The following is a 43,929-nucleotide window of genomic DNA, read 5'->3' on the forward strand; positions in this document are numbered from 1 at the left end:
CTCAGACGACCGCGCCGCCGATCTGCCCGTCTGGACACATCTCTACAATTGGCACAGACCACACGCGGCCCTAAAATCAAAACCACCAATCAGCCGGTTACGATTAAATCGGAACAACCTATTGAGGCTCCACACCTAGTCAATGCAAAGCATCAAGGGCCAAATGCTCAGAATAGATGCGCCTCTCAGCTCGCGGTTGAGCCGACGCACAAACCCGCTCGTGAGTGTCTCAACTACCCCGTCAATCACTGGCGTCAGCCAAGCACCAATCAACAAGATCTCAGCGACCCAAGAACAACCCTGGGGATGGTCACAGTCTCGTGGGGGCCATTGCCGCGCATTTCGCCAGCGGCTAAGCCTCGGAAAATGGGGGTATTCATGCCATACCCTCGCGCTACACTAACGCCCAGATCCGACTGGAGGACCCGATCCAATGAAACACCTTACTGCGCTCGCGGCTGCGCTTACGCTTTCTGCTCCGGCGATGGCGGACACTGACCCCACGAATTGGCAATCCGTTGTCGAGGAGGCGCGCGGACAGACTGTTTATTGGAACGCTTGGGGTGGATCGACCACGACAAATGACTTCATCGCCTGGATCGGGGAAAAAGTCGCGGCAGACTATGGAGTGACATTGGAACATGTGAAGCTCACTGACACCGCAGATGCCGTGGCGCGGGTCACGGCTGAAAAAGCTGCTGGTCAGGAAACAGACGGCGCCGTTGACATGATCTGGATCAATGGCGCGAATTTCGCGGCCATGAAAGACGCCGGGCTGCTGTTCGGCCCCTTCGCCGAGGCGCTGCCAAACTGGCAATATGTCGATGTGGACGGCAAAACCGTGACGACAGATTTTACGGTCCCAACGGACGGGTACGAAAGCCCATGGGCCATGGCTCAGGTGGTTTTCATTCACGACAGCGCCACCCTGCCCCAGCCGCCAAAATCGGCGGAGGCGCTGCTGGAGTGGTCCGCCGCCAATCCTGGTCGCTTCACCTTCCCGCAGCCGCCAGATTTTCTGGGCACCACGTTTTTGAAACAGATGCTGATCGAACTGGTTGAGGATCCGGCCGTGCTGCAACAGCCTGTTGGGGATGACTACGCTGAGGTCACAGCCCCCTTGTGGCAGTGGCTGAGCGAGCTGACACCAACCCTTTGGCGCGAAGGGCGCGCCTACCCGCAGACGGGCCCCCGCCAGCTGCAACTGATCAATGATGGCGAAATCGATATGGCAATTTCGTTCTCGCCAGGAGAGGCGACGGCTGCCATTGCCAACGACCAATTGCCTGAAACCGCACGCACGTTCGTGTTGGACAACGGCACACTCGGCAATGCGAGCTTCGTGGCGATCCCGTTCAACGCCTCGGCCAAAGCGGGCGCCATGATTGTGGCCAACATGCTCTTGAGCCCAGAAGCGCAGCTGCGGGCACAGACGCCCGATATTCTGGGCTATGGCACTGTCTTGGATATGGACGCGCTGCCCGAGGCTGATCGCGCCGCCTTTGATGCGCTCGAACTTGGCGTGGCCACGCTGACACCGGCGCAACTGGGTCAGGCCCTGCCGGAACCGCACCCATCGTGGATGCGCCAGATCGAAGCGGACTGGAGCGAGCGCTACGGCGTTGGCAACTGATCAACGCTCTTTTCTGGGGGCCATGGTCGCGCTGGCCCCCAAACTCACCCTTGCGGTTTTGATCGGGCCCGTTCTTGCGGGCCTGTTTGGTACGGTTTTGCCAGCCATCGGCTTTCTGCAACCGGGCGGCTCTGGGGTTTTATCTGGAGCGCTGTCTGCCCAGCCCTTGACCCTGGCACTGGACACCCCTGGACTTTTGCAATCCTCTTGGCTGTCGGTCAAAACAGGCATGGTCTCGACGTTTGGAGCCCTGGCCGTTGCCATGTTGTTGGTGGCGGGCTGGCATGGGACGCGTTGGTTTCGCGTCACAGAACAGGCGCTATCGCCGCTTTTGTCGGTTCCCCATGCGGCCGCGGCCCTTGGTTTGGTGTTTCTCATTGCGCCCTCTGGCTGGTTGGCACGGCTGGCATCACCGACCCTGACAGGATGGGATCGCCCCCCGGACATTCTGGTACTGCAAGACCCAGGGGGATGGGCCCTGATCCTGGGTCTGGTCGCCAAAGAACTGCCGTTTCTTTTGTTGATGCTGCTGGCGGCTCTGCCTCAGGTGTCGTCTGCTGCCAGTCTGCGGGTCTGCCAAGCGCTTGGGTATGGGCGCGTTTTGGGGTGGATGGTCGCGGTGGCCCCGCAAGTCTATGCCCAGATCAGATTGCCGGTCTATGCGGTCCTGGCCTACGGCATGTCAAACGTCGATGTGGCGTTGGTTTTGGGCCCAAATACGCCACCAACCCTGGCAATGCGAATTTTGCAGGGCATGTCGGACCCCGATCTCAACCAACGCGCACCAGCCGCTGTGCTGGCTCTGTACCAGCTCGCGCTTGTGGCGATGGCGCTGGGGCTTTGGCGACTTGGTGAGAGTATGGCAGGCCATCTGACCCGGCGAAGTGTTTGGCGTGGGTGGCGGCTGCCAAGCCTGCCTGACCGGATCTTACGTATCAGCGGGCTGAGTGTCGCCGCCGTGGCCGCCCTTTCTATCTTTACCGGGCTCATAACACATGCAGTCTGGTCCGTTGCCGGGCGCTGGCGGTTTCCTGACGCACTGCCAGAGCAGCTCAAACTGCGCACCTGGATGCGCCATGGGGCGGATATCACGGATGCGGTTGGCCTGACGCTCTCGCTCGCCCTCACAGCGGCTCTGATTTCCCTGATGCTCACCGTGCTCTGCCTGGAGGCTGAACATCGCAGCCAACGCAAGATGGGCAAGGCTGGGCTGCTGATCCTCTATCTGCCTTTGATCCTGCCGCAGATTACATTTCTCCCCGGCCTGCAGATCCTGTTGCTGAAAGGTGGCGTCAGCAGCGGAGGGGCGCCGGTTCTGATTGCGCATGTTGTGTTTGTGCTGCCCTACGTGTTCCTAACGCTTGCCGGACCTTTTCGGGCCTGGGACGCACGCTATGCAACGCTTGGCGCAACACTGGGGGCCAGTGCCGACCGCACACTTTGGCGGCTGCGTTTGCCGATGCTGTTGCGCCCGCTGTTGACAGCTCTGGCGGTGGGCATGGCGGTTTCCGTCGGGCAATACCTGCCAACGCTGCTCGCCTCCGGCGGCCGCTTGGCAACGCTGACAACCGAGGCGCTCGCGCTAGCGTCTGGCGGAGATCGTCGGGCCATTGGCGCTTGGGCGCTTGCCCTCACTCTGGTGGCCTGGGGTCCATTTATGCTCGCCCTGGCGCTGCCAAGCCTTCTGCATCGCAACCGCAAGGGGATGTCCCATGGCTGATCGTGGTTTTTGCATCGAAAACCTGACCATCACCCACCGCCAGCAGGGCGTTCTGCTGTCGTTGTCTGCGCGGGTGTTGCCGGGCGATGTGATGTCGGTGATGGGCCCATCAGGTATCGGCAAGTCCACCCTGCTGGCGGCCATCACCGGCACCCTACCCGCGCCGTTTTCCCAAACAGGCCGGATCCAACTGAACGGTCGGGATCTGACCGCCCTGCCCCCACAGGCCCGACGTGTTGGCATCCTGTTTCAGGATCATCTGCTGTTTCCGCATCTGTCGGTGGGCGAAAACCTGGCCTTCGGTCTGGCACCCGATCTAGACAACCGCCGTCAACGGGTGTGCGACGCCCTGGCTGATGTTGATCTGGTTGGGTTCGAGGACCGCGACCCCGCCACATTGTCCGGCGGCCAGCGCGCCCGCGTCGCGCTGATGCGCATGCTGCTGGCCGAACCCGAAGCCCTGCTGCTGGATGAGCCTTTTTCCCGCCTGGATGCCGAGCTGCGCACCCGGATGCGTGATCTGGTGTTCAGCCGCGCCAAAGCCGCCAACCTGCCCGTCATCCTGGTCACCCACGACCGCGAGGATGCCGTGGCCGCCAAGGGGCAGATCGTTGAACTTGCAGAACACCGCGCCTAGGCCTTCATGGCGCGCGCCAGCCGATGCACGGCTGGTAAAGGCACCCAGCGGTTCCAACCTCGTCAGACCAAAACGAAAAAAGGCCGGGATGATCCCGGCCTTTTACATTCTAAAATCCAGCGGCCTTAGGCGCGGCGGCGACGTCCACCACGACCACCACGGCCGCGACCTTCTTCACCGGCTTTTGGCGGTGCTTTGTTGAACTTGATCCACTCGCCGCCACCTTCGTCATTGTTGGTGAGGAAGTTGGCCGCACGGATGGCTTCCATTTCCTTGCCCGCACGTGGTTTGGTGGAGCCCATGCCGAACAGCTGAACAAATGCCTCGTCGTCCATACCTTCCGGCAGGACCACGCCAGCGGCTTCGACTTCTGCTTTTTTCTCGGCAATTTTCTTGGGACCGATGGGCAGCGCCACAGGGTTCATGATCGCAGAGGTCATACCGGTTGCCATCGCCATTGGCAGGAAGGCGTTGTTGATGCCGTGACGGTTCGGCAGGCCGAACGAAATGTTGGACGCACCGCAGGTGGTGTTCACACCCAGTTCGTTACGCAGACGGTTGTTCAGTTCAAACACCTGCAGGCCCGCGGTGCCCATGGCGCCAATCGGCATAACCAGCGGGTCAACGACGATGTCATGCGCCGGGATACCGAAATCAGCCGCCCGCTCCACGATTTTCTTCGCAACCGCAAAACGCACCTCTGGGTCTTCGGAGATACCGGTGTCGTCGTTGGAAATGGCCACAACGGGAACGTTGTATTTCTTGACCAGCGGCAGAACCACCTCCAGGCGCTCTTCTTCGCCGGTGACGGAGTTCAGCAGCGGACGGCCTTCGGCGGCTTCCAGACCGGCCTCAAGCGCACCGGGAACAGAGCTGTCGATGCAGAGCGGGCAGTCGGTGACCGCCTGGACGCGCTTCACCAACTCACGCATCAGGTCCGGCTCGACAAAGTTGTTGTCGGCGTAACGCGGATCTTCGGCCATTTTGTTGGAGAAGACCGCACCGGAGTTGATGTCCAGAACGGTGGCGCCAGCTGCGACCTGCGCCAGAGCGTCGGCCTCAACGCGGGAGAAATCACCGCGCTCCAGTTCCTCGTTCAGGATCTTACGGCCCGTCGGGTTGATGCGTTCCCCAATCACGGTGAACGGCTGGTCAAACCCCATGATCGTGGTTTTTGATTTTGATTCAATGATGGTACGGGTCATAGTTGATCCTTAGGAGTTGACGGGCTTGGCAGAGTCGCCGCCATTGTTGATCGCCCAGTTGGCGTTTGTTTTGATGCCACCCAATGGGAAGAAGTGCACATTGGTGATGTTGAAGTCCGGGTTCGCCGCCTTGTGGGCTGCCAGTTCCGCGATCACGTCTGTGGGTTCATACGGCAGCAGCAGCTTGGACACATCCATCGCACGCTTCTGCAAAACCTTCAGAGACGGGCCAACACCACATGCGATGGCAAACTTGATCAGCGTCTGCAGCTTGGCCGGTCCCGCGATGCCGATGTGGATCGGGATATCGACGCCTGCGGCTTTGACACTGTCGGCCCATTCAATGATCGGCTTGGCTTCAAAAGCAAACTGCGTGGCCAGAGCCATGCTCGCATCGGTGCGTTCAGAGAATTTCTGTTTCCACTGAAGCGCTTCGCCAACATTCTTCATGCTGCCGTCCGGATCGATGTCCTTGTTGCCCTCTGGGTGGCCAGCGACGTGCAGATTGCTGAACCCAGCTTTGTCGAACAGACCGGTTTCCAACAGCTGCATGGAGCTGTGGTAATCACCATGTGGCGTGGTCACACCGCCTGCCAGCAATAGGGCCTGTTTCACATCCGCTTCGCCCTGGTAGCGTGCGATCCAATCGGCCAACGTGGCTTCATCCTTGATGATCCGCGCTGGGAAGTGCGGCATCACCGGGAAACCCTCGGCGTTCAACCGTTTTGCGGTCTCCACCATCTCTTCGATGGGGGTGCCTTCGATATGGGCGATGTAAACGCGCGTGCCTGCGGGCAGCAGATCGCGGAAATCGTCAACCTTGGCCGCCGTTCTTGGCATCACCTCGATCGAGTAATCCTGCAGAAAGGCTTCGACCTCGGGGGAGCTGGTCTGCTCTGCGCCCGCATCGCGTTTCTTGAAGTTCAACAAAGCCATCGTGGCCTCCCAAAAAGATGTCAGGCTCATGCCCATCCGTCATTTGCGATCAGCGCCTTCAGGCGGTCCTGATCATATTCTGTCTCCAGACGCGTGGCCTCTGCCTCCGCAATCTCTGCCGCTTCGCCTTCAACGGTGTAGGGCGCCGCTTTGCGCCATTCCGCCAGATAGGCGTCGGCGTCTTTGGCGTTCACCTTCATGGCAGCCCGATCGATGGCTTGTTCGAACCGCTCCTCCAACTGGCGTTTCGCGCCACGGCGTCCCTTGCCTACGATGACCTGGGCCGGAATATCGCGCCAATATACAAGCGTTACGTCGGGCATTGCCTTAGCTTCCTTTGCGTCTGGGTAAATGTGGTTTTAGTGCTGCCGCTTGTTATGTGTTCGCCGGATTTCGACCTGACAATGGTGGAGAGCGACCTTTTTCTGCGCCGCAGTTTGCATAGCTCGCTGTCGCATTTCTGACCACCGTTAGCCAGGCTCATAATTTTCAACAGGTTTATGAATTGGGCGCGGAAAATCGCAGGCGCCGCTGCGGTGAAAGTCATCGCCAAGGTCGAGCGCGATCTTGCGTGCATCGGCTCCCCGCCATATGGTTGTCGTAACACGATAATCGGAGGGCGTGAATCATGGCGCCCAGGCGTTCCAAAGGTGGCGGCGCGTTTCCCCGCGCGGTAGAGAGCCCGGCACCGGCCCGTCCAGATCCAGATGCGCTCTATGCAGCGCTGGATTTGGGAACAAATAGCTGCCGTATGCTGATTGCCCAGCCAAAGGGCAGCGGTTTTCATGTGGTAGACAGTTTTTCCAAGTCGGTGCAGCTTGGCGCCGGTCTGGAACGAACAGGGCGGCTGTCGCGCGCCTCGATGTCGCGCACCATTCAGGCCCTTCGCATTTGTCAGCAAAAACTGAAACGCAACCGCGTCAAACGGATGCGCCTGGTGGCGACCGAGGCCTGCCGACGCGCCAAAAACGCCCGCGATTTTATCCGCCAAGTGCGCCGCGAAACAGGTCTACCGCTGGAGATAATCCAACCGGAGGAAGAAGCCCGACTGGCGGTGATTTCCTGCGCTCCTTTGGTGTCGACAAAAACTGACCAGCTGTTGGTGGTCGACATAGGCGGCGGCTCGACCGAATTGGTCTGGATTGACATCTCGTCGGTACCGCGGCGTGATCGTCCCTCTGCCATTATGCGGCTGCACGCGGGCTTTCACACCGCAGATAGCCCGTTCCCGGCGGCCAAAGTGGTCGATTGGATTTCCGTTCCGCTGGGCGTCGCCACGCTTCGGGACCAGTTCAACGATGTTGAAGATGACGCCGCGCGCTTTGCGTTGATGAGCTGGTTCTTTGAGGAGAACCTGGCAGATTTCGCGCCCTACAAGGATGAACAGACCCGCGCGGGCTTTCAGATTGTGGGCACGTCAGGCACCGTCACCACCGTGGCCGCCTCGCATCTTGGCTTGAAACGCTATGACAGGACCAAAGTTGATGGGCTGCGGATGACCAGCGATCAGATTGACAAGGTCATCCGTTCCTATCTAGAACTCGGCCCCCAAGGGCGGCGCAGCGATCCGCGCATTGGCGAAGATCGCCAAGCATTGATCATGTCAGGCGCCGCAATCTTGCAGGCCCTGTTGCGCTGTTGGCCGACGGATCGGCTGTCGGTTGCGGATCGCGGCCTGCGCGAAGGCCTGCTGTACGCTCAAATGAGCGCAGATGGCGTTTTGGAAGACGGCCCGTTCTAGCGGCTCAAACAGATTTAATCAGCGCCTCTTGAAGGCGGGCAGACACCACAGGGTGTTCTGCGCAAGGACAGACTGATGGCAAAAACACCCACTGGCAAAAACACCTCCGGGCGGGGACAACGCGACCTCAAGGTCAAGGTAAAATCCGCCCGTGGCCGCAAGCTCAGCTCGACACGGTGGCTGCAACGCCAATTGAATGACCCCTATGTCAAACGGGCTCAGGCCGAAGGCTACCGTGGGCGCGCGGCCTTTAAAATCATGGAGTTGGACGATAAATTCCGCTTTCTCGTCAATGGTGCGCGAGTGGTCGACCTGGGCTGCGCCCCCGGCGGTTGGGCGCAGGTCGCCGTCAAACGGATCAATGCCCTTGGCGAAAAGCCCGGCAAATCCGTGGGCCGCATCATCGGCGTTGACCTGCAAGAGGTCGAACCGCTGGCAGGTGCGGAGTTCCATCAGCTTGATTTCATGGACGAAGGTGCAGACGATCAGGTGAAAACCTGGCTGGGCGGCAAAGCGGATGTGGTCATGTCCGATATGGCTGCGGCAAGTTCGGGCCACAAACAGACCGACCACTTGCGCATCATTTCGCTCTGCGAAACAGCGGCTTATTTTGCGTTTGATGTGCTGGAGGAAGGTGGGACATTCGTGGCCAAAGTTTTGGCCGGTGGCGCCGAAGGCGAGTTGCAGAAGCTTCTGAAGCAGAAATTTACCAAGGTCTACAACGTCAAACCGCCCTCGTCCCGCTCTGACAGCTCAGAGAAATTTGTGATCGCCACAGGGTATCGCGGCAATCAGGACGACGAGGTCTGAGTTTCACCATCCCTCAACGCGTTGCGGCGAGTGTTTGGTCCGCCGCAAAGCGTTCTTGCCGTTTACGTCTAACGAACTTGGCGCTGGAACCACGCGAGCTGGTTAGTGCCCTGCCCTCAGCGAACGCAGCGCCTGGGATTGTACGGCGATGATATCTTGCGCGGCGCCATCGGATTTGAGGCAGATGCGAACACCGTCGCTGGCACGAGCGGTGGACTGATGGCGCAGGCCAGACCGCAGTTTCTGTTTCACCACACCTGCCGCAGAGCCCGCCACGGATGTCAAAGATTTGCGGATGTCCATGTGCCCCTCATATGCTGACGCCCGAGTTCTTTCGGGATGAGTTGTGTCTAGGGGTTGAGTGGGACAGCAAATTGGCGCGATTGTGGCAACGCTGCCTTATTGTTGAAGAATTGGAAACAATCGCCCGGAAAAATAAGAGCCAGCAACTGGTTCACTGATGCAGTCGGCGATCGTCGACCACAAAAATACCGCGCAATACCGCAACCAGAAACGCCGTACTGATACCGAAGGCAAACAGGCCGGTCACCGCCCCGAATGCAGCAAAGATCCGCAGCCCATCGCCGAGCACGACATCGCCGTAGCCAAGCGTGGTATAGGTCACCAGCGAGAAATAGACCGCCGTGTTCCAATCCGGCATTGCCTGCGCAAAGATCAGCGCCGACGCCCAAACCCAGACCTGCGCGGTATGGGCCAAAACGACCAGCGCAATCGCAACGCCCATCACCACCACACCGCGCCAAATCCGCCAGGTCAGACGAAGCTGTTCCAACCGCCGTCGGGTCAAGGTGAAACACAACAGCAGCAAGGCGGTTTCAAGCGCAAGACACAGACCAAGATAAAGGCTACCCCATAGCAATTGCTGCAACAGTGTCATATGTAATCTTGCCTCGTTCAAATCTGGCCCAGCCCGGCCCAATCTGGCCAAATTCAGCCCAACCCGCCGCCACCTTACGTGGACATAACAACGGGATGCAATTCTCACGGAGAATTTTCCAGCTCTGTGCCCTTCCGGATCAGCCTGAGGTATGGGCCTGACATATTCGGGGCCTATATTGTTGGAAACATACGGGTTCTTTCGCATCCCAAAACTGGGGCACAAGACCCCTGCTCCATATGACCACACTCTGCCCAAAGGGTCCCCAACATGCTGGAATTCCAAGACGTCAGCAAATCCTACGCCTCGCCTGACGGCGCGGTGGAGGTGTTGAACAAGGTGACCTTGACCGTATCCGCCGGCACCAGCCTTGCGCTCACCGGCGACAGCGGTTCGGGCAAAAGTACATTGCTGCATCTTGGCGGCGCACTGGATCAGGCCGATTCCGGAGTTGTGCGTGTCGATGGACAGGATCTGACCGATTTGGATGATGCGGGGCGTTCCGCTTTGCGCCGAGATAAGGTCGCCCTTGTCTTCCAACAGTTCAACCTGATCCCCGCGTTGACGGTGGAACAGAACATCAACCTTCACGCCAGATTTGCCAATCGCGCAGATGCAGCATGGTCCGCAGAGCTGGCCGAGCGGCTTGGCCTCGGTGCATTGACCAGACGGTTTCCCGAGCAGCTATCCGGCGGGCAACAGCAGAGGGTGGCCATCGCGCGTGCCCTGGCCTTGCGCCCCAAATTGCTATTAGCGGATGAGCCGACCGGAAATCTTGACGAGGAATCAAGCCGTTCTGTTATCGAATTGATGCAACAGCTCAGTGCAGAAACCGGTGCTGCCCTGCTGTTGGTAACCCATTCGCAGGACATTGCCAGCCAGATGGATCGTCAGTTGCACCTGTCTCGCGGGACGCTGCACCCGGTTAGTGCGCGTGAAGACACCACACTGGCGGGCGCCGCAGAATGATCTGGGCTGCCTTTGCAACGATCCTGTCCCACTGGCGGCGGCACAAACTGCAATTGGCCATGCTGGTTGTCGGCTTGGCACTGGCCACAGCTCTGTGGTCCGCCGTTCAGGCCATCAACGCCGAGGCGCGCGCCAGTTACGCAGAAGCCGCAGGACAGATCTCGCCTGATCGTCAGGATCGCCTTGTGGGGCCAGAGGGCCAGGTCACATTGGCCCAATACCAAACGCTGCGGCGGTCTGGCTGGCAAGTCACCCCGGTTGTTGAAATGACACTGGGCACGGGCAATCGCCAGTTGGAACTTATCGGGATTGATGTGCTGTCAAACCCGCTGCTCGCCGATCTGATGGCGACGCAGGACGATGCTGATGCGCCTCAAACAGGGGAACCGTCAACCGCCCAACCCCCGACGCCCGCGGATCTACTGCTTGCACCGGGCAGGATGTTTGCCCATCCCGAAACACAGTTTCCGACAGCGCCAGCGGGTCAGTCCTGGCCCCCCATTATAAGATCAGAGCAGGTACCTCGCGGACTGGGGCTGGCCGATCTCTCGACTGTGGTCGCAATGGCAGGAACCCCCGACCGTTTCAGCCATCTTGTGCTGCTGCCCAATCAGCCAAAGGGGGTTCCGCCCTTGGCCGAAATCACCCCTGAACTGCGCCGCCAAACAGCCGCCAGCGGGGCCGATACAGCGCAGCTGACCGAGAGTTTTCACCTCAACCTTACAGCCTTCGGTCTTTTGTCCTTTGCGGTTGGCCTATTCATTGTGCAAGGCACAGTGGCTCTGGGGATCGAGCAGCGCCGCGGGTTGTTCCGCACGCTCCGCAGTTTAGGAATTCCACTCAAAACGCTGATTACCATTATCTTTCTGGAGCTTTTTGCGATCACATTGCTGGCTGCGTCGCTTGGTCTGGTGCTTGGCTTTGTCCTCGCGGGGCTGCTGTTGCCCGGTGTCAGCGCCACGCTGTCCGGGCTCTATGGGGCCCGAGTTGATGGAAGTCTTACCCTCCAATGGCATTGGGTCCTGTCCGGGCTGGCCATGGCAGTCGGCGGCATGATCCTCGCAGGCGCGCAAAGCTGCCTCAGCATCGCAAAACTGCCGATCATGGCGCCACCGGCAGCGGCCGCGCGCGGGCAACAAGCCTGCCGCAACCACCGACGCACAGCCGCTGTTGGCGCCCTGCTCCTGTTGGGCAGCGGCATCCTGCCCGTTGCATTCGATGGGCTGTTGGCGGGTTTTGTGTTTGTGGGCGCATTGATGATTGGTGCTGCACTTCTACTGCCCTGGGCACTATCGCACCTCTTGCGATTTGGAACGCAGACCGCCCGTGGGCCGCTTGCCCAATGGCTTTGGGCCGATATGCGGGCCCAACTGCCTGGATTGTCGCTGGCTTTGATGGCGCTGCTTTTGGCGCTGGCGACAAATATTGGCGTTGGAACAATGGTTTCCAGCTTCAGGCTCACCTTTGTGGGTTGGCTTGATCAACGGCTGGCGTCAGAGATGTATCTGACCATTCCCGCGCGCGAGGACCCCGCTGCCATCACCGATTGGCTCACTGAAAATGATGTTCGGGTGCTGCCCATCCGGCACAGCGACGAACGCTACGAAGGGCTGCCGTTGGAAGTCTACGGCGTCGCCGATGATCCGACCTACCGCCTGAACTGGCCGCTATTGGATGCGCTTCCTTCTGTTTGGGACAAGATTGCAGCTGGTGACGGGATCCTGATCAATGAACAGTTTGCCCGCCGCGAAAATCTGAGCCCTGGGGATCAACTCCGCATCGCAAGCGATTGGGAAGCCGAGGTATTGGGCATCTATTCCGACTATGGGAACCCGCATCTCCAGGCAATCGCAGGGCTCGATCTTGTGGTGGCCAAGCGCCCATCCATCAGCAACCGGCGCTTTGGCCTGCGCATGGACGAGACCCAAATCGCGCCTGTGCGCCAGCAACTGCAGGACCGTTTCGATCTGCCCGCAACTGCGTTCATCAACCAATCCGCGCTTAAGGCCCAGTCGCTACAGATTTTTGACCGCACATTCGTAGTGACTGCCGCGCTGAACCTGCTGACACTGGGCGTCGCAGGGTTTGCCATTCTGACCAGCCTGCTCACCCTTTGGAACCAGCGATTGCCACAGCTTGCGCCGATTTGGGCAATGGGGATCACGCGGCGCCAACTTGCCTGGTGTGAGATCCTGCGCAGCGTGCTCCTGGCCGCGCTGACGGCGGTTCTGGCACTGCCCTTGGGGCTGGCTTTGGGCTGGGCGCTGCTGGCTGTGGTCAATGTCGAAGCATTCGGCTGGCGATTGCCAATGGCGCTGTTCCCGCTGGATTGGTTGCGTCTCTTGGCGCTGGCGTTGCTGGCCGCTGCCATCGCTGCGGCATTGCCTGCACGAAAACTCTCTCGCCTCCATCCTGCTGACTTACAACGGGTATTTTCCAATGAACGCTAGTTCAATCTGCAACCTGTTTTGGGCAGGCCTATTGGCAATTGGGGTCTGTGGCGGCGCTAATGCGCAGGGCTACGCCGGGTTGGGCACCACGGCCGAGGGGTTTGCTGTGCCGCAGCCAAACACTCCGCTCCGCTTTCCTCAGGATCACGCGGCACATCCAGAATACCGCATTGAGTGGTGGTATCTCACCGCCAATCTGACAGGTGTGGATGGCCAGGATTACGGCATTCAATGGACGCTGTTTCGTTCGGCACTCAGACCCGGATCACAAGATCAGGAAAACGATGCAAATATCTGGTCCAACTCGCAGATTTGGATGGGGCACGCAGGGCTGACCACCGCGGAGGCGCATTACTTCGACGAGCGTTTGTCGCGCGGCGGTCTTGGTATCGCGGGCGTTGAGGCCGCGCCGTTTCGAGCCTTTATCGATGACTGGCATATGACCGGAACGAGCGAAGAGATTGACCAGATCCAGCTGTTTGCCAGGGGGGACGCGTTTGCCTACGATCTGTCGCTCATCGCTGATGGGCCCTTGGTTCTGCAGGGCAACCAGGGCTATTCGGTGAAGTCCGCACAGGGACAGGCCAGCTATTATTATTCCCAACCGCACTACAGGATCCGTGGCACCCTGCAATTGCCGGAAGGACCGGTTGAGGTGACAGGCGATGGCTGGCTCGATCGCGAATGGTCAAGTCAACCCCTGGCCGAGGATCAAAGCGGCTGGGATTGGTTTTCCCTACGCTTTGACGATGGCACCAAGATGATGGGATTTCAGTTGCGCGGGACCGACATCTTCACGTCAGGCACCTGGATTGCGGCAGACGGCAGCGCCACGCCGCTGGAACCCGGGGTGCTGACAACAACTGCACTGTCGACCACGCAGGTAGAAGGACGAGACGTGCCGACGCGGTGGCGTTTGCAACTGCCTGAACGGGATCTGGATATCACAGTCGAAGCCATGAACGCCAACGCCTGGATGGGCGCATCATTTCCCTATTGGGAAGGCCCCGTCCGTGTCAGCGGCAGTGCAACGGGCATCGGGTATCTGGAGATGACCGGGTATTAAACGGCGACAGGCGCGCGCTGCGGACACTGGTGTACCCCACATGAAAAAGGCGCCCCATTGGGACGCCTTTGATGTTGTTGGCCTTCGATGTTGGCCACCTTGCTGATTTGGCCTTCGGCTTATCTCAGCGGACGACATACACCGAACAAGACGAATGCCGGATCACACGGGCCGCGTTGGGACCCAGCAGATAATCCCGCAACTCCGGTTTATAGGCGCCGATCACGATCAGATCGCTGCCTGCCTTTTCCGCGACTTGCAGGATTTCCTGATAGGCTTTGCCGGTTGCCACCAGATGCCGGATCTTGGCGTTTCGATCAGCGCCAAGGATCTCTTCGCAGAGCGATTCGAGCTGCGCTGTCGCCTCTTTGACGGCACGTTCGTGATGGTGCTCCTCAAAGAAACCGGACACCCAGCTCTCCCCGAAATCGGGGAGAACATTCACCACATCCAGTTGAGCCTGATCCAGATCAGCCTGACGTGCAGCCTCCTCCAGGACTTTGCGATCCATGGAATCGCCGCTCAACTCCAAAGCACAGAGAACAGATTTGTTCATACCAGACCCTCCTGACGATTGGCACGAGACCGCTGCATCAGTGCGATGAGCCCCAAGAGCAACAAGGCCGGGATGAAGATCAGCTCTTTGGGCAACTGATCGGACGGCACAGCGACCGCAGCCAAGGTTACAGGCTCATCCAGGTAGAAATCAAACCCGTCCATCATCGGCTGTGCTGGTGTGCCAAACAGGGGCTCCTCCAGCTTGACGACCCCGTCTTCTTCCAGCGTCAGCAGGCCAAACTGATCTAGTGCCGACTGGCCGCCTTCGGCCCCAACGGTCAGAACCAATGTGGTTTCCGTCATCTCACCCGTGTCGAAATCCGGGCCCGCCACCGTCAGCCGGACATTTGTGCCTTCGGGCACTGTGTCCAACGCGGTCGCCAGCTGCGCGGGTGCAACCGCTGTGAACGGCGGCTGGATCTGATCCATGAAGAACCCCGGACGGAAAATCGCAAAGGCAATCGCCACCAGTGCCACGCTTTCGTAAATGCGGCTGCGGGTGATGAAATACCCCATGGTTCCGGCTGTAAACACCAGGATCGCTATTGTGGCTGTGATCGCAACCAACACCCCTTGCGTCCAGGTCACATCAATCAACAAGAGGTCCGTGTTGAAGATGAACACAAACGGCAAGGCCACCGTACGCAGGCTGTAGAAGAACGCCGTGAACCCAGTGCGGATTGCATCGCCCCCAGACACGGCCGCAGCAGCAAAACTTGCCAGACCAACTGGCGGGGTCACATCCGCCATGATGCCAAAGTAGAAGACGAACAGGTGCACCGCGATCAGCGGCACAATCAGCCCCGATTGCGCGCCCAGTTCAACCACCACGCCGGCCATCAGCGAGCTGACCACGATGTAGTTGGCTGTGGTCGGCAAACCCATCCCCAGGATCAGGGAGAGGATCCCCACCATGACCAGCATCAGGATCAGATTGCCGCCGGACAGGAACTCAACCAGATCCGCCATCACCTGCCCCACGCCCGTCAAGGTCACGGTGCCCACGATCACGCCTGCCGTTGCGGTGGCCAGCGCGATACCGATCATGTTGCGCGCGCCATCAACCATACCATGCCAAAGATCGTTGAGACCGTCGATCACGCTATGGGCCAGATTGCTTTGGCCGCGGAACAGCGCTTTCAGCGGACGTTGTGTCACCAGGATGATGAACAGCAGCGCGGTCGCCCAGAAGGCGGACAGACCAGGCGACTTCTGCTCGATCATCAGGAAATAAACCAACACAACAATCGGCAGCAGATAGTGCAGGCCGGCTTTGTAGATCTCGGAAATCTCAGGCAGCTCGACCTCTTTGGCGTTGGGGTCATCAGGTTCCAGATCCGGCACCTGCGACGCCAGATAGACCAGCCCGATATACACCAGCGCCACCAGAACGGTGATGATCAAACCAGACGCGCTCGGCGCGACGGTTTCGATGGCATCAACTGGGAACTGGGTGCCGTAGCAGAGCCCAGCGAAAACCAGAAAGAAGCTCAGCATACCAAGCGCGGTGCGCATCAGGTTGACTTCGCGGTTGCCAAGCGTCGGCATGTTCCGCTTCACCGCTTCCAGATGCACGATGTAAATCAGCGCGATGTAGGAAATCGCCGCAGGCAGGAACGCGTGGGTGATCACCTCCACGTAAGAGATGCCCACATATTCCACCATCAGGAAGGCCGCAGCGCCCATCACCGGTGGCATGATCTGCCCGTTCACGGAAGAGGCAACCTCAACAGAGCCCGCTTGCTCCGAGCTGAAGCCTACGCGTTTCATCAATGGAATGGTGAAGGTACCTGTGGTGACAACATTGGCGATGGACGAGCCGGAAATCAAACCGGTGGCGGCAGATCCCACAACGGCTGCTTTGGCCGGACCGCCACGCAGGTGGCCCAGGGCCCCGAACGCCATTTTGATGAAGTAGTTGCCAGCGCCCGCCTTATCCAGAAGCGCGCCAAACAGAACGAAGAGGAAAACAAACTTTGTCGAAACGCCAAGGGCGATGCCAAACACCCCTTCGGAGGTGATCCACATCTGTTCCATCGCGCGTTCGACCGATGCGTCCTTCCAGCGGATCACGTCAGGGACAAACTCTGACGAACCATAAAAGACGTAGAGCAGGAAAATCGACGCCACAATCGCCATGGCCGGGCCAAGTGCGCGGCGCGCACCCTCGAACAACAACACCAGGCCGATCGCGGCAAAGACGGTGTCTGTCTCGTCGCCCTTACCGCCGGCATTCACGATTTTTTCGTAGAAAATATACCCGTAAAGCGCGGTGAACGTGCCCAAGAGCGCGAGGATCCAATCCTGCACCGGGATGCGGTCCGTTGGGCTTGATTTCAGCGCCGGATAGGCGGCGTAGGCCAGAAAAATAGCAAAGGCCAGATGGATCTGACGCGAGTTGTTGACGACGCTGCCCGGCAGCACGACATTTGCAATCGGCGATGCTAGCAGGACCTGAAAGATGGACCAGATGCAGGCGACAATGGCCAGAAACAGGCCGACACTGCCAACCGGATTGCGGGCCCCGGAGTCTGACGAGGCAACCAGAGCCTGCAGCTCTTCCTCTGTCAGCGGCCGATTGCCCTGAGTATCACTTTTCATGGTGTTTTCCCCTCGAAAGCCCGTGCAGCCACAATTGGACACAGCTTTACCGTTTATTGGCACCTGGATCGGCGGAGGCGAGGATCGCAGGTGCAAAACGGGGCGCCGCAGCGCCCCGCTCGATCAGATGGCTCGACTTACTCGATCCAGCCCTGTTCTTTGTAGTACTTCGCAGCACCCGCGTGCAGCGGTGCGGACAGACCTGCAGTTGCCATTTCTTCTGGCTTCAGGTTTGCAAACGCCGGGTGCAGCTTTTTGAAGTCGTCGAAGTTTTCGAACACAGACTTCACAACGGTGTAGACCGCCTCTTCGGACACCGCGTCGGAGGTGACGAAGGTTGCGCCAACGCCGAAGGTCGCAGTGTCTGCGTCAGAACCACGATACATGCCGCCGGGGATGGTGGCCGAACGGTAGAAAGAGTTGTCAGCAATCAGCTTTTCAACCGCTTCGCCATCAACGGTGACCAGAACAGAATCACATGCTGTGGTGGCTTCCTGGATGGAGCCGGACGGGTGACCAACGGTGTAGACCATTGCGTCGATCTGGTTGTCACACAGCGCTGCGGACTGTTCAGCCGCCTTCAGCTCGGTTGCCAGCGCAAAGCTGTCCATGCCGAGACCTTTGGCTTCCATCAGCACTTCCATGGTGCCGCGCTGACCGGACCCTGGGTTGCCGATGTTGACGCGCTTGCCCTGCAGGTCGTCAAAGTTGGTGATTCCGGAGTCGGCACGTGCCACAACGGTGAAGGGCTCGGGGTGCACAGAGAAGACGGCCCGCAGACCTTCGAATGCGCCCTGATCTTCGAACTTGGAGGTGCCGTTGTAGGCGTGGTACTGCCAGTCGGACTGCGCCACACCAAACTCCAGCTCGCCTTCGCGGATGGTGTTGATGTTGTAGACAGAGCCACCGGTGGACTCAACCGAGCAACGGATGCCGTGCTCTTTGCGGCCTTTGTTCACCAGACGGCAGATCGCGCCGCCAGTCGGGTAGTAGACGCCTGTCACACCACCGGTGCCGATGGTGATGAACTCTTCTGCCATTGCTGCTGGCGCCAGGAAGGTGCTTGCAACCAGGGCGCTGATGGCCAGTTTCGTTTTGGTCATAATTGTTATTCTCCCACTTTTTTTTCGAAACCGATGTGTCGCATTGGGTGCGACCGGGTTTGTGAACCCGTCGAGACATATAGAAGCCAGTTTCGTGTTGTCCTCTGCTGGGGTCGGATTTTTTCTCTCTTTCCCAGCGAGTAACAAAACCGTTTCAGGCGGTTTGGTCCAAGTCAACAACGCCGTTGTCGCCTGTTCCACCAAAGCTGGCGGAATCTGCTTATTTGGCGTGTACAGTTGAATTTTCCCCCTCTGCCCTGTCCAACCGGATCCGACACACTGTGTCAGAACGTCGCAGTCAGATGCAAGAGAAACCGTACGGCGATAACCACCCCATGTTCTGGCCATATATGTCCAGGGCTGAGCCCCGCTGACATGTTCGGCGCTGCTGTATGTGAGCGCTCGCAGCTCTGCAAGTCGGAAATGCGCGGTCCTGAAATTTCTCAACATATGTCGCGCGGGTCAACTGTTTGGTTGCCCAAGGTCACCGATACATGCGCTTTGGCGGCGCGGGCGCATTGCACTTTGTGGCCCGTTTGATACGACTGCGCAAAGGCATTCAGGACCGCAGGAGATCGCTATGAAAGTCAATGGCACCCATTACCGCTCGCTTTGGTGGGACAACGACCAATCGGTCTTGATGATCATCGATCAACGCTGGCTGCCGCATGAGTTTCGGATCCAGCCTGTGGAAACGTTGGAGGATTATGCCGCCGCAATCGTGGAGATGCGGGTGCGCGGCGCGCCACTGATCGGGGCGACAGCAGCCTACGGTATGGCGCTGGCAGCGCAGAAGGATCCATCCGACGAAGGATTGCAGCAGGCCTGGACGCTTTTGAACGCAACCCGCCCGACCGCGATCAATCTGCGCTGGGCGCTGGATCGCTGCTTGGCGGCCCTGACACCCCTGCCCGTCGCAGATCGTGCCGCGGCCGCACTGCAACTGGCCCATGACATCGCGGACGAAGATGTCGAAATCAACCGCCGCATCGGCGAACATGGCCTGACCCTGATCCGGGACATTGCCAGCCGCAAACCAGCAGGTGAGCCGGTGCGCCTGCTCACCCATTGCAACGCAGGTTGGATCGCGACGGTTGATTGGGGCACAGCAACCAGCCCGATGTATCAGGCCCATGACGCAGGGATCCCCCTCCATGTCTGGGTGGATGAAACCCGCCCCCGCAATCAGGGCGCGCTGACATCTTGGGAACTGGGCAGCCACGGGATTGCGCATAGCTATATCACCGACAATGCAGGCGGGCATCTGATGCAGCATGGGCAAGTCGATCTGGTGATCACCGGCACCGATCGCACCACGCGTTGCGGCGATGTCTGCAACAAGATCGGCACCTATCTCAAGGCGCTGGCGGCCCATGACAATGGTGTTCCTTTCTATGTTGCGCTGCCCTCTCCGACCATCGACTGGACCGTCAGCGACGGCGTGGCTGAAATCCCGATCGAGGATCGCGCCGAACGCGAGGTGAGCCATGTGCAAGGCCTGCTGGACGATGGCACCATCGGTGTCACCCAAGTCAGCCCTACCGGCACCGCCTGCGGCAACCCCGCCTTTGATGTCACCCCCAGCCGCCTGGTCACCGGGCTCATCACCGAGCGCGGCATCTGTGCGGCCAGCGAAGACGGTCTGGCCCAACTGTTTCCAGATCTCGCAGCGCGATAGGAGCCGCCATGTCCAGCGCCGCCCCCGCCGACAGCGAAGCCCTGCGCCAATCGATCATAGATGCCTGTTTGGAGATGAACGAGACCGGTCTCAATCAGGGCACATCAGGCAATATCTCGCACCGCATCGCAGGGGACGCGATGCTGGTCACCCCTTCTGGGGTGCCCTATGCGCAGATGACACCTGATATGATCGTCCGTCTGCCGCTGCACCAGTCGTTTTCACTCGCCGATCAACCAGTGGCACCATCGTCTGAGTGGCGCTTTCACCGCGACCTTCTGGTGGCCCGGCCGGATGTGATGGCGGTGGTGCATGCCCATCCGGCCCATTGCTGCGCCCTGGCTGTGAACCACATGTCGATCCCGCCCTGCCACTATATGGTTGCGGCGTTTGGCGGTGGCGATGTGCCCTTGGCGGATTACGCGTTGTTCGGCACACAAGAGCTGTCCGAGAATGTGGTGCGGGCGATGGACAATCGGCAGGGCTGCCTGATGGCAAATCACGGCGCCTTGGTCTGCGGTGACACACTCGCCAAAGCCATGTGGCGGATGGTGGAGCTGGAAAGCCTCGCAAAAACCTATGTGCTGGCACGCAGCATCGGTGACCCTGTTTTGCTGAGCGAAGACCAGATTGCCGAGGCACTTGCCGCATTTGCCACCTATGGTTTGAAAACCCGCTAAACGGAATTGCTCGCCTCCAATGTGTTTGGCCGCGCGGGCCCGACGGCCCCAAGAGCAAGACGCGCATACCCCGAAGAATGGGCACACCGGCAATGCCGACGTGCTTTATCCTCAACCCACCAACCAAGCCGCGCCACGCCACACCATGCCGATGCATGCCGATCCAGCGCAAATCGCGGTCCATGCCTGAGAGTTCGCACATGACATATCCGCTGATTTTTGATGGCCACAACGACCTGTTGTTGCAGCTGCATACGATGAACGTCGCCCCGGGCCAGGATGGGTTTCAGGGCGCGGGCGGCCACCATATTGATCTGGCCAAGGCCAAAGCAGGCGGATTTGCGGGCGGGTTTTTCGCGATTTTTGTGCCCGATGGTCAGTCGGACACAAATCTGTCCGACATGCTGAAGCCAAGCTATGATCTGCCGCTGCCCCCTGAACTGCCCTGGGCGGATGCCAGCCGTGTTGCCCTGTCTCAGGCAGCAGCGTTGTTGGGGTTGGAACGCGACGGTGCCTTGCGGATTTGCCGCAACACCTCGGACATCCGCAGTGCCATGGCCGATGGTGTCATGGCGGCTGTCATGCATTTGGAGGGCGCCGAGGCCATCGATCGCGATCTGGCGATGTTGGATGTGCTCTATGCCGCTGGTCTGCGGTCCCTGGGGCCAGTGTGGTCCCGCCCGACCCTGTTTGGCCATGGCGTGCCCTTCCAATTTCCCGGCTCCCCCGACAGCGGCCCTGGGCTCACGACCGATGGGCGGCGACTGATTGCGCGGTGCAACGCTCTGGGTGTGATGATTGATCTGTCCCATTTGAACGAAGCGGGCTTTTGGGACGTCGCACAGCTAAGCCAGGCACCGTTGGTGGCGACCCATTCCAACGCCCATGCCCTGACCGCGCACAGCCGCAATCTGACCGACCGTCAGCTGCACGCGATCCGCGACAGCGACGGGATGGTGGGGCTGAATTTCGCCGTTGCCTTCCTGCGTGAAGATGGGCGCATGGATGCCGACACACCGCTGGAAGCCATGCTGCGGCACCTCGACCATCTGCTGACCCAACTGGGCGAAGACCGGGTTGGGTTTGGCTCGGATTTTGACGGCGCGGTGGTGCCACAGGACATCGGTTCGATTGCGGGTTTGCCCCGGCTGTTGGACGCACTGCGGGCCCATGGGTTTGACGATGCGCTGCTGACCAAACTGTGTCATGGCAATTGGCTGCGCGTCATGGACCTGACCTGGACATCCGCGCCCTAAGCCCAGGGACCACGCCCAAGCGTCAACCTGCGCAGATCACGTGCCGACCTCCAGGTATTTGCGGATCGCGGGATCAATCCGGGTGCTGTGTTGCGGATAGATGCCACAGGCGCGGATCGCATCCCGCGCACTGACCCGTTCGTCGAGCCGCTTCCATATGGTTTTGGCCGCATAGGGGTGCGGAAACGGCCGCCAGGCCAGCCCCATCGTCATCCCCCGCAGATATTTCAGCTCCTGGCGGTGGGCGGTGTGCAACACAGTCTGCGCCACGGACCCTTCCCGGATCATCTCATGCTCGGTTGCAAATATCCGGTTCCCACGCATGGTCACCAATCCCTCATAGCGTGAGATCTGCCGCACGCTGTTGTCGGCGGACACGGCGCTTTCACGGCTTTTGATCACCATCATGCCATCCCGCTCAACAATGCGGATCAGGGAACAAAAGATCTTTCCTTCCCAGGACGGCGTGCAGAAATACGAGTGATAAAACCCCGCATAGCGGCGCAGGTTCTGTTGCTGATCACGAAAAGGCTGCATGAATTGCTCAACCGGGGTTGCGGTCGGGTCGGTGGGTGTTGCCCGCAGCGCCTGTTCGAACGACAGCTCATCCGAAAAAAGCTGCCGCTCCGTCAGCCCAAAATGCCGCGCAATCCGGCGCAGATTATGCGCCGAGGGCAAGCTGCTGCCATTGAGGTAGCGGTTGAATTGCTGGCGGTTGATTCCGATGTCCCGACAGATCTGTGAAATGCTGCCAAATTCTGCGCAAAGCGACTTCAAATTTGCAGCAAAATTCTCATTCATCGATCAAAACCTTTCGCGTTTTGACGCGAATTGACATCAGCTCGCGTCAGTTCGCCTAAAGTTGCACAATTTATCTTTGCTGCAAACTCGTATCGGGTGGCGCGAAGGATTTAATCGACTGAGCCCAAGATGACCGTTCTCATTCCGCATTTGTCGCCCCAACCGGCCGTTCGTTTCCGCAGGCCTGCGTGCCGCGCGAAACACCCGGCAAGCGTACTAAACCAGCGATCAGGGATTGCGGGCCACGCGCCACTGCAGGCGGAGAACACCAGGCAAAGTTGAGCCAAAGACGCCAGATATCCGGACACCCCCACAAAGATCCGGAACAGGCGCAGACAATCCATCAAACAACAGGGAGAGACCAAAGATGAAATTGCACTGGAGCCGAACCGCCGTGGGCCGCCGCGGGTTTTTGAAAGGCGCAACCGCCCTTGGTGCGGCAGCCTCGCTGCCCGGCGGGATGGCAACACGCGCCGCCGCCGCCGATGACAGCACACTGCGGGTGCGCGCCTACGGCGATATGCAAAGCATGGATCCCGCCTACAGCGTTGGGGTCACGGACGAGGAAATCCATGCCTCCGTCTACAACAAACTGGTGCAATACAAACCCGGCCGCGAGTGGGATTGGCAGTTGGATGCCGCGTCGATGGTCGAGCAAGTGGATCCCACCCACATCAAATTCGCGCTGCGCGATGACATCGGCTTTACCAACGGCTTTGGCGCGATGACGGCCGAGGACGTGAAATTCAGTTTCGAGCGCATCGTGGCCGATGCCACCGAAAGCCCGAACAAACCAGACATGGGCCCGCTCAGGCATGTGGAGGTCACGGGCGAGCGTGAAGGCACCATTGTTCTGAACGAACCCTTCGCTCCGCTCTGGAGCATTGCCCTGCCCTATATCGCGGGCAACATCGTCTCAAGAGCCGCCTGGAGCGCCAATGACGGCAAGGTCACAACAACACCGCCCGCGGAGAGCGGACCCTATCTGCGCGCCAGCTGGTCGCCCAAAGAAAAGACCGTCCTGAAGCGAAACCCAGACTGGCGCGGCGAAGCCCCGGCCTGGGACAACATCGAAATTCTGCCCATCGATGATGAAAACACCGCCGAAATCGCGTTTGAAGCGGGTGAACTGGATTTCACCCGCGTTTCGCTGGGCTCTGTTGCGCGCTACCGCGATGGCGTGCCAAACGGCGGCGCGCTGCTGGAATACCCATCGCTGTATTACGCATGGCTGGGCATGAACCTCGATCACCCAAAGCTGCAGAACCCAAAACTTCGGGCTGCGATCCAACACGCCATTGACGTGCCAACTGTGCTGGAAGCTGCGTATTTTGGTGCAGTGGAGCCCTCCACCGGGATCATTGCACCGGGTCTTGTCGGCAACCGCGCGGCCTCCAAAATTCCGCCAGAGGCCGATTTCACCAAAGCCGCACAGCTGTTGGCCGAAAGCGGAGAGACAAATGTCACGCTCAAACTGGACACGTTGAACAAAACCACCTTTACCACTGCGGCGCAGGTTATTCAGGCCACGCTTGCCACGATCGGGATCACGGTGGAGGTCAACGTCCTTGAATCCGGTGCCTTCTGGGCCAGCGCCGAAAACGAAGATCTGCAGCTTGTGTTGAACCGGTTCTCGATGACGCCAGACCCCTATTATGCCACGGCCTGGTTCACCACCGAACAGGTTGGTCATTGGAACTGGGAGCGGTTCTCCAACCCGGAATTCGACCAGATCCACCAAAGCGCCTTTAAGGAAAGCGATCTGGACAAACGCGCGGCGCTCTATCAACGGGCTCAGGACCTGATGGAAGACAGCGGTGCCTACCGCTTTTTGACCCATGAGGCGACACCGGTGGTCCATTCCTCCCGGGTCATGCCCGCGCTGCGCCCCGATGGTTTGGCGCTGCTGCGGTATTTCGAAAAAGGCTAATCCAAAGCCAGAAACGGGCGGCGCAGCAGGTCTGCGCCGTCCATGTGCTGCCCGTTGCAGCCCTAGGGAGAAGTTTCATCATGTTGCTTGGATATGCCTTGCGACGGTTCGGCGTGGCCGCTGTGACGCTGTTCGTTGCGGTCACACTGATGTTCGTCATGATCCGTTTGGTGCCCGGAGATCCGGTCCAGATCCTGCTTGGCCCGCGTGCCACACCAGAACTGCAGGCCCGGCTGACCGCGGAATTGGCCCTGGATCAGCCGCTGCTGCGCCAGTTGCTGATTTTCTATGGCAACCTGCTGCAGGGCAATCTGGGGGTGGATGTCTTCTCCGGGCGTCCCGTGACGCTGATCGTGCTGGAACAGCTGCCACATACGCTGCGGTTGATCTTCGCCTCCGTGCTGTGGTCCGTGCCGATCGGCATTCTGCTCGGTGCCTATGCAGCGGCCCGTCCCAACACGCTATTTGATCGCGTCTCTGCTGTGATCTCTGTTGGGGTGGTAGCAGCGCCAGCCTTTGTTGTCGCGCTGCTCTCCCTGCTGCTGTTTTCTGTTCATCTCCGGTGGTTTCCGGCCATCGGCGCTGGTGAAGGATTTTGGGATCAACTGAGACATCTGGTGCTGCCGGCCTTCGCCATCGGGCTCAGCTGGATTGGGTATATCGCGCGGATCATGCGCGCCTCCATGCTGGAAGTCATGGGCGCCGATCACATCCGCACCCTGCGCGCACTTGGCGTGGCAGAGCGCCCCATCGTGTTGATCTACGCGCTGCGCGTCGCTGTGCTGCCGGTGGTGACCATCATCGGGGTTGGCGTGGGCTTCCTGCTCAGTTCTGCGGTGTTTGCCGAAATCGTTTTTGCCCGGCCCGGGATCGGCAAGCTGGTGATCGACGCCATCACAACACGCAACTACCCCATCGTGATGGGCGCCGTGCTGATGTCCACCGCCTTGTTTGTCACGGCAACCACGGTTGCTGATCTGATCAACGCTATGCTGGACCCGCGCGCGCGGGCCGGAAAGTAACCCATGACTGTCTTGAAATCGCAATCCCGCAGCTCCCAAATTCTGCGCGCCGTTCTGCGCGACCGGCTTGGCATGGTGGGTCTGGTCATCGTCACGCTGGTGGTCGCCTGTGCGCTGTTCGCGCCCTGGATCGTCCCGCACGATCCCAATGCCATGAACATTCAGGACCGCCTGCAAGGGCCCTCGCTGCAGTATCTTCTGGGCACTGATCAACTCGGGCGGGATATTTTCTCGCGGATGCTGATGGGCGCACAGATCGCGCTGAAGGTCGCGTTGCCGGCAGTGTTTGGAGCGATGGTCATTGGCATGCTGCTGGGGATGATCGCAGGCTTTGGGCCAGAATGGTTGGACAGTCTGCTGATGCTGGTGTTCGACACCATTCGCTCCTTTCCGACCGTGATGTTTGCCCTGGCCGTTGTGGCGCTGGTCGGCCCAAGCCTGAACACGGTGATCCTGGTGGTGATGCTGACGTCCATTCCGACCTATGCCCGGGTGGCACGGACCCAAACCATGAGCCTGCGCAGCGCGGACTTTGTGATGGCGGCACGCGCGGCCGGCACCTCCAGCCCCCGCATTCTGGCCATTCACCTGGCACCCAATACGGTTGGGGTGCTGGCGGTCCTGATGGCAATGGACATCCCGACAGTTGTCGCGTTGGAGGCAGGCCTGTCCTTTCTCGGCCTCGGGGTCAAGCCACCGACCCCCAGCTGGGGCGCATTGCTGAAGGATGGCTATGCGCTCATCCGTCAAACGCCCTGGCTGATTGTTGCCGGGGGGCTGCCGATCATCGTCACCACACTTGGCTTTACCTTCTTTGGCGAGGCCCTGCGCGATGCGGTCGATCCCAAAGTCAAGAAAGGCCGCTGATGCAGCCGCGCCCTCACCTTCAACAGCCATCAGCAAGGAACACGACATGCTGGATGTGACAAGATCATCGCCGCCCATCGCCAGTATCCGCGGCTTGCAGGTTGCCTTCTGCACAGAAGACGGCCCGGTCCTGGGTGTCAAAGACGTGTCGTTCGACATTCACCCGGGCGAGACGCTCTGCGTGGTTGGCGAATCCGGATCGGGCAAATCCGTCTCCTCAATGTCGCTGATGCGGCTCATTGATTACAGCGGCGGCATCATCCAGAAGGGGGAGCTGTTGTTTGACACCGGAGCGGCCGCACCCGTTGATCTCGCCCAAGCGGATCAAGCGCTGATGCGTCAAATCCGTGGCAACGCAATCTCGATGATCTTTCAGGAACCGATGACTGCGCTCAACCCGGTGTTCACCATTGGCCATCAGCTGACCATCGGGCTCAAACTCCACAAAGGGCTGAACAGTCAGGACGCCAGAGCCCGCGCCCTGGAGCTGCTGCAACAGGTGCGCATCCCTGAACCCGACCGGCGAATGACGCAATATCCGCATGAAATGTCCGGTGGTATGCGCCAGCGCGTTGTGATCGCCATGGCACTCGCTTGCGAGCCAAAACTGCTGATCGCGGACGAGCCGACAACAGCGCTTGATGTGACTGTTCAGGCAGAAATCCTGTCGCTGATCAACCAGTTGAAAGCGGAAACCGGCACCGCCGTTTTGTTCATCACCCATGACATGGGCGTGGTCGCGCAGATCGCAGACCGGGTGGTTGTCATGTACCGCGGCGACAAGATCGAAGAAGGTCCCGTCGAGGCCATATTCGATGCCCCGCAACAGGCCTACACCCGTGCGCTCCTTGCTGCGGTGCCCCGTCTGGGGGAAATGCAGGGCACAACCTTGCCGGAACCGATGAAGCTCGTTGGCGAAGCGCAGAGCACCTCCGCACCCATTACCGGGACCGACGACGTTTTGCTGAAGGTCGAGAACCTGAAGGTGCGATTTGCAGTAAAGGGCGGGCTGTTGCGGCGCCACGTGGCCAATGTCCATGCCGTCGAGGATGTGTCTTTCACCATCAACAAGGGGCAGACGCTCAGCCTTGTTGGGGAATCGGGATGCGGCAAATCCACGGCGGGACGCGCCATCATGCGACTGCTGCACCCGCAAAGTGGCCAGGTGATTCTGGATGGGCAGGATATGATGGCGCTATCGAAGCGTCAGCTGCGCGCGGCACGCCGCGATGTCCAGATGATCTTCCAGGATCCTTTTGCCTCGCTCAATCCGCAGATCCAGCTCGCCGAACAGGTGGCGGAGCCTCTGCGCAATTTTGGCAACCGGCGCGACCCTGCCATCATGGACCGAGTGGCCACCCTGTTTGACCGCGTCGGTCTGCCCCGCGCCTTTATGCGCCGCTATCCGCATGAGCTGTCTGGGGGCCAACGCCAAGGGGTTGCGATTGCCAGAGCGCTGGCCCCGGCACCAAAGCTGATTGTTGCGGACGAGGCCGTGTCGGCGCTGGATGTTTCGGTCCAGGCGCAGGTCTTGAACCTGATGATGGAACTGCAAGCGGATCTCGGCGTGTCGTTTCTGTTTATCAGCCATGACATGGCCGTGGTGGAGCGCGTGTCCCATCAGGTGGGCGTGATGTATTTGGGGCGCATTGTCGAACTCGGCCCGCGGGCTGCGGTGTTTGAAAACCCGCACCACCCCTATACCCGCGCGCTGATGCAGGCCGTGCCAATTGCCGATCCGCGCAAGCGCCATCTGATCGACAGCCTCGCCTTCCGACCGATCCCGTCGCCGATCAAACCGGTCGGACACACGGCTGAACCATCCCAATATCAACAGGTTGGACCGGATCACTGGCTGCTGACGAACAACCACTATGACGCCGCAGACGCGTCCCAAACGAACTGAAAGCTTCCAATGCATCTCTATTTTAACGGCCCCATCTTAACGATGGACGCTCAGAACTCATGCCCAGAAGCCGTACTGATTGATGGTGCGCGGATCCGCGCCGTGGGCCGCGAGGCCGACCTGCGAAAAATGATGGCACAGGATGATCAGGAAACCGATTTGGCGGGGCGGTGCCTGATCCCGGCGTTCCTGGACCCCCATGGGCATTTCCCAGATCCCGGCTTTATAAGGCTCTTTCGGGTTGATCTCTCTGCGCCACCACGCGGCGACTGCCCCACAATCGGCACCGCGTTGCAGCGCCTCTCCCAGAAGGCCGCGCAGACGCCCGATGGCGACTGGGTCATGGGCGTGCTGTTCGACAATACCGCGGTAAAAGAACAGCGGATGCCGACGCGAGAAGAACTGGACAGCGTGTCAACCAAACACCCGATTTGGGTGATCCATGCCTCCGGCCACAACGGGGTGGCAAACTCGCTGGCGCTGTCACGTCAGGGCATCGACGACACCACCCCCGACCCACTGGGCGGGCGCTATGGCCGCGCCCCGAATACCGGGCAACTCACAGGTCTGGTCGAAGGGCTCGCCGCGATGGGCGCCATGGGGGACACCGATTTTCTGATCGATCGCGACCGGTTTTGGCAGGGCTTTGCTGCCTGCCGCGAGGAGTATTTGGCCCATGGGGTGACCTTTGCCCAGAACGCCTGGACCTCGCAGATGATGCTGGAACATTTTGCCAGCCTTCCCGCAGATCAGGATCCCGGAATTGATCTGGAGCTGTTGCCAATCGCTGAGTTGGAGCCGGGTTTGTCGGACACATTGATCCCCAACCATTGGCCCGGCAATCCGCATTTCACCCTTGGCCCCCGCAAGCTGTTTGCCGACGGCGCGTTTCAATTGCAGACGGCTTACCTGTCGGCTCCCTATCACGTCGTTTCAAATCCCGAACACCCCTGCGGGATGGAATACATGTCGCAGGATGCCATGGATCAACATGTGGGCGATCTGCACCGCGCCGGGTTTCAAATCCACTGCCATTGCAACGGGGACGCGGGCGCCGACATGTTCATCAACGCGGTGGAGGCCGCGATGGACACGGATCCGGCGCCTGGCCCAAGACGCGATCACCGCCATACGATCATCCATGGCCAGACCCTGCGCGATGATCAACTGGCGCGCATGGCCGATCTGGGCATCACAGTCAGCTTCTTTTCCGCCCATATCCATTTTTGGGGCGACACCCACCGCGATGTATTTCTGGGGCCCGAACGGGCGGCTCGCATCTCGCCTGCGGCCTCGGCTGAACGATTTGGTGTGCGATACACAATCCACAATGACGCCTCTGTCACGCCCACGCGGCCGCTGCATCTGGCACATTGTGCGGTGAACCGCCGGACGGCCTCTGGCGCCATCCTTGGCGAAGGCGAAAAAGTCTCTGTTCTCTCGGCGCTGCGCGCGCAGACCATTGATGCCGCTTGGCAGGTGTTCAAAGAAGACGACCGCGGCTCCATCGAGGCCGGTAAACGGGCGGATCTGGTGATCCTCTCTGCCAATCCGATCACGCAGCCAGATGCCCTTCAGTCGATCCAGGTATTGGAAACCATTCGCAACGGGGAAACCGTGTTTCGCGGGGGCGATCTCGCAGTGGAGCCGGCGCAATGATGGATACAGTGGCCGGAATAATGACCGGAACAGTGAGCGAAACAGTGGAAAGCGCCAAACCGCGCCCGGTGATCGCTGTTGCCGGATTTCAGCATGAAACCAACTGCTTTGGCGGCGAAAACGCCACGCTTGCCGATTTCCAAATGGCGGATTCCTGGCCTGAAATGCTGTTCGGCGATCAGGTCATCGCACAGACCAAAGGCCTAAACCTCCCCATCGCCGGGTTCGTTGCAGCCGCAGAAACCGCAGGTCTGCAGGTCAAACCCATCCTGTGGTGCGCGGCAGAACCCTCCGCCGAGGTGACAGACCACGCCTTCGACACCATCGCGAACATGATCTTGGACGGCATCAAAGAAGCTGAGCCGCTGGACGGCATCTACCTTGACCTCCATGGCGCAATGGTGACCGAGCGTTTCGCGGACGGAGAAGGCGAATTGCTGCGGCGGATCCGTGCCCAGGTCGGGCCAGAGATACCGATTGTGATCAGTCTGGATCTCCATGCCAACATCTCTGGCGATATGGTCGCGCAGACACACTACATCGGGATTTTCCGGACCTATCCGCATCTGGACATGGCCGCGACTGGTGCCCGTTGCGCACCGGTGTTGGCCCAACTGCTGAAAGGTGCGCCGCTCTGCAAGGCGCATACAGCCGTCCCCTATTTGATCCCGCTTCATGCGCAATTCACCGGCGCGCCACCGTTTGATGCAATTTACGCCCTGCCCGGCCAGATGGAAACAGACGGTATTCTGGCTGAAATCGCACTGGGCTTCACCGCCGCGGATTTCCCCGACACCGGTCCTGCCTGTTTGGCCTATGCGCCAACACAGCAGGCCGCTGATGCCGCTGCAGATCACATGTTGCAGTGTTTTCTACGCGCCGAGGCCGACATCGACAGTGCGATGCTGACGCCAGAGGCTGCAGCGAAAAAAGCACACGAGCATCATGGAGCGCCTTTGGTCTTGGCGGATGTGCAGGACAATCCCGGCGCGGGTGGCAGTTCCGACAGCACCGGGCTGTTGCGGGCGCTGATCAACCAAGGCTCCACAGATGTGCTGATGGGGCTGATGAATGACGCCGATGCCGCGGCGCAGGCCCATGCCGCAGGCGTTGGCCAGGTGATCCACCTCGCCCTGGGCGGTAAATCGGGGCCAGCAAACAGCCACCCGGTCGCGGCGGAGTTCGAGGTTCTGGCCCTGTCCGATGGGACCTGCCGGTATAGCGGCGAGATGTATGGTGGTGGCATCGCCACCCTTGGCCCCACGGCGGCCCTGCGTTTGCACGGCGCGGACGCGGAAATTGATATTGTGGTCACAAGTCAGCGGAACCAATGTCTGGACCTGGCGCATTTCACTCATATCGGGCTCGACCCAAAGCAATATCGCTGCATCTGCGTCAAAAGCACGGTGCATTTTCGCGCGGCCTTTGACCCCATCGCGGGTGAGATTGTGCCTGTTGCAGCCCCTGGCCTGTTTGTCTGTGATCTGGAACAGCTGCCCTACCGCAATCTAGGGGCCAAACGTTTGCCGAAACACTCAGACGATCAAACGGACAACCGGTGACAATGCATCAGGTCTGCACCATCGCCGCAAACCGCCCCCGGAGCGCGAGGGCGCAGACCCCCGCCAGCACACAACCGCTGGTGATCGCAATTGTTGCATCAAGCCCAAGACCGTCCACCAACCAGCCCATGCCCGCTGTGCCAAGCGTCGCCAGCCCCCAAAACGCGGTCTGGTCCACCGACACAATCAGCCCTCTGTCAGCAACCGGACTGTTGTAGAGATATTTGCCATAGACCAGTGCCTTGCCAACTTTGACGGTGCCAAAACAGCAGACCAACAGACATAGGGCTGTGAAACTCTGCACTTGCATCAACAACAGCAGACCCAGACCGTAGCTGGCCCAGATCACCAACGACACTGCACCCGGTCGTATGATCCTAGCCGAGAGATGTTTCGCAGCGGCCGTGGCCACAATTGCCCCGATCCACGACGCTATTCCCACAAGCGCAATCAGATCCCCCTGTTGCGGAAACTGCGCACGCAGGGTCAGAGGCACCAGAATGTAGCCCGCCGGGATCACTAGCAAACCAAGCAGGCAACTGGACAGCAGAATATCGAAATTCTCCGGGCACAGACGATAGTGACGCATCAGCCGTTGCAACATGCCAGCCTGTACCGCGGCTCCGGCAGCGGTAGGCGTGGTGGAGCCGCCCCGCGGCACCCTGGCATGATCGCCACTGGGATGATGGCGGCGCAGAAACACAACACTGGCCGCCATGAGCATTCCGTTCAGCACAAATCCACCCGTCGCCAATACCACCGGCAACAAAAGCCCTGAGAGGTTCCCGGTCAGTTTGGCCAGATTGTGGGCATTCGCCGCCTGCAGGCCGTTGCTCTGGACCGATTGTTCTGTCGCGCCCACGATGAACGTATCAATTGCCGGATTGGAAATCGCACTGACGATGCCAACCGCGCAGCAATAGATGAAAAAGGCCTGAGGCACGAAGCCAAGCTGTTGATCCACAAATCCATAGGCGATCAGGATCCCGGCAAACAGGCTGGTGGAAACCGTATAGCTCAGCCGCGCTCCAACCCGATCCGTCAGCGCCCCACCCAACACGGTAAAAACCAAAAACGGCGCGAGAACCAGCGCCTGATATGCCCCAATCTGAGTGGCCGAAAGACCCGCATAAAAGGTCATGTACCAAGTGAACAAAACGGTCTGGAGCCCCTCGCCCCAATGCCAAAACCCATAGGCGCGAAAGAAATTGTTGCGAAACATTGTGCCACCTCATCCGACAGATGCTAAGACCGAGGCAGAGGGACCTTCATCCGCACCAAAGCTAGCACTCACCATAATTCTGACCTAAAAGTATACTCACATCATAATTTTAGATCCATAATTATGATTAAACACGGTTTTGTCCAACAATGAAAAGAGCAACACAAGAAATCGTCGGTCTGCGCATGCGAGAACTGCGCAAAGCCAAGGGGTTGACCCTGAAACAACTCGCCGAACGGACCGGCCTCTCGGTGGGATATTTGAGCCAGCTTGAACGCCAGGACGCGGATCCGTCGGTACGCAGTCTCAATGTGATTGGCAAAGCACTGGGTGTGGGAATCAACTGGTTTTTCCCCGATCCCGAGGATGAGGCCGATCCAGAACGTGATATTGTTGTCCGTGCGACCCGCCGCCGTGCGTTGCGGTTTGACTCCGGGGTGCGCGACGAACTGCTAAGCCCGTCGCTCAGCGGTCAGTTGGAAATGATCCTGACAACGCTGGCCCCTGGGGCCAGTTCTGGAGACACTCTGTATTCCCACAAGGGTGAAGAAGGTGGCTATGTGGTCGAAGGCATTCTGGAGCTGACGGTCGAAGATCAGGTGATGCAATTGACCGCAGGAGATTCCTTTCGCTTCGCCTCCACCCGGCCGCACCGCTACCACAATCCTGGCACTGGGCCGACCGTATTGGTCTGGGCTGTCACACCACCGCATTATTGACGACCTTGGGTCTTGGATGTTGTCCTCGCAGGACAGCATGCGCAACGATGTTCCATCACCTGCGATGATGAACAATTCCAAAAACACGTCATTGATTTTGCGGTGGTGCCCAAGGAGAGACTCGAACTCTCACGATGTTACCATCGGGGGATTTTGAATCCCCTGCGTCTACCATTCCGCCACTTGGGCACTGGGGCTTTCCTACAAAAGGCTGCTGGCAACGTCCAGAGCCAAAACAGAAAACTTGGCAGAAAATATGCTGTCGATCACAAAACCCGCGCGCCGAGGCCGTGATGGGATCGCTTGCATCCAAGAGAGATGACAGGATCCGCGACATTTGGCGTGCGGCGGCGTTGGTTGACCTTTCCCGCTGCTCGTGGCACCGCTTGCACCCAGATCGATAGACCTAGACAGACATTGGGTGACCATGCTTCGCGCGACCTATGACAAGACGATGGCCCTCGCAGATCACCCCAAAGCGCTGTGGTGGCTTGCGGCCGTTGCGTTTGTGGAAAGCTCCGTCTTTCCGATCCCGCCGGATGTGATGATGATCCCGATGATCCTGGCGCGGCCCAAACAAGCCTGGCTGATCGCCCTGGTCGCCTTGGTTGCATCCGTCGCAGGTGGCGTTTTCGGATATGCCATCGGTGCCTTTTTCTACGAAAGCATCGGCCAACCAGTGCTGGCCGCGATGGGCAAGGCGGAAGCGATGAGCGCGTTCAACACCCGGTTCAACGATTTTGGATTTTGGGCCGTGCTGGGCGCTGGTGTCACGCCGTTCCCTTACAAGGTCATCACCATCATGTCGGGTTGGACGGGCATGCCGCTCGGCACGTTTATCGCCACCTCGATCCTGGCGCGGGCGCTGCGGTTCTTCCTGGTGGCGGCGCTGCTGTGGAAATTCGGCCGTCCTATTCGCACCTTCATCGAACAGCGGTTGGGATTGGTGTTTACCGTGTTTGTGGTTCTTCTTTTTGGCGGCTTCTTGGTTTTAAAGGCGTTTTGATATGAGCAGATTTCTCATCCTACTGGCCAGTGCGGGGTCTGCCGGGCTTTTGCTGGCGGCGTTTGGCTTTCAATACATTGGCGACATGGCGCCCTGCAAACTCTGCATCTGGCAGCGTTATCCGCATGGGGCCGCGGTCGCGATCGGTGCGCTTTCGCTGATGCTGCCGCTGGTAATCCTGCCCTATCTGGGGGCATTGGCTGCACTGACGAGCGCCGGGATCGGCGCCTATCATGCCGGGGTCGAACAAGGTTGGTGGGAAGGGCCCAGTACCTGCACATCCGGCCCAATCGGGGGGCTGAGCGCTGAAGAGCTGATGCAGCAGATCATGACCGCACCGCTGGTGCGCTGCGATGATATCCCATGGGAGCTGTTTGGCCTTTCGATGGCAGGATGGAACGCGGTTGTCTCTGCCGGGATCGCGCTGATTTGGATTGCCGCGGCCAATCACCTGCGCAAAGCCCACTGACGCGCCGCGGGCAGTAGCGGTGAACCCCGGCCATAGCCTGGTTCCAAACCGTGTTTGATTGACCGCACAAGCGGAAGAGTGGGAGGTTTCTGACACGCTCTGCCTTTGTTGGAAGCCGAGCGTTTGGAGCGCCAGATTACGCTTGGATCAATTGTCGTGGGATCGGCAGTTTTGGGATCAGCAGTGGTGGGATCAGCTGTCCTTTTTCGTTGCCAGCAAGAGATTGGTTTCGCTGCTCACAACCCCTTCGAACGTGCGAATCTTCGCCAGCGCCACATCCAGCGTTTCCAGCGTTTCAGTCCCAAGTTCCACAATCAGATCCCAGCGCCCATTTGTGGTGTGGATGGCGCGCACCTCCGGCAGGCCCTGCAACTGCCGCAGGATCCGGCTGGTGCCACGTCCTTCGATGCCGATCAGCATCAAGCCGCGCACTGGATCGCGCAGCACGTCTTCCTTCAGGACCACAGAAAACCCCAAGATGTCACCACGGGTTTGCAAGCGTTCGATCCGGGCCCGCACGGTGGTCCGCGACAGATCCAGCTGTAGCGCCAAATCCGATAGGGACGCGCGTGCATTGTGGCGCAGCGCAGCGATCAATCGTTCGTCCGTTTTGTCCAATGTGACCTCCATCTTGATGGGTTGCTATCCTATATGCGCAAATTGAGCCCTAGAATCCACCTCAAAACGGCGGTTTTTCTGAGTTTAGAATTGAACAAAGGAGACCAGCGCGTGACCACTAAGACCTGTATTCTGATCGGCGCACCGGTGGATAGCGGCAAACGCCGCGCGGGGTGCTTGATGGGCCCGGATGCCTATCGCACAGCAGGGCTGGCCCGCGCAATCGAAAGTCTTGGCCATCAGGTGCTGGACGAAGGCAATTTGCGTCCCGCAGATCATGCGCCGGATCACCCCGATGCCGCGATTTTTGCCCGCAATGAAACAATCGGCTGGACCTCCGCGTTGGCAGCGGCTGCAGAAGCCGCGATGGAAAAGGGCCTGCCAATCTTTCTTGGTGGTGATCACGCCCTGTCGCTCGGCTCCGTCGCAGGTGTTGCCAATTTCGCCGCCAAAGTGAACCGCCCGCAATTTGTGCTCTGGCTGGACGCCCACACAGATTTTCACACGCCGCTGACCACCGACAGTGGTAACCTGCATGGCACACCAGTGGGATATTTCACCGGGCGCCCCGATTTCGAAGGCTTCCCCGCGGTTGCGAACCCCGTACCACAGGAGAACGTCTGCATGATCGGCCTGCGGTCGGTGGACACACCCGAGCGCCAGGCGCTGGAGGACAGTCCCATCCATCGCCATGACATGCGCGACATTGACGAAAATGGCATTGCGCGCCCGCTGGCCAGTTTCCTGGATCGGGTGCGCGCAGAGAACGGGCTGCTGCATGTGTCGCTGGACGTCGATTTCCTTGACCCGTCTGTGGCGCCTGCAGTTGGCACGACGGTGCCTGGCGGTGCAACTGTGCGCGAGGGCCATTTGGTCTGCGAAATGCTACATGATTCCGGCTTGATGACCTCTTTGGATCTGGTGGAGCTGAACCCTTTTCTCGACGAGCGAGGCCGGACGGCGCATCTGATGGTGGATCTTTGCGCATCGGCGCTCGGGCGCCGGGTCTTTGACCGGCCAACGCGCAGCTATCAATGATGACCCTTGGGCCAAGGCGGGGAGAGGATCGCAGTAAGGGTCGCCGTGAAGATCATAGTGGAGATCACCGTGAAGATCACAGCGAGGGTCACAGCGCAGATGCACCACACCTGGCGTTGGTCCTGCCCTGCCCAACCTAGTCGTTCCCTGCCCTGCCCGGTCCGGCCCTATTCAGCTCACGGCCCGCGCGGCCGACACCACATACCAACAGACCAAGTGCTGGCAGCCCCAACCTACGCCGCCGGCGCTCTACGATACTCCTGAAAGGACACTGTCATGAACCAACCCTCTGACAAGGCGCTTGTCCCTTTTGTAAGCGTCGATTCCATGATGCGGCTCATCCATTCCATCGGCATCGACACCGTTCTGACCGATCTGGCTGACTACATCGAAGCGGACTTCAAACGCTGGGAGCTGTTTGACAAAACACCACGCGTGGCCAGCCATTCCGATGTTGGTGTGATCGAACTGATGCCCACCTCCGATGGCGAGGCCTATGGGTTCAAATACGTCAACGGGCATCCCAAAAACACAGCCGAAGGCTTGCAGACAGTCACAGCCTTTGGCCTGTTGGCAGACGTCTATACCGGGTATCCCGTGTTGCTGACTGAAATGACGATCCTGACCGCGCTGCGTACCGCCGCAACCTCTGCGATGGTGGCCAAACATCTCGCCCCAAAAGGCGCGACCACAATGGCGATGATCGGCAATGGCGCGCAGTCGGAATTCCAATCTCTGGCCATGCAGGCAATTTGCGGGCTGACCTCTGTCAGGCTGTATGATCTGGATCCGGCAGCGACGGCCAAATGCGCGGCAAACCTCGCCAACAGCGGGCTTGACGTGGTGGTCTGCGCCACCCCCGAAGAGGCCATCGAAGGCGCGCAGATCCTGACCACCTGCACCGCAGACAAGCAATACGCCACCATCCTGACCGACAACATGGTTGGCAGCGGTGTTCACATCAACGCCATCGGCGGTGACTGCCCGGGCAAGACGGAACTGGCGCCAGGTATTCTCAACCGGTCCGATGTTTTTGTGGAATTCCCGCCGCAGACACGGGTCGAAGGTGAAATCCAGCAAATGCCAGAAGACTTTGAGGTGACAGAGCTGTGGCAGGTGATCCTAGGGCAAAAGCCGGGACGCACCGACGCCAAACAGATCACCTTGTTTGACAGCGTTGGCTTCGCGATCGAGGATTTTTCCGCTCTGCGCTACATCCGCGATCGTATCAAGGAGACGGACTTCTTCATTGAACTCGATATGCTGGCAGACCCGGACGATCCCCGTGATCTCTTCGGCATGGTGCAGCGCGCAAAGGGCCAGTGATCAGCCGTCACGATCGAGCCCAGTGCGACGATCCGCCTGCATAGGGGCGAACGCAATGAGGCCCGCGCGATTTAATCTCTGCGCAGACCTTTTACGCCCCACTCTGGGCTTTGCGCCGAGCGCATGGAATTAGAACAACGGGGCCGTTGGGGACGACCTATGACCCTGACGGCTCCGACGGACCGGCCAAATCTACAGGCAAACTGTCCTCTGCTCAGCTGTCCAACTCACTGTCCCAATAAAGAAAATCCATCCAAGTCTGATGCAACTCAGGCTTTTTGCGCGGCAGCTTTCGGGCGATGCTGTCCAACTGATGGGGCGTAGGCACAAAGGGCTTGCGTCGCAATTTCAAACCCACCTGCTGCGGCGTGAGGTTGCCCTTACGCAGGTTGTCCGCAGAACAGCAGGCGACAATATTGGTCCAGGACGACTGGCCCCCTTTGCTGCGCGGGATCACGTGATCAAATGTCAGGTCCTTGGCCGGGAACTGTTTGCCACAGTATTGGCAGCAAAACGCATCGCGCAGGAACACATTGTAGCGGGTGAAGGCGACTTTCTTGCGCTTGCGATAGCGTTTCAGCGCCACAACTGCTGGCACTTCAAAGGCTTGGGAGGCGGAATGCACCTCGACGCCCTCATAGGTTTTCACCTGAATGACCCGTTCTTTGTGCACCGCCACAAAAGCGTCCTGCCAGCTGCACACTGACAGGGGCGCCCAGCTCAGCGGTTGCATATCTGCGTTGAGAATCAGAGTTCTGAGATTGCCAACGGCGGCCGTCATACGTCACCTCCTCGATGCGGCCACATACCCCCGTGCCAAAGGGGGCGGGCCTGGAAACACAAGCCGAGAGCGCCCGATACGGGCAGGTTGCTCGGCCACAAAAAACAAAAGCGCGTGGAGCCCACGCGCTTTGCAAAACTTCGAATAAATCCACCAATGCCCCAGGTGGTCAAAACAGACGGTGTGGGGACGTGATCGAAGACGAGACTGCCACATATTCGATCAACCGGCAGCCGCAAACGGCCGCGCATTCGGCGGCATATCTGACGGTCCTGCAAGCTGTGGTTCATGACACGCAATAGTCTACTCACCCGATTGATCAGTTTCTCGTCTTGTTTCGCCCGGGCGGCGGTCAGCCCATCACCCCGACATGAATGAACTATATATCGTGGCAGAGACCTGACAACCCCCATTATCGTGCTCTGGTCTGCGGCAGATTGGCTGAATTCTGGGCCAATTTATACGCAAATCTTAGGTGGCATCCTGCGACAGTCTTCAGGTGGTCTGGTGGTGGTCTGGAGCAGTCGTTGCGATTGCCACCAGCCTGCCCAGGTGCCGACACCCGTTAATGCGCACTGCACTTGTCAGATGGGGTCCAGCTGCCTATTGCAGCGCTATGGCCAGATTGATCCGTTTCAACAAACCCTTTGACGTCCTGCCCCAGTTCACTGATCGCGGCAGTGCGGACAGCCCCCGTGCGACGCTCAGCGATTGGATCGATGTTCCGGGCGTCTATCCGGCAGGGCGGCTTGATCGCGACAGCGAAGGCCTGATGCTGCTGACCGATCAGGGACGGCTGCAATCCTGGATTTCCGACCCGAAACACAAGATGGCCAAGACCTATTGGGTTCAGGTCGAGGGCACACCAGATGCGGCAAGCCTGCGTGCGCTGGCTGAGGGGGTCGAGCTGAAGGATGGGCTGACCCGCCCGGCCAAGGCCCGCCTGATTGACCAGCCCGATGGGCTGTGGGCACGCACCCCGCCGATCCGCGTGCGCAAATCGATACCAGATAGCTGGATTGCACTCACACTCACCGAAGGGCGCAACAGGCAGGTGCGGCGCATGACCGCGGCGGTGGGCCACCCTACCCTGCGGCTGATCCGTGCCGCCATCGGTGCCTGGACGCTGGAGGGCCTGCCGAGCGGCACCTGGGAGGATCTGGAGCCGCCGCGCATCCCCGGCCCACCCCGGCCAAAGCCCGCGCCAAACCGGCAGGCCATCGCGCGACGCAAAGCGCGTCATGCCAGCGGATCGTCCAAGCCGCAGGCCAAAGGCGACGCAAATGCCACCGTCACTGGCTCCGCCAAACCGGCCTGCGCGCCAAACAGCCCGCCGAGCAGCCCAACACAAAAGACCAGGCGCGCAAAATCAGCCGATCCGCGAAAAGCCCGGTCACCAAAAAAGCCCCGCAAGATATAATCCTGCAGGGCTTTCCTGAAGTTTTTCAGACCGTTACAGGCTCAGCTTATCCCGCATAAAGGCCAGGGCCACGCTCAAACCATCGGGCGCAATGCCGTGCCCGGTGCCCTTCATGATGTGGGCGAACACATCTTTAAATCCGGCCTCTTGCAGCGCCTCGGCCGCTTCTGGCAGGCTTTGCGGTGGCACGACATCATCAGCGTCGCCATGCACCAGCAACACTGGCATCTTTGATACCACATCATCCGCCAGCGTCTCGGGCGACAACAGCCTGCCGGAAAAGGCCACGATCCCGGCGACCGGATCTTCGCGACGCGGTGCAACATGCAGGCTCATCATTGTGCCCTGAGAGAACCCGAACAGCACGACCTGCTCTGGCAACACATCTTCATCCACCATCAAGGCATCGAGAAACGCGTTGAGATCCTCGACGGCGGCCGCCATGCCGCGCATCGATTCTTCCTCCGAGGAGCCATCGATCCAGGGGATCGGGAACCATTGAAACCCGAAAGGCGCGCCCGCGCAACGTTCTGGCGCATCGGGGGCCACAAACAATGTGTCAGGCAGATGCTCCGCCAATGGATCAGCAAGGCCAAGCAGATCCGCCCCATTGGCCCCATAGCCGTGCAAAAACACCACCACGGACCGTGTGTCGCCGGACAGCGGCTCTTTGCGCTCGGCTTTCAAAACTCGTGTCATCGGATCCCTTCCCTATCCTTTGCCACACGGTAATAGGCCCAGAGCACCCGCGCTGCAACAGAGCGCCATGGCGACCAGGCCTCCGCAATCTTGCGCATCTTTGCAGGCGTCGGTCGGGTCTCCAGCCCCAGCAGCACCCGCGCCGCCTCTTGCAGGGCCAAATCCCCATGGGCAAAGACATCGGCCCGCCCCAGTGAAAACATCGCATAGATTTCGGCGGTCCAAGTGCCAATGCCAGAGACTTCGGTCAGGCGCGCAATGACATCCTCGGTCGGGGCATGGCGCAGCGCATCAAAATCAATTCCCGCCGCGGCCAGCGCGCGGGCATAGCGCATTTTCTGGCGGCTCAACCCTGCAGCGCGGAGATCATCATCACTGGCGGCGGCAATCGCAGACGGCTGGTCCAGACCCGCATCCACCATCCGCCCCCAAATCGCATTGGCCGAGGCCACGCTCACCTGCTGGCTGACAATCGCGCTGAGCAATTCGCCAAACCCCTCCGGTTTGCGCCGGAGCGGCAGCGGGCCGCAAAGGGCAATTGCCTCGGCAAACCGCGGGTCCTGCGCAGCGAGCCAGTCTGCACCTTCCTGCACACAAGCGGGCCCCACGATGATGCGCCCAACCTCTGGGCTGCCCTCTGTCAGGATTTCATCATCTGACGGCCGATCTATCGGTGTCTTGGCGTTGCCTGTCATTCATGATCCTTCCTGTCATTTGCGCGTATGACGCACACTATCGCCTCATCATCACGCATCGCCCCGTGCGCGCTCAGGACCATGCTGCGGACCATCTTGATGCACTCGCACCCTACCCGCAATGCACGAGGCGATGAACTGTCTTGCTCTGCATGGTATTCAAGGCTACGCATCTGTCATGACAGACAGACTCTCCCTTTCAGATCCTGCCGCAGATCATACCGATGACAGCGTCGCGAAACGCAATGTCGTCATTCTGGTGCTTGCGCAGGCGTTTCTAGGCGCCCAGATGCCGATGATTTTCACCATCGGCGGTCTGGCAGGTCAATCGCTTGCCATCAACGCTTGTTTTGCGACCTTGCCGATTTCGCTGTTGGTGGCGGGATCCATGATGGCCGCAACGCCGATTTCGGCGATCATGCAGCGCTACGGGCGTCGCGCAGGTTTTCTGGTCGGCACCTTTGCTGGTGCGTTGGGCGGATTGGTCGGTGCCTACGGTCTGTATCTGGGGTCTTTCCCGCTGTTTTTGCTGGGCAGTTTCATGACCGGCATCTACATGAGCGCGCATGGATTTTACCGCTTCGCCGCAAGTGATACAGCCTCTGAGGCCTATCGACCCAAAGCGATTTCCTATGTGATGGCCGGAGGCCTGCTGGCCGCCATCATCGGCCCTCAACTGGTGAAGGCCACGAGCCAGGCCTTCGTGATCCCCTTCCTCGGCACCTATATGGCGGTGATTGCGATCAATGTGATCGGCTCGTTTCTGTTTGTCTTTCTCAAGATACCGACACCGCCCGCGCCCAGCGAAACAACGCCCAAGGGTCGCAGCCGGATGGAGATGCTGCGCACCCCGACCATTGCAGTCGCCGTTATCTGCGCCATGGTGTCCTATGCGCTGATGAACCTGGTGATGACCTCCACACCGCTGGCGGTGGTCGGCTGCGGGTTTAATGAAGGCAACGCTGCCGATGTTGTGACCGCGCATGTTCTGGCGATGTATGTTCCTTCCTTTTTCACTGGCCATCTGATTGCGCGCTTTGGCGTAGAACGCATTGTCGGGGCTGGTCTTTTGGTTCTGGCTGGCGCTGGTGCCGTGGCGCTGCATGGTGTTGAATTGGAGAATTTCTTCATCGCGCTGATCCTGCTGGGCATTGGCTGGAACTTCGGCTTTATCGGAGCGACCACAATGCTTGCCGGCGCGCACGAAAGCTATGAGCGTGGGCGCATGCAGGGCTTGAACGATCTGTTGGTCTTTGGCGGCGTGACCTTTGCGTCGCTGGCTTCGGGCGGACTGATGAACTGCTCTGGCGGCTCCGCCGTCGAAGGCTGGACAGCGGTCAATATGGCGATGGCCCCGTTCCTGGTGCTTGCCGGTGGCGCGCTGCTCTGGCTGGTTCTGAAGCCCCGCGCCCTGCGCGACGCCTGATCAAGACGGCTAGTCAATTAGGCGTGGCGTGATCGGTCGCGCATAGCAAGAGGCCGCACCAAACGGCCTTTGGCGCCAACTTAGGTCACAAGGTCACAGGACAACTCCCGCAGCGCTTCTTCTGCTGCGCGCTACCAACGCTTTGTCGTGACCCGCCAGATCAGCTCGGCCCGTTGACGAAACTCGCTCGTCCCCAAGGCACCATCTGCAACGCGCTGTGGCGCCTCAATGGCCTGTTTCAGGATCGCGGCGGATTGCCATCCCGGCAGCAGCGCGGGCAGCGCCTGTGGCGGCACATCTCTGCGCCTTTGCCGTGCGTCACGCAATGCGGCCAACCCCTCTTTGGCAAGGGCCTGAACACCCGCTGGGGTGCCATCCAGAAGAGGAACGCGTTTTTCAGCCACCAGTTTCGGGATCGCCCGCAGCCAGTTTGCGACCCCAACGCCAAAGGCAAAGCGCCGCACCAACGCCTCATCCTGCGCGCCCAGGCTGGCAGCGGCCAACCACATCACCGTGCCCGTGGTGTGATCAATGTAGCGGGCCAAATCGGCCTCATCCTCAAACGGATCGCGGTAGATATCCCAGCGCCGCGCCTCTGCCATCGCATCGATGTGGCGCGCCAGATCTGGTCGCAGGACCCGAGCCAACGGTGTTGCCACAAAATGGCGCCGCACCGGTCCGCCGCCTTCAATCTCGGCTCCGACATCGCGCCACCACTGCACGCGCATTTCTGCAATCATCGCCTCGTTTGACGCCCATGGCGCGCGTGCGAGTTCAAGGTTGAATGCATAAAGCGCAAACAGCATCGGCCGCACCTCTGGC

Annotated in this window: 38 protein-coding genes, 1 tRNA gene and 2 pseudogenes; 25 read left to right on the forward strand and 16 right to left on the reverse strand. The window is 59.7% G+C overall.

Translation table 11 applies throughout. The features are described 5' to 3' along the window. From Q0C28_RS10885 to Q0C28_RS10900, 4 genes and pseudogenes are all read left to right on the forward strand, one after another. Window positions 1-139, forward strand: a pseudogene (locus Q0C28_RS10885) (IS481 family transposase); the annotation flags it as partial. Window positions 140-433: 294 nt separating this feature from the next. Next, the gene (locus Q0C28_RS10890) at window positions 434-1,633 is read left to right on the forward strand and encodes an ABC transporter substrate-binding protein (RefSeq protein ID WP_293575685.1); all 1,200 of its coding nucleotides are present in this window, start codon (window positions 434-436) and stop codon (window positions 1,631-1,633) included. Further along, window positions 1,623-3,353, forward strand: a complete 1,731-nt coding sequence (locus Q0C28_RS10895; protein ID WP_366934237.1) for an ABC transporter permease subunit — start codon at window positions 1,623-1,625, stop codon at window positions 3,351-3,353. Before Q0C28_RS10890 ends, Q0C28_RS10895 begins: the two co-directional genes overlap by 11 nt. Beyond that, the gene (locus tag Q0C28_RS10900; protein WP_293575687.1) at window positions 3,346-3,990 is read left to right on the forward strand and encodes an ATP-binding cassette domain-containing protein; all 645 of its coding nucleotides are present in this window, start codon (window positions 3,346-3,348) and stop codon (window positions 3,988-3,990) included. Before Q0C28_RS10895 ends, Q0C28_RS10900 begins: the two co-directional genes overlap by 8 nt. Before the next feature lie 125 nt (window positions 3,991-4,115). Here the strand turns inward: Q0C28_RS10900 and Q0C28_RS10905 are convergent, their stop codons facing one another. Genes Q0C28_RS10905 through Q0C28_RS10915 form a run of 3 tightly spaced genes read right to left on the reverse strand, consistent with a single transcriptional unit; the run spans window position 4,116 to window position 6,454 of the window. After that, window positions 4,116-5,195, reverse strand: a complete 1,080-nt coding sequence (locus Q0C28_RS10905; protein WP_293575689.1) for a methyltetrahydrofolate cobalamin methyltransferase — start codon at window positions 5,193-5,195, stop codon at window positions 4,116-4,118. A gap of 9 nt (window positions 5,196-5,204) precedes the next feature. Beyond that, window positions 5,205-6,131: a methylenetetrahydrofolate reductase gene (locus Q0C28_RS10910; RefSeq protein ID WP_293575754.1), complete on the reverse strand. Its 927-nt coding sequence runs from the start codon at window positions 6,129-6,131 to the stop codon at window positions 5,205-5,207. A gap of 26 nt (window positions 6,132-6,157) precedes the next feature. Continuing rightward, window positions 6,158-6,454, reverse strand: a complete 297-nt coding sequence (locus tag Q0C28_RS10915; protein ID WP_293575691.1) for a virulence factor — start codon at window positions 6,452-6,454, stop codon at window positions 6,158-6,160. Window positions 6,455-6,759: 305 nt separating this feature from the next. Here Q0C28_RS10915 and Q0C28_RS10920 point away from each other — a divergent pair, with 305 nt between their 5' ends. Next, window positions 6,760-7,872, forward strand: a complete 1,113-nt coding sequence (locus Q0C28_RS10920) for a Ppx/GppA phosphatase family protein (protein ID WP_293575693.1) — start codon at window positions 6,760-6,762, stop codon at window positions 7,870-7,872. Window positions 7,873-7,947: 75 nt separating this feature from the next. Continuing rightward, window positions 7,948-8,682, forward strand: a complete 735-nt coding sequence (locus tag Q0C28_RS10925) for an RlmE family RNA methyltransferase (RefSeq protein WP_293575695.1) — start codon at window positions 7,948-7,950, stop codon at window positions 8,680-8,682. Between the two features lie 102 nt (window positions 8,683-8,784). Here the strand turns inward: Q0C28_RS10925 and Q0C28_RS10930 are convergent, their stop codons facing one another. Both Q0C28_RS10930 and Q0C28_RS10935 read right to left on the reverse strand, forming a co-directional pair. Continuing rightward, entirely contained in the window at window positions 8,785-8,985 is a 201-nt protein-coding gene (locus tag Q0C28_RS10930; RefSeq protein ID WP_293575697.1) for a hypothetical protein, read from the reverse strand. Window positions 8,986-9,136: 151 nt separating this feature from the next. Next, on the reverse strand, window positions 9,137-9,580 hold the full coding sequence (locus tag Q0C28_RS10935) for a potassium channel family protein (protein WP_293575698.1): 444 nt from the start codon (window positions 9,578-9,580) through the stop codon (window positions 9,137-9,139). Window positions 9,581-9,850: 270 nt separating this feature from the next. Between Q0C28_RS10935 and Q0C28_RS10940 the strand changes: the two genes are divergently transcribed. From Q0C28_RS10940 to Q0C28_RS10950, 3 genes are read left to right on the forward strand one after another with little or no spacing between them, the layout of a single operon-like run. Then, the gene (locus Q0C28_RS10940) at window positions 9,851-10,549 is read left to right on the forward strand and encodes an ABC transporter ATP-binding protein (RefSeq protein ID WP_293575700.1); all 699 of its coding nucleotides are present in this window, start codon (window positions 9,851-9,853) and stop codon (window positions 10,547-10,549) included. Continuing rightward, window positions 10,546-12,999: an ABC transporter permease gene (locus Q0C28_RS10945; RefSeq protein ID WP_293575702.1), complete on the forward strand. Its 2,454-nt coding sequence runs from the start codon at window positions 10,546-10,548 to the stop codon at window positions 12,997-12,999. Before Q0C28_RS10940 ends, Q0C28_RS10945 begins: the two co-directional genes overlap by 4 nt. Beyond that, window positions 12,989-14,065 (forward strand): lipocalin-like domain-containing protein, encoded by a 1,077-nt coding sequence (locus Q0C28_RS10950; RefSeq protein ID WP_293575704.1) that lies wholly within the window; start codon window positions 12,989-12,991, stop codon window positions 14,063-14,065. The genes Q0C28_RS10945 and Q0C28_RS10950 overlap by 11 nt, the downstream gene beginning before the upstream one ends. A gap of 124 nt (window positions 14,066-14,189) precedes the next feature. Here the strand turns inward: Q0C28_RS10950 and Q0C28_RS10955 are convergent, their stop codons facing one another. From Q0C28_RS10955 to Q0C28_RS10965, 3 genes are all read right to left on the reverse strand, one after another. Beyond that, window positions 14,190-14,621 carry a universal stress protein gene (locus Q0C28_RS10955; RefSeq protein ID WP_293575706.1) on the reverse strand — a complete coding sequence of 144 codons (432 nt, stop codon included), beginning with the start codon at window positions 14,619-14,621 and terminating at the stop codon, window positions 14,190-14,192. Next, window positions 14,618-17,224, reverse strand: a complete 2,607-nt coding sequence (locus Q0C28_RS10960) for a TRAP transporter permease (protein ID WP_293575708.1) — start codon at window positions 17,222-17,224, stop codon at window positions 14,618-14,620. The genes Q0C28_RS10955 and Q0C28_RS10960 overlap by 4 nt, the downstream gene beginning before the upstream one ends. 137 nt (window positions 17,225-17,361) lie before the next feature. Further along, window positions 17,362-18,327 carry a TAXI family TRAP transporter solute-binding subunit gene (locus Q0C28_RS10965; protein WP_293575710.1) on the reverse strand — a complete coding sequence of 322 codons (966 nt, stop codon included), beginning with the start codon at window positions 18,325-18,327 and terminating at the stop codon, window positions 17,362-17,364. A gap of 580 nt (window positions 18,328-18,907) precedes the next feature. Between Q0C28_RS10965 and mtnA the strand changes: the two genes are divergently transcribed. The 3 genes from mtnA to Q0C28_RS10980 all read left to right on the forward strand — a co-directional run bounded on the left by mtnA (window position 18,908) and on the right by Q0C28_RS10980 (window position 21,941). Next, window positions 18,908-20,005, forward strand: coding sequence for an S-methyl-5-thioribose-1-phosphate isomerase (gene mtnA, locus Q0C28_RS10970; RefSeq protein ID WP_293575712.1), 1,098 nt, complete (start codon window positions 18,908-18,910; stop codon window positions 20,003-20,005). A gap of 8 nt (window positions 20,006-20,013) precedes the next feature. Further along, on the forward strand, window positions 20,014-20,685 hold the full coding sequence (locus Q0C28_RS10975) for a class II aldolase/adducin family protein (RefSeq protein WP_293575714.1): 672 nt from the start codon (window positions 20,014-20,016) through the stop codon (window positions 20,683-20,685). 200 nt (window positions 20,686-20,885) lie between these two features. Continuing rightward, entirely contained in the window at window positions 20,886-21,941 is a 1,056-nt protein-coding gene (locus tag Q0C28_RS10980) for a dipeptidase (RefSeq protein ID WP_293575716.1), read from the forward strand. A 36-nt stretch (window positions 21,942-21,977) separates the two neighbouring features. On the opposite strand, the gene Q0C28_RS10985 is transcribed toward Q0C28_RS10980, so the two are convergent. Next, window positions 21,978-22,742, reverse strand: a complete 765-nt coding sequence (locus Q0C28_RS10985; protein ID WP_293575718.1) for a helix-turn-helix transcriptional regulator — start codon at window positions 22,740-22,742, stop codon at window positions 21,978-21,980. 367 nt (window positions 22,743-23,109) lie between these two features. Between Q0C28_RS10985 and Q0C28_RS10990 the strand changes: the two genes are divergently transcribed. The 6 genes from Q0C28_RS10990 to Q0C28_RS11015 all read left to right on the forward strand — a co-directional run bounded on the left by Q0C28_RS10990 (window position 23,110) and on the right by Q0C28_RS11015 (window position 31,688). Further along, the gene (locus tag Q0C28_RS10990; RefSeq protein ID WP_293575720.1) at window positions 23,110-24,672 is read left to right on the forward strand and encodes an ABC transporter substrate-binding protein; all 1,563 of its coding nucleotides are present in this window, start codon (window positions 23,110-23,112) and stop codon (window positions 24,670-24,672) included. 83 nt (window positions 24,673-24,755) lie between these two features. After that, entirely contained in the window at window positions 24,756-25,694 is a 939-nt protein-coding gene (locus Q0C28_RS10995; protein WP_293575756.1) for an ABC transporter permease, read from the forward strand. A gap of 3 nt (window positions 25,695-25,697) precedes the next feature. Further along, on the forward strand, window positions 25,698-26,561 hold the full coding sequence (locus Q0C28_RS11000; protein ID WP_293575722.1) for an ABC transporter permease: 864 nt from the start codon (window positions 25,698-25,700) through the stop codon (window positions 26,559-26,561). A gap of 46 nt (window positions 26,562-26,607) precedes the next feature. Then, complete coding sequence (locus Q0C28_RS11005) at window positions 26,608-28,467, forward strand: ABC transporter ATP-binding protein (RefSeq protein ID WP_293575724.1); 1,860 nt, start codon at window positions 26,608-26,610, stop codon at window positions 28,465-28,467. Window positions 28,468-28,476: 9 nt separating this feature from the next. Next, a complete protein-coding gene (locus tag Q0C28_RS11010) occupies window positions 28,477-30,126 on the forward strand; it encodes an amidohydrolase (protein WP_293575726.1) in 1,650 nt (549 codons plus the stop codon). After that, window positions 30,123-31,688 (forward strand): M81 family metallopeptidase, encoded by a 1,566-nt coding sequence (locus tag Q0C28_RS11015; protein ID WP_293575728.1) that lies wholly within the window; start codon window positions 30,123-30,125, stop codon window positions 31,686-31,688. Before Q0C28_RS11010 ends, Q0C28_RS11015 begins: the two co-directional genes overlap by 4 nt. A 7-nt stretch (window positions 31,689-31,695) precedes the next feature. Here the strand turns inward: Q0C28_RS11015 and Q0C28_RS11020 are convergent, their stop codons facing one another. Further along, the gene (locus Q0C28_RS11020) at window positions 31,696-32,910 is read right to left on the reverse strand and encodes an MFS transporter (RefSeq protein WP_293575730.1); all 1,215 of its coding nucleotides are present in this window, start codon (window positions 32,908-32,910) and stop codon (window positions 31,696-31,698) included. Between the two features lie 149 nt (window positions 32,911-33,059). Between Q0C28_RS11020 and Q0C28_RS11025 the strand changes: the two genes are divergently transcribed. Further along, on the forward strand, window positions 33,060-33,629 hold the full coding sequence (locus Q0C28_RS11025) for an XRE family transcriptional regulator (RefSeq protein WP_293575732.1): 570 nt from the start codon (window positions 33,060-33,062) through the stop codon (window positions 33,627-33,629). 103 nt (window positions 33,630-33,732) lie between these two features. On the opposite strand, the gene Q0C28_RS11030 is transcribed toward Q0C28_RS11025, so the two are convergent. After that, window positions 33,733-33,818, reverse strand: a tRNA-Leu gene (locus tag Q0C28_RS11030). A 238-nt stretch (window positions 33,819-34,056) separates the two neighbouring features. Here Q0C28_RS11030 and Q0C28_RS11035 point away from each other — a divergent pair. Together Q0C28_RS11035 and Q0C28_RS11040 are read left to right on the forward strand one after the other, a co-directional pair. After that, complete coding sequence (locus Q0C28_RS11035; protein WP_293575758.1) at window positions 34,057-34,635, forward strand: YqaA family protein; 579 nt, start codon at window positions 34,057-34,059, stop codon at window positions 34,633-34,635. Between the two features lies 1 nt (window position 34,636). Continuing rightward, window positions 34,637-35,104, forward strand: a complete 468-nt coding sequence (locus Q0C28_RS11040) for a disulfide bond formation protein B (protein WP_293575734.1) — start codon at window positions 34,637-34,639, stop codon at window positions 35,102-35,104. A 192-nt stretch (window positions 35,105-35,296) separates the two neighbouring features. Here the strand turns inward: Q0C28_RS11040 and Q0C28_RS11045 are convergent, their stop codons facing one another. Beyond that, complete coding sequence (locus Q0C28_RS11045) at window positions 35,297-35,722, reverse strand: Lrp/AsnC family transcriptional regulator (RefSeq protein WP_293575736.1); 426 nt, start codon at window positions 35,720-35,722, stop codon at window positions 35,297-35,299. A gap of 111 nt (window positions 35,723-35,833) precedes the next feature. Between Q0C28_RS11045 and rocF the strand changes: the two genes are divergently transcribed. Then, the gene (gene rocF, locus Q0C28_RS11050; protein WP_293575738.1) at window positions 35,834-36,760 is read left to right on the forward strand and encodes an arginase; all 927 of its coding nucleotides are present in this window, start codon (window positions 35,834-35,836) and stop codon (window positions 36,758-36,760) included. Window positions 36,761-37,036: 276 nt separating this feature from the next. Continuing rightward, on the forward strand, window positions 37,037-38,086 hold the full coding sequence (locus Q0C28_RS11055; RefSeq protein WP_293575740.1) for an ornithine cyclodeaminase: 1,050 nt from the start codon (window positions 37,037-37,039) through the stop codon (window positions 38,084-38,086). A 214-nt stretch (window positions 38,087-38,300) separates the two neighbouring features. Here Q0C28_RS11055 and Q0C28_RS11060 read toward each other — a convergent pair whose 3' ends face one another. Further along, a complete protein-coding gene (locus tag Q0C28_RS11060) occupies window positions 38,301-38,867 on the reverse strand; it encodes an HNH endonuclease (protein ID WP_293575742.1) in 567 nt (188 codons plus the stop codon). Window positions 38,868-39,483: 616 nt separating this feature from the next. On the opposite strand from Q0C28_RS11060, the pseudogene Q0C28_RS11065 reads away from it, so the two are divergent. Beyond that, window positions 39,484-40,095, forward strand: a pseudogene (locus Q0C28_RS11065) (pseudouridine synthase); the annotation flags it as partial. 225 nt (window positions 40,096-40,320) lie between these two features. On the opposite strand, the gene Q0C28_RS11070 reads toward Q0C28_RS11065, so the two are convergent. Both Q0C28_RS11070 and Q0C28_RS11075 read right to left on the reverse strand, forming a co-directional pair. Next, window positions 40,321-40,986 (reverse strand): alpha/beta fold hydrolase, encoded by a 666-nt coding sequence (locus Q0C28_RS11070; protein ID WP_293575744.1) that lies wholly within the window; start codon window positions 40,984-40,986, stop codon window positions 40,321-40,323. Further along, complete coding sequence (locus Q0C28_RS11075) at window positions 40,983-41,681, reverse strand: DNA-3-methyladenine glycosylase (protein ID WP_293575746.1); 699 nt, start codon at window positions 41,679-41,681, stop codon at window positions 40,983-40,985. The genes Q0C28_RS11070 and Q0C28_RS11075 overlap by 4 nt, the downstream gene beginning before the upstream one ends. 178 nt (window positions 41,682-41,859) lie before the next feature. Here Q0C28_RS11075 and Q0C28_RS11080 point away from each other — a divergent pair, with 178 nt between their 5' ends. Next, window positions 41,860-43,107, forward strand: a complete 1,248-nt coding sequence (locus Q0C28_RS11080; RefSeq protein ID WP_293575748.1) for an MFS transporter — start codon at window positions 41,860-41,862, stop codon at window positions 43,105-43,107. A gap of 131 nt (window positions 43,108-43,238) precedes the next feature. Here the strand turns inward: Q0C28_RS11080 and Q0C28_RS11085 are convergent. Beyond that, on the reverse strand, window positions 43,239-43,929 hold a 691-nt coding region (locus Q0C28_RS11085; protein ID WP_293575750.1), incomplete at its 5' end, for a squalene/phytoene synthase family protein.

It is taken from the genome of Phaeobacter sp., from assembly GCF_022825805.1.
In the GTDB taxonomy this organism is placed as follows: domain Bacteria; phylum Pseudomonadota; class Alphaproteobacteria; order Rhodobacterales; family Rhodobacteraceae; genus Phaeobacter.

Coding starts and splice junctions, on each gene's coding strand:
- Q0C28_RS11070 (WP_293575744.1), bottom strand. CDS start 40,986: ATGACACGAGTTTTGAAAGCCGAGCGCAAAGAGCCGCTGTCCGGCGAC.
- Q0C28_RS10930 (WP_293575697.1), bottom strand. CDS start 8,985: ATGGACATCCGCAAATCTTTGACATCCGTGGCGGGCTCTGCGGCAGGT.
- Q0C28_RS10975 (WP_293575714.1), top strand. CDS start 20,014: ATGTCCAGCGCCGCCCCCGCCGACAGCGAAGCCCTGCGCCAATCGATC.
- Q0C28_RS11000 (WP_293575722.1), top strand. CDS start 25,698: ATGACTGTCTTGAAATCGCAATCCCGCAGCTCCCAAATTCTGCGCGCC.
- Q0C28_RS10920 (WP_293575693.1), top strand. CDS start 6,760: ATGGCGCCCAGGCGTTCCAAAGGTGGCGGCGCGTTTCCCCGCGCGGTA.
- Q0C28_RS10985 (WP_293575718.1), bottom strand. CDS start 22,742: ATGAATGAGAATTTTGCTGCAAATTTGAAGTCGCTTTGCGCAGAATTT.
- Q0C28_RS10965 (WP_293575710.1), bottom strand. CDS start 18,327: ATGACCAAAACGAAACTGGCCATCAGCGCCCTGGTTGCAAGCACCTTC.
- Q0C28_RS11015 (WP_293575728.1), top strand. CDS start 30,123: ATGATGGATACAGTGGCCGGAATAATGACCGGAACAGTGAGCGAAACA.
- Q0C28_RS11080 (WP_293575748.1), top strand. CDS start 41,860: ATGACAGACAGACTCTCCCTTTCAGATCCTGCCGCAGATCATACCGAT.
- Q0C28_RS10950 (WP_293575704.1), top strand. CDS start 12,989: ATGAACGCTAGTTCAATCTGCAACCTGTTTTGGGCAGGCCTATTGGCA.
- Q0C28_RS10900 (WP_293575687.1), top strand. CDS start 3,346: ATGGCTGATCGTGGTTTTTGCATCGAAAACCTGACCATCACCCACCGC.
- Q0C28_RS11005 (WP_293575724.1), top strand. CDS start 26,608: ATGCTGGATGTGACAAGATCATCGCCGCCCATCGCCAGTATCCGCGGC.
- Q0C28_RS10955 (WP_293575706.1), bottom strand. CDS start 14,621: ATGAACAAATCTGTTCTCTGTGCTTTGGAGTTGAGCGGCGATTCCATG.
- mtnA (WP_293575712.1), top strand. CDS start 18,908: ATGAAAGTCAATGGCACCCATTACCGCTCGCTTTGGTGGGACAACGAC.
- Q0C28_RS10980 (WP_293575716.1), top strand. CDS start 20,886: ATGACATATCCGCTGATTTTTGATGGCCACAACGACCTGTTGTTGCAG.
- Q0C28_RS11060 (WP_293575742.1), bottom strand. CDS start 38,867: ATGACGGCCGCCGTTGGCAATCTCAGAACTCTGATTCTCAACGCAGAT.
- Q0C28_RS10940 (WP_293575700.1), top strand. CDS start 9,851: ATGCTGGAATTCCAAGACGTCAGCAAATCCTACGCCTCGCCTGACGGC.
- Q0C28_RS10890 (WP_293575685.1), top strand. CDS start 434: ATGAAACACCTTACTGCGCTCGCGGCTGCGCTTACGCTTTCTGCTCCG.
- Q0C28_RS11055 (WP_293575740.1), top strand. CDS start 37,037: ATGAACCAACCCTCTGACAAGGCGCTTGTCCCTTTTGTAAGCGTCGAT.
- Q0C28_RS11040 (WP_293575734.1), top strand. CDS start 34,637: ATGAGCAGATTTCTCATCCTACTGGCCAGTGCGGGGTCTGCCGGGCTT.
- Q0C28_RS10925 (WP_293575695.1), top strand. CDS start 7,948: ATGGCAAAAACACCCACTGGCAAAAACACCTCCGGGCGGGGACAACGC.
- Q0C28_RS11035 (WP_293575758.1), top strand. CDS start 34,057: ATGCTTCGCGCGACCTATGACAAGACGATGGCCCTCGCAGATCACCCC.
- Q0C28_RS11010 (WP_293575726.1), top strand. CDS start 28,477: ATGCATCTCTATTTTAACGGCCCCATCTTAACGATGGACGCTCAGAAC.
- Q0C28_RS11020 (WP_293575730.1), bottom strand. CDS start 32,910: ATGTTTCGCAACAATTTCTTTCGCGCCTATGGGTTTTGGCATTGGGGC.
- Q0C28_RS10905 (WP_293575689.1), bottom strand. CDS start 5,195: ATGACCCGTACCATCATTGAATCAAAATCAAAAACCACGATCATGGGG.
- Q0C28_RS10960 (WP_293575708.1), bottom strand. CDS start 17,224: ATGAAAAGTGATACTCAGGGCAATCGGCCGCTGACAGAGGAAGAGCTG.
- Q0C28_RS10915 (WP_293575691.1), bottom strand. CDS start 6,454: ATGCCCGACGTAACGCTTGTATATTGGCGCGATATTCCGGCCCAGGTC.
- Q0C28_RS10910 (WP_293575754.1), bottom strand. CDS start 6,131: ATGGCTTTGTTGAACTTCAAGAAACGCGATGCGGGCGCAGAGCAGACC.
- Q0C28_RS11075 (WP_293575746.1), bottom strand. CDS start 41,681: ATGACAGGCAACGCCAAGACACCGATAGATCGGCCGTCAGATGATGAA.
- Q0C28_RS11025 (WP_293575732.1), top strand. CDS start 33,060: ATGAAAAGAGCAACACAAGAAATCGTCGGTCTGCGCATGCGAGAACTG.
- Q0C28_RS10990 (WP_293575720.1), top strand. CDS start 23,110: ATGAAATTGCACTGGAGCCGAACCGCCGTGGGCCGCCGCGGGTTTTTG.
- Q0C28_RS10945 (WP_293575702.1), top strand. CDS start 10,546: ATGATCTGGGCTGCCTTTGCAACGATCCTGTCCCACTGGCGGCGGCAC.
- Q0C28_RS10935 (WP_293575698.1), bottom strand. CDS start 9,580: ATGACACTGTTGCAGCAATTGCTATGGGGTAGCCTTTATCTTGGTCTG.